This window comes from Xanthobacter aminoxidans (assembly GCF_023571765.1).
GTDB classification, from domain to species: domain Bacteria; phylum Pseudomonadota; class Alphaproteobacteria; order Rhizobiales; family Xanthobacteraceae; genus Xanthobacter; species Xanthobacter aminoxidans.
The window spans coordinates 56,222-111,172 of record NZ_JAMJXC010000018.1 but is presented as its reverse complement, the minus strand read 5'-3'; the positions used below and the strand labels follow the sequence as shown (position 1 = coordinate 111,172).

The following is a 54,951-nucleotide window of genomic DNA, read 5'->3' as shown; positions in this document are numbered from 1 at the left end:
GGCATGGACATCGGGGCACTCGCCCCGGTGGATCGCCATGTCGAAGGGGTCGTGGAGATGATGCTGGACGCGACCCAGAACTACCGGGTCCCCCTCACCGAGGAGAGGCTGTTCGGCTGGCATGCCGCGCTGTTTCCCACCGGTCGCAGCGGCATGGCCAAGATCACCGTAGGCGGGTGGCGCACCGGACAATCCGGGCCGATGCAGGTCGTTTCCGGGCCGATCGGGCGCGAGCATGTGCATTTCGAAGCGCCGGGCGCGGAGCGCCTCCCGGCCGAGATGCAGGCGTTTCTCGCGTGGTTCAACGCGCCCAGCGGCATCGATCCCGTCCTGTTCGCGGCCGTAGCCCATCTGTGGTTCGTCACCATCCACCCGTTCGAGGATGGCAACGGGCGCATCGCCCGCGCCATCGCCGACATGGCGCTGGCGCGCTCGGAGAGTTCGCCTCAGCGGTTCTACAGCATGTCCGCGCAGATCCGGATCGAACGGAAAACCTATTACGAGACCTTGGAGCGAACCCAGAACGGTGATCTCGATATCACGGCGTGGCTCGCTTGGTTCCTGGCATGCCTGGACCGCGCCTTCCATGGGGCGGAGGCGGTCCTTGCCACGGTTCTGCGCAAGGCGCGCTTCTGGGAGGCCCATGCCGGGAGCGCCCTCAACACGCGCCAGCGCCTCGTGGTCAACCGCCTGCTTGACGGCTTCGACGGCAAGCTGACCTCGTCCAAATATGCCACCTTCGCCAAATGCTCGCAGGACACCGCCTCCCGCGACATCGAGGACCTGTGCGGCAAGGGCATTCTAGTCCGGGAGCCGGCCGGCGGGCGGAGTACCAGCTACAGCCTCATCGCCAGCGCCGCCGATGCCTTGGAAGCGGTTGCGCGCTGGGTCCTGGCACACGCCGACAAGGCAGCTCGGGACGGGCCGGGATGGTCCAGCCCGGAGGAGGACCTGGCTCGGATGGAGCGCATTGAGGCCATCGGTCGAGAGCTTCAGACGCTCGCTCGCGAGCCCGACGCGACGCCAAGCTCCGCCAATCTTGAAACAAGGCTGAGGGCCTTGCACGAGCAGGGGCTATTCCCGGACGATCGACTGGTTGGCGCGGTCGCGATGGCTATCCAGCGGGGCATTTAGATGGACATGGAAGTCCAGCTTTTCCAATACTGCCGCAAGCCTTTGGCTAGACCCGACTAATCGTAAGCCAAGCCATATCGGGCTGGGACGAAACTCCAAGGGCACCTACCGAAAGCCTACGTTGCCCCTCCCGCCGTAGAGCGGATCGCGGCACCGAGTGTGCGTAGCGCCTTGCGGGCGGTCCGATCGGTGAGGTTTGAGTAGAGCATCACCTCCCGCGAGGGCAGCCCCGGCAGCCCAAGCCTCGGCCCAACATCGACCGTTGCCGCCGGCGCCACCCGCCGGCCCAACGCAGCGACCGCGAGGCCGGCAGAGACCGCCGCACCGATGGTGCCGATGCCGCCGCCGACAAAAACTTCCGTCCAGGGTATGCCCGCGGCATCGAGCGCCGTCGTCGCCATACTGCGAACGCTGCACGGCGCTGCCTGGGTCGCAAGGCGCAGCGGCTCGCCGATGCTATGCTCAAAGTCCGGCACCGCCATCCAGCCAAATTCCTCATCGAGGATGACCTCACCGCCGCGGCGATGGTTATCGTGACGCAGCACGATGGCCGCGTCGAGTTCGCCACGCTCGAAATCCTCCAGGCTCTCCCGTGAAGAGGTGACCCGTACCTCCAGGATGAGCGACGGGTCAACGCCACCCATGCGCTTCAGCAACACCGGCAGCTCACTGCCGACGATATGGTGGCTGATACCGACGACGAGGCGGCGTTTCTCCTTTCCGAAGCATCCGACGGCCAACTGGTGGGCACCGATCAGCGCCCGCGCGTGGTCGAGAAATGCGGCGCCGTCGGACGACAGGCGGACCAGCCGCGGCGTCCGCTCCAACAGGCGTCGGCCGAGGACTTCTTCCAGCCGCTTCACCTTCAGGCTCACCGCAGACTGCGCCGTGTCGAGCGCTTCGGCGGCACGGGTGAAGCTCTTGAGATCGGCGGTGAGGACGAACGCCTGCACGGCTTCGATGTCGAGTGCCTTCATGATCTATCATTCGGATTTTCAATGTCTGAAATGGAGTATCATGCCATTTTTATATGTTCAACCGACGCTTATCGTCCTCTCGTCAAGAGGCGGGCTCCCCCCTGCTGGCAGGAAGGCGTGTCGGTCCTGCCGGCAGCGCGGCGCCCGGCTCATCACGGAATAAGGAACGTCGGGAATGATCCTCGCGCATTACGGTCACCGCCTGCCCGCCACCTATGACGTAGGGCTCATCCGCGCCCGGGCCGCGGAGCGGGGCGTCCTCTGGGCGGCCGTGCCGGACCTCTATTTCAAGGGCTTTCTGCTGCGCGAGCGCGGCCGCTACGGGGCCATCGCCAACAACTATTCCTCGCTCTACCTCTGGCGCCAGGACGAGGCCTTCCGCGACTTCCTCCTCGCTGGCCGCTACCGGGTGGTGACGGACAGCTTCGGCCGGGCGGACATTGCCACTCGTTTCGTCTTGGATGCCCGCAAGGGCGAGGCCGACGAGGCGCGCTTCGTGTTCAAGCACGAGGTCGACATTCCGCTCGACGCCGATCTCGAAGCCGCCTTCGCCGCCGAGGTGGAAGCTACCCGGCAGGCGGCGCGTCAGCCTGGAACGGTGGTCGCGGCGGTGGGCATCGACACGCAGGTCTGGCGCTTCACCCGCATTGTCGTCTCGGCCAACGAACCGGATGGACGCCAGCAGGGCACGGCCTACGAGATTCTCCATCTGGCGCGCCCCCTGCTCGACACCCTGCCGAAGGCGTGACCCCGACGGGCTACCGTTTTGAGGCGCGACGCATCTATCGGATGCCGACCCATTTCGGGCCGGCCCCCGGCCCGCGGCAAATGCCCGACGGCATGCCCACCGCTCCAGCATCGAACCCGCAACGGCTCAGCGTCGCCACGCGCTTCCTGACCGATGCCGCCCGGCTGGAGGCGCATCTGCCGGAGGGGTTCGCCCTCTCCGGCGAACCGGTCGTCACCGTCGAGTTCCATTATCTCACGGGAATCGACTGGCTGGCGGGCCGGGGCTACACCATGGTTCAGGTCAGTTGGCCGGCCAGCTTCGCCGGACGGGAGGACAAGGCCTCTGGCCGGTTCCTCGCCGTCATCTGGGAGAACCTCACCGATCCGGTCATCACCTGGCGCGACGAGATCGGGCACCCCAAGCTCTATGCGGACATCCCGACGCCGCGCACGTGGGACGGCGCCCATCTGTGCTCCGCCGGCTGGCTTGGGTTCCGCTTCCTCGATATCGAGGTGTCTGGGCTGCGCGACATTTCCCCGGACGCGCCGCCGCCCGACGACATCCTGATGCTGAAATATGTCCCGCGCACCGGCGCCTGGGGGGAGGCGGACCTGTGCTAGGTGACGCTCACCCCGGGCAAGGATCCCGACAGGACCGTCGAGCATCGTCAGACTGGAACAGGCCGGGTGCAATTCCACCCCGCCGCCTGGGCGGACCTTCCGACCATGCATCATGTGGTGAACGCCCTCGCAGGCCTGCCCATGCGCGAGCCGCGCGGCGGCACGGTGGTGCATTCGCACGGCGGAAAATCCTATCGCGACCAGCGCATGCTGCGCTGAGTGGTTCCCGCCGCCGGTTCAGAAGCTGGAGGCGGGCTTGACCGAGGCGATCAACTCGATCTCGACGGCGGCATTGCGCGGCAGCTTGGCGACGCCCACGGCGGAGCGGGCATGGCGCCCTCGCTCCAGTCCCAGCAGTTCGAACAACAGCGTCGAGGCGCCATCCGCGACCGCGCTCTGCTCCACGAAGTCCGGCCCGCTCGACACGAACACGGTCATCTTGAGGATGCGGTCCAGGCGGTCGATGCCGCCGAGCCCGTCGCGCAGCGCTGCAAGGCCGCGGACCAGAGCCAGCCGGGCACCCGCCTGCGCCTCTTCGAGCGTGACCTCCTCCCCGACGCGGCCGACCGTCGTCACCCCGGTCTCGTCGCGCGGCAACTGCCCGCTGACGAAGGCAAGCCCCTCGTGGACCACGACGGGCGTGTAGGCGGCCGCCGGCGGCGCGGCGGCGGGTAGGAGGATGCCTGCGGCGTCGAGCGCCGCCTGCCAGCTGAAAGGTGTCGTGTCCGCGCACAAAATCAAAGGGACCTCCATAACTTCAGGCTGCGACCGGCTGCTCCAATGCCGCCTTGAAAAGCGTCGGATCGATGTTGCCGCCCGAGGCGACGATCAGCGTGGTGCGACCGGCGGTCTCGACAGCCCCCGAAAGTACTGCGGCAAGTGCAGCGGTCCCGCCCGGTTCCAGAACGAGCTTCAGTTCCCGAGCGGCGAAACGGATGGCCTCAAGGACCGCGTCGTCTGAAACCGCAACGCCGTACACACCGTGAGAGGCAAGGATCGGCAGCGTCAGGCGCCCCGGCGCGGGGACGAGGAGCGCGTCGCAGATCGAGCCGGAGAGGCGCGGATTGCGTTCCCATGCGCCGCTCGCGAGCGATCGGGCCATGTCGTCGAAACCCGCCGGCTCCACCGTCACCACCCGCGCCGTCGGAGCGGCTTCGGCGAGGGCGATGGCCCAGCCCGCCGCAAGGCCGCCGCCGCTGCAGCATACCAGGGCCTGGTCGATTGGGGTGGTGGTGTCCTCGGCGATCTGCGCGACCGCCTCCAAGGCGCCGGTGCCCTGCCCCGCGATCACGAACGGATCGTCGAACGGCGGCACCAGCGTCAGCCCATGCTCTGCCACGAGGGCACGGCCGATCTGCTCACGGTCCTCCCGCTCGCGGTCATAGAGGATGACGGTGGCCGCGCGCTGCCGCGCGCCCTCGATTTTGATGCCGGGGGCGTCCGCCGGCATGATGACGGTGGCCGGGACGCCGGCGAGCCGGGACGCATCGGCGATGGCGAGCGCGTGGTTTCCCGAAGAGAAGGCCACCACGCCCCGGCTCCGCTGGCCGGCATCGAGCGCGCGGATGCGGTTGGCCGCGCCACGGAACTTGAACGAGCCGGTGCGCTGCAGGTTCTCCGCTTTGATGAACACGCGGCCGCGTGCGAGCGCGTCGAGCCGCGGGCTGGTCAGGACGGGGGTGCGGACGATGTCGGCGCCGATGCGCGCCGCCGCCGCGCGAACCTCGGCGATTCCGATGGGATCAGCGGTCATGGCTGGCGCTCCCCGCTGTCCGGTTGTCGGCATCCGGGGTGGGGACCTGCCTATCGAGCAGGCGGGCGGCGGCCATCAGCGTCTCCTCATAGGCCTGAAGGGAAGAGCGGGCGCGATCCGGTGTCCAATCCCAGAAGCCGTGACCCGACTTAATGCCGCGACGGTCCTGCGCCACCAGCTCCGTGAGCGTCCGGCTCGGCTCGGCACCGTTGTAAAGGCTCGGATAGATGGTGCGCGCGGCGGCAAGCTGGGTGTCGAGCCCGGCGAACTCCTTCTGCAGGATCGGCCCCGCCGCCACGTAGCGGAAGCCGAAGCCGTAGCGCACGGCGGTGTCCACATCCTCCGCCGTGCCGAGCCCCTCGTCGATCACGGCGAAGGCTTCGCGCATCAGGGCATGCTGGATGCGGTTGGCGAGGAAGCCCGGCACGTCGCGGGCCACCCGGATCGGCTTGCGGCCGACCTCCGTCATGATGGCGTAGAGGCGCTCCGCAACATCCGCGGCTGTTTTCTCGCCCCGCACCACTTCAACCGCGGGCACGAGATGGGCCGGCAGAAAGAAGTGCAGGCCCGCCATGCGGTGCGCCGTCTGGCAGTCGCTGGCGATGAGGCTGATGCGGAAACCGGAGGTGTTGGTGGCGAGGGGAATGTGCGGCGGCACCAGGGTATCGAGTTCGGCGAACACCTCCTGCTTCAGCTCGAACACCTCCGGCACGGATTCGAGCCCGAACGCCATGCGCGGCCAGTCGATGCCCTGCGCCGTGCGATGCAGGCGGAATCGTTCCGGCGCGAAGGGCGCGCCGATCTGGGCCAGGGAGGCCCGCACCCGCTCGCGCCTCGCCTCCCAGGTGGCCTCGTCGCGGGTCGTCGCGTCGACGCTCCAGCCTCTGGCCAGAAAGATTGCGGCGACGTCGCACCCCATGGCGCCGCACCCGATGATGGCCATTCGTTTGTCTTGCGACACCTTCTGCTCCTTGCTGCCTGTACTTGCGGCTATCGGCGGTCCGCGGTCGCGGCGCCGGCGAGATCCACGATTTCGTTGGTGAAGACCTCCGCCACCGGCAGATCGAGGCGCACGCCTCGGGCTTCGGCGAGGAAGTCGATATTCTTCACGACGCCCGCCGCGTCGAGGCCGAGCGAGGCCGGCAACGACCCCATGGCCTGCGCCCAGGCGGCGTCGAGCACTGCTGGCTCCACCCCGGGGTAGAACGGCCCGATGGCCGCGCGTGCGGCATCAGGATGGGTCCGCATCGTCTCCATGGCGCGCGCGAGAGCCCGCACCAGCCGCACTACCGGGCCGCGGTTGGCCACAAGCCATTCGGGTCGGGCGGAGAGGGCGGTGAAGAGGAAATCCCGAAGCGGGGGATATTCCCCTTTCGCGAAGTCGAACAGCAGCGCGCCGCCGAATTTGACGATGCCGATGGTCGAGGTCGGCGCCGAGAGGCAATAGCCATCCACCCGCCCCTGGGCGAACGCGGCAATCATGTTGCCGCCACCGCCGATGGGGATGATGGTGAGATCGCGATCCGGATCGAGCCCGCCGTGGATGGCCACATGGCGCACGACGAGATCGGTGATGCTGCCGGCACCCGCCACCGCGATCTTCAGGCCACGCAGCGCCTGCGTCTTCTCGGACGGCGTCCTGCGCGCGCCGAGGCCGGTCCTGCGGGCGGCGTCGGCGGACAGGACGATGTCGCTGCCGCACTGCTTCAGGAGGGCAGCGAACAACTGCGTCTTCTGCCCCTTGGCCCAGGCCTGCAGGGGCACTGCGGGCAGGCCCACGTAGATGTCGCTCTCGCCACCGATCACCGAGGTGAGCGCGGCGGCCGCGCCCTTGCCGAAGACGGTGACTTCCACCTCCAGCCCCTCGTCGCGGAAGCAGCCGAGGCCGCGGGCGGCATAGATGGGCAGGTAGAGGAAGCCTTCGCTGGGTTGGGCGATGGTGATTTTGAAGGGTTCGTCAGCCCGGGCGGTGGCGGCGCGCAGAGCCAGCGGCGTCAGCGCGGCAAGGCTCATGAATGCGCGGCGGTGGAGCATGGGTCGTCCTCCGGAGGGGATATCAGACAGAGATCTCGCGGGTTCCCTCACCGGCCTTCCAGGGCATGAGGGCCCTTTCCGCGAAGCGGACGATGCCGTTGAAGATCAGGCTGAGGACGACGATGCCGATCAAGGCGGCGAATACGGCCGCCGTGTCGAACTGCGCCGCGGCGTCGGAGAGGATGTAGCCGATGCCCCGGTTGGCGGCGATGATCTCGCCGACGATGGCGCCGATGAGCGCGTAGGGCACCGACAGGCGCAGGCCGGTGAACACCCACGTCAGCGCCGATGGCACGATGACCTTGGAGATCAGCGCCCGCTCGCCGGCCCCCATCAGCCGCAAGATGGCAAGCTGTTCGGGGCTCACGCTGCGTACGCCGGTGTAAGTGTTCAGGAACACGAGGAAGAAGACGGTAACGGCCGCCAGGATCACCTTCATGTCGATGCCGATCCCGAACCACAGGATGAACAGTGGCGCCAACGCGACCTTGGGCAGGCTGTAGAAGGTGATGAGGAATGGGTCGAGGATGTCGGCCAACAGCTTCAGCCGGCCGAGCAGCAGGCCCGCGCCGATACCCAAGATGGCGCCGAAAAGGAAGCCCAGCGCCGCTTCGGTGGCGGTGATGGAGAGGTTGTAGAAGAAGCTGCCGTTGGAGATCATCGTCAGGAAGCTCGCCGCCACCAGGGACGGGCGGCTGATGAAGAAGCCCGCGTCGAAGATCTTGGAGGCCGCTTCCCAGATCAGCAGGAATACCGCGAGGAAGAGGGTGCGATAGAGCGCGATCATGCGAAGGCCCCAGCCATGTTGAGGGTGGAGGGCGCATCCGAGGTCCGCGGCGGTGCGGCCGCGGGCTCGGCGAGGAGGTCCCATAGTTGGGCGTAGAGCGCCTGGTAGCGTGGATTGGTGCGCAGGCGCACGGGCTCGCGCGGGCGCGGCAGGTCGATGGGTATGATTGCACGGATTGTGGTTGGACGCGTGCCGAGGACCACGCAACGGTCGGCGAGCGTGATGGCCTCGTCGAGATCGTGGGTGACGAACAGAACGGTCTTGCGGAAGCGGCCACACAGGCGCAGCAACTCGTCCTGCATGGTGAGCCGCAACTGGGCGTCGAGCGCGCTGAACGGCTCGTCCATCAGCAGCGTCGCAGGGTCGGCGGCGAGCAGGCGGGCTAGCGCCGCACGCTTGCGCATGCCGCCGGAGACCTGGCTCGGATAGTGCGCGCCGAAGCGCTCCAGCCCCACCAGCGTGAGCAACTGCTCGATGCGCGCGGCGCGCTCCGCCTTCGCGAGGCCCTTGATCTCCAGCGGGACGGCGATGTTGCCGGCGATGGTGCGCCAGGGCAGCAGGTGGTCCGCCTGCGTCATGTACCCGACGTCGAGGTTGATCCCCCGCACGGGCGCGCCGTCGTAGCTGACCGATCCGGAGGTCGGCCGCATGAGGCCCGCGCTCATGTTGAGCAGGGTGGACTTGCCACAGCCGGACGGGCCCAGCAGGGTGATGAATTCACCCCGCGCGACGTCGAACGTGACGCCACCCACGATGGGCAGTGCCTCGGCCCCGGTGCCGAAGCTTTTGCGAACCTCCGAAAAGGCAAGGATCGTCTGTGCTTCGATCGTCTGTGCTTCGATCGTCTGTGCTTCATCCATTTCTGTCCGCTCCCTGGAACACGGTTCCACCGCCCGGCGGGGACATGCCCGCAGGCGAAGGGTCTCTGAAGGTCTGTTCTTGAAGGCTTGTTTCGATGTCTTGCGTGCTGGACGTCGGGGCTCAGTGCGCCGCGATGTCGAGGAGGCGCGCGGTGAGCGCGTCCGGCGCGCTCACCATGGCGTCGTGACAGGCGGCCAGTTCGACATAATCGAACCCCTTGCGGTTCTTCGCCCATTCGCGCGAGCTGTTCAGCGCCGCATAGGCCGGCGCCACGCAGCCGATGTAGGTCGCCGGAAGGCCGTTTCCGATCGGCCCATTGACGTTGAGTGGGCTGGTGTAGGCGCTGAGCGGCTGGGGGGTCAGATAACGCTCCAGCCATGCCGCGTCTGCCGCGTCGGTGACGCCGAACGCGGCCGCGGCGGGCGCAGGCAAGCTCAGCCCGCCGCTCGATGCCTCCGCCGCCTTGAGACGCGCGGCGACACCCTCGGGCGGCAGCGCGTCGAACGGCTTGCGCCCCGGCTCCACGATCATCGCGTCGAGATAGACGAGGCGGCGAACGCGCTCCGGCATGCGGTCGGCGACACCGCTCACCGCGCAGCCGCCGAAGGAATGGCCAACCAGGACGACATCGCCCAGATCTTCCATTTCCAACAGATTGGCAACATCAAGGATGAAGGTGTCGAGGGTGATATCACGCGACATGAGATGCCGTCGCTCGCCAAGGCCCGTCTGGGTCGGGGTGAAGACCGAATGACCCGCCTGCCGCAGACGCTCCGACACCCGTTGCCAACACCAGCCACCGTGCCACGCACCATGCACCAGGACGAAGGTATGGCCGCCGGGCTGCTTGTGGACTTCTGCTCCGCTCGCTCCTGGGAGCGCAACGGTCCCGGCGAGGACGGTGCTGCCGGCTGTGGCGATCATCTTCAACGCATCTCTCCGATTCATCCGCGTGGCTCCCCGATGCCTGTCCCCCATGCCGCCTAGAGGTTCGGCGGCGGCACGCTGCCGAGCACTGGCGCCAGGGCAAGGCCGAGGGCGAGCAGCGTCCGGTCGCTGCCGGCGGGGCCGAGAAGCTCGAGGCCGACGGGCAATCCGCCACTGGTCAGTCCCGCTGGCAGGATCAGGCTCGGAAAGCCCGCGCAACTCCCGAGCGCCATATTCCGCGCCACCGCGACGGCGAGCGGCACGCGCGCGCCGTTGATGGTCACCTCATCCTCCTCGCCGATGGGGGGAGGTGGGATCATGGTGGCGGGGAACAGGAGCGCCGCCACGCCGGTGCGCACGAACCAATCCGTCATCTGTGCGGTCATGGCGGCACGCAGGGCCAGCGCCGTCTCGTGCTGCTCCCGCGATGGCCGGTTCGGCGGCAAGGCGAGGGCTTTGAACAAGGTCTTCACAGTGTCGCTGACCGACGCGAACATCCCGTCGAATGAGACGCCCGCCTGGGAGCGCGCGAGGAAGCCGGCGATGCTCGCCTGCGCCTCGAAGGAGATGATGGTCGCGGCCACGTCGGGCGCGCGGGCGACGATCTCGGGCAGAGGCGCCTCGACCACCACAGCCCCGGCATCGATGAGCTTGCGCAGCGCCTCGGTGGCGAGGCGCTCCACCTCCGCATCCAGCCCCTCCCAGAAAAAGGCCCGCGGAACACCGATCCGAACGCCCTTCAGCGGCAGCGGATCGACCGGGCGCTCGTCGCCCGTCACCGCGACGTCGAACAGCGCGAGGTCCGCGACCGTCCGGGCGATCGGCCCGACCTGATCGAACATGGTCGTCAGGGGCATGATGCCCTCATCCGGATAACGGCCGTAGGTCGGCCTCAGCCCGGCCAGCCCGCAGCATGCCGCCGGAAGCCGGATGGAGGCCCAGGTGTCCTCGGCGACGGCCAGCGGGGCGATGCGGGCAGCCACCGCGGCAGCCGATCCGCCGCTGCTCCCGCCCGGAATGCGGCTGAGGTCATAGGGATTGCGCACGGCGCCGAAGGTCCCGTTGTTGCTGGTCCAGCCAAAAGACAATTCGTGAAGGTTGGTCTTGCCCATAAGGATGCCCCCTTGGGCTAGCACCGCCTTCACGACGGCGGAGTCGGCAGCCGGCCTGAAGTCGCGGAGCGCGGCGGTGCCGTAAGATGTCGGCAGGGTGCGGGTATTGACACTGTCCTTGACCGGGATGGGCAGCCCATGAAGCTCGCCGAGCCTTGCGCCGGAGGCACGCTTGCGGTCGGCATCCCGCGCCGCCTCAAGCAGGAGGTCGCCGTCGAGGACGCGGAAGGCGTTGAGCTGCGAAAGGGCAGCGGCACGGTCGAGGAGCGTCCGCGCATAAGCTTCAGCCGTGATGTCGCCCTGCGTCATGGCAGCGACCGCCTCGGTCGCGGTGAGATCGGTCAATCCGCTGCGCGCTGCCGCCGGCACCGAGCCCTCCAATGCCAAGATCGTTGCAGCGCCGGCGACCTGCGCCGACCGCTTCAGAAAGGCGCGGCGATCCACACTACTCATCAACGTCGCCTCCCGGCCCGCCAGGACGTGTTGCTCTTCCTGCGCGTTTGGGCCGATTGAAGGTTAGGCGGCGGCGCATGGAGATAGTATTGGGCGGGGGATATTTCAGAGATACGCGTCGAGAATGACGCCTCAGGTCGGAACCGAGCGTTGGCGCCTGCCGATGCATCCTCGCCAATGCGGGTTGTGTGCGCCATGCAGCGGATCGTTCGCTGCCGGAGCGAGTGCTGCGAACGATGCAAATAAAGACGACCTCGACGCTGCGGAAACCGAAACCTACACCGCAGGCTGATCCGCCCGTTCGCTGGCCTTTGCCGACGCTTGGGCCAGGGCAGCCAGCGCCTGTTCGGGAAGGGCGACGGTGGCCGCCGCCAGATTCTGCCGCAGATGGACGACGGACGACGTGCCGGGGATGAGCAGGATATTGGGCGCACGGTGAAGCAGCCAGGCGATCGCGACCTGCACGGGCGCGGCGCTGAGGCTCTGTGCAACGTCGGACAGGGTGGAGGACTGCAGGGGGAGACCCCCCAAGGGGAAGCACGGCACATAGGCGGTGCCGCTGCCGGCGAGATCGTCGATCACGGCGTCATCGACACGGTGGGCCAGATTGTAGGGGTTTTGCACGCAAATGACTTGGCAGATCTTGCGTCCTTCGGCGATCTGCGCCGGCGTGACATTGCTGAGGCCGATGTGGCGTATCAGGCCTTGCCGCTGAAGCTCTGCGAGCGCGGTGAGTGGCCCGTCTATGGAGCCTTCGGCCGGACCATGCCCATCGAACATGGCCCGCAGATTGACCACGTCGAGGACGTTGAGGCCGAGGTTGCGCAGATTGTTGTGCACCGCCTGAAGGAGGTCTTGGCGCGAGACGGCACGCCGCCATGAGCTGTCCGGTCCGCGCTGGGCACCCACCTTGGTGGCGATGACGAGATCGTCCGGGTAGGGATGCAGCGCCTTGCGGATCAGCCGGTTGGTGACATGCGGGCCGTAGAAGTCGCTGGTGTCGATATGGTTCACCCCCAAGGCGACCGCTTCGCGCAGCACGGCCAGCGCGGTGGCATGATCGGCCTGCGGACCGAACGCACCGGGGCCGGCAAGCTGCATGACGCCGTAGCCGAGCCGCCTGACGACGCAACTGCCGAGGGTGAACATTGCGGCCATCGACCTGATGCTTGTTCGAAGTTGCCCAGGGCGAATATATGAAGCATCCTTCACCTATTGAATTCGCATTCCATGGGAGATCTGGCGACGACGCTGAAGTCCAGAAAATCTCCAGTCCAGACGCGTTCCGCGATCACCGTCGAGACGCTGCACCTCGCGGCCATTCAGGTTTTGATTCAGGAGGGACTGAGCCGCTGCACCACCACCCGGGTCGCCGAGCGCGGGGGACTGTCCGTCGGCAGTCTCTATCAATTCTATCGCGAACCGTGACGCGCTGCTCGCCGCTGTCCTGGAACGACACCTTGAGGGCATTGCCGCCGCCGTCGAGCGCGCCAGCCTCGAACACAAGAGCAAGCGGTTGCACGAAATGGCTTCGGCGTTCGTCGATGCGTTCCTGTCCGTGAACCTGCGCCGTCCAGAGGAAGCCAAGGCACTGTACGCCGTCGCAGAGAAGCGCGGCGGCGCCGCTCTTGCCGCCCACATGCGCACGCGAATAGTTGCCGCGGTCTCGGCCATGTTGGCCAGCGCGCCCGACGCGAGCTTTGACGATCCCGCCCTGGTGGCCACGATCGCTCTCGGTGTGTTGGTCGGGCCGGTCAAGCCCTTGCTCGAAGAACAGGCGTCAGCCGCGTTCAGGGCGCGCGTTGAAGATGAACTCGTCCTGCTGGTGACGGCGTATCTCTTGGCGCATCGGAGGCGGCGGTGAGATTGAGGGATGCGGCGATGGCGAAATAGAAGGCTCCACATTTGGTCGTGCGTCATCGGCGATGAACCGAGCGGGCGGCCATGAGCGCATCCGCTGCCCAGCCGGACAAGCCTTCGGGGTCGTAGAGGATCTCGCCACCCATTGCTGACGCTCCCGCCCGGCTACTCCGTGGCACACCTTCGGTGGTACGCGAAGGGGCTCGTGGGGCGTCAGCAATGGGGGGGCGATCTTCGACATCGTGATCTACGTCTCGACACGGCTGGCGGCCTCGAACCGATCAGAAAGTGGGCGGCGTGTTGATCCATAACAGCACGGCGTCGTCCGGACCCGGATTGATGAAGGAATGCGGGATTTCAGAGCGGAAGCAGAAGGAATCCCCCTTCCCCAGCACATGGGTCTGGTTCTCGATGGTCAGCTCGATGAAGCCGTCGAGCACGAAGCCGGCCTCCTCCCCCACGTGGAAATATTCCCCATCCGAGCCATGGCCGGCGGCGACGGTGAGGAGGTTGCCTTGCAGCATGCGTTCCGGGGAATGCGGGATAATCTGCTCGATGCGCACGCCCCTGCGTGGCAGGCCCAGGTAGTCGAGCGCCACCTCCTTACGATCGCCGGCGCGCACCACCGTGCAGCCTTCCGTCTCGGACCCCGAGAGGAAGGAAGCCATGGAGGTGCCGAGCCCTGCTACCAGCTTGTGCAGTACCGAGAGGGAGGGCAGCAGGCGCCCGTTCTCGATGCGCGAAAGCAGGCTGGGCGAGCAGTCGCCGAGTGATGCGAGATCCGCGAGCGTCATCCGCCGCGCCCGCCGCATCGTCTGCAGGCGGCGACCAATGCGCACGGCCTCAAGGCCGCCCTCGGTGCTCTCCGCAGGTGCGGGCGGCGTGGCTGTTGCATACTTGGCGTCTCGCCCGACCGGCGAGCCGGCACGCTTCATCTTCGCGTCCGACGCCTTGTTTGCGGTGCTCTTGCTGGTGGGGCCCTTGTTGACGGTGCTCTCGTTCGCGGTGCTTTTGCCGATGGCGGTTTTGCGCGCCTTCACGGGTGTTGCGGTCTTCATGCTCTCTGGCCCCAGGTTTCGCTACGTCCGCGACTCGTTCGGTCCGGTCGCGACGGCGCGGGAGACGGATCGATCCTCTCGCGCGCCCGATTCACTGTTGCGGTCAGCCGTCGGCGCTGGCCGGCTCCCTTGAACGTGGATGGGCCTCACGGCCTCCACCCCTTCGGTGGCTGGAGATTCTCCTTCTGCACCTTGTCGAGGTTCTCCATCGTCACCGCAATAAGCGGGACGTTGATCACCTTCGGCTCTGGCCGGATGCCCTTCAGCAGGTCGCGCACGACACGCACCTCCGTGCGCCCGATCAGCACCGGCTGCTGGGCGACCACGTAGTCTGCGCAGCCGGCGCGCATCATCTCTTCGGCCTCGTCGCCGAGCACGGCGAAGATAACCCTGGTCTTGCCGCAGCGCCCGGCGCTGCGGGCCGCCCGCGCGGCGCCGACGCCGTAGACGTCGTCCGCGCCGTAGAGCAGATCGAGATCGGGATTGCGCTGGAGGAGCTCGCTCGCTCGCGTCAGCGAGGTGGCCGCATCTTGCTCACTGGCGATCTCCGCGATGATGCGCAGGTTCGATCCAGCGATGGCCTCTTTGAAGCAGCGCAGGCGCTCGGTAGCCCAGAATGATCCGGCGGGACCGGCGAGCACGCCGACCTTACCGCCGTCGGGAAGCAGCTTCTTAGCCCCCGCGGCCAATTCCTTGCCGATGTTGCAGTGGCTGGAGGAGACCGCGGCGTCCGGCTCCACGCCGCGGGCGATGACGTTCACCCCGGCGCCCACCAAGAAGATGCCCTGTGCCCGCGCCTGCTGGACGACGCCCGTCATCGCGGCCGGGTCATTGGGATCGATCAGGATGGCCTTGACGCCCTTGATCGCGAGGTTGGAGATCTGGTCGAGCTGCTTGTCGATATTGTTGTATCCGCCCGCATCCTGGACGATGACGGTGAAGCCTTCCTTCTTCGCTTCGTCGAGGACGCCGTAGAGTTCGGCGGTGGGATAGGGGCCCTTCAGATTGGGTTTTGACAGGCCGATCAGCGGTTTGGGATCGGCGGCGAGGGCCGCTCCGCTGGCGCCCAGAACGGCGGCGCAGGCGAGCGCTTTCAGCAGCAGGTCAAGTTTCATGTGTCACCCCTGGCTTGATTTTATGGCAGTCGACAGGTGGCGTTAACCCCCGGACGCTCGGCGCAGATTGGCTTGGTCGAGCGCCACGGCGACGATCAGCGCGAAGCCGATGATCATCATTTGCGTGTAAGATGAGATGTTGAGCAGGTTGAGCCCGTTGGCGAGGATGCTGATGAAGGCCACCCCCACCGCCACGTTGACCACCGAGCCGCGCCCGCCCGCCAGAGACACCCCGCCCAGCACCACCGCGGCAATGGATTCCAGCGGCAGCGTCGCGCCGAGGGTGGGCTGACCGGAGGAAACGCGCGCGGTGAGGATGATGGAGCCGATGGCCGCCGTGAGGCCGCAGAAGGCGTAGGCTGCGATGCGGATCTTCTCCACCGGGATGCCTGACAGCCGCGCCGCCTCCTCGTTCCCGCCGACCGCCCGCAGGTGGCGGCCGAACCTCGTCGCGCGCAGCGTGAGCTCGGCCACCAGCAGCGTCACCGCGGCGATGATGACCGGCACGGGAATGCCGAGGAACGACTGATAGGCGATGAGGCCGAAGCCGGGCGGCAGGCCCGGGATGGGTACACCGCCCGCAAGGTTGAGCGCCAGCCCCGACATTACCGAGAGCATGGCCAGCGTGGCGATGAAGGGCGACACGCGAAAGCGGGTGATGACGAAGCCGTTGAGCACGCCCACGCCGGCGCCGCAAACGAGGGCAGCGGCGATGCCCGGCGCGATCCCGTACTCGCGCATCACGAAGGCGCAGACCACGCTCACCAGTGCGACGATGGAGCCGACCGAGAGATCGAGGCCGGCGGTGAGGATGACGAAGGTCTGCCCAAAAGCCACCGCGGCGAGCCCGGATGCTGCGATGCCGATGTTGCGAAAGTTCTGGCCGGTGAAAAAGACGTCTGACGATGCCGCGAAGAAAGCGACCATGGCCACCGTCGCAATCGGCAGCGCAAGCTCCATTCCCCGCCCCCTCAGATGGCCGGCCAGGCTTTCCCGCCAGGATCCCGTGCTCATGCGCCCTCCGATGGTCTCGCGATATGTGTGCATGGTTCCGCTCTGGTCTTGTTGATTGCGCCGCGAGTTATTTGGCGTGCGCCGCGGTTGGGAGGGTGTGGCCACGAAAGGCGGCCGCGAGGATGCGCTGCTCGTCGAAGGCCTCGAAGACGAGCTCGTCTTCGATTCGCCCCGCCGAGACGACGAGGATGCGATGGCATAGGTGCACCAGCTCAGAGGTCTCGGAAGACACCACCACGATGGCGGCGCCCTGCGCGGCGAGGCTCTGGATCTGGCGGTAGATCTCCGCCTTGGCGCCCACGTCGATGCCGCGGGTGGGTTCGTCGAAGATGAAGACGTCGGCTCGGGACAGCATCCACTTGCCGATGACGATCTTCTGCTGGTTGCCGCCGGAGTTGGTGCGTGCGGGCTTCGCGAGTTGGCCGCGGAATTGCAACCGCCGGGCGACCTCCTCGGCCGCCCGGCGCGCTCGGCCCCGGGAGACGACGCCCGCTCGGCAATAATCCGCGAGCGAGGCCATCAGCAGGTTTTCGTGCCCGGACAGGCTGGTGACGAGGCCTTGGTCCTTACGGTCCTCGGGGATGTAGGCGATGCCGTTGCGGATGGCATCGGCGGGCTTGCGGATGTCGAGGCGCCGGCCGTCCTTCTCGATCACACCGCCATCGCGTCGGTCTGCGCCGAACACGGCGCGCATGATCTCGGTACGGCCAGCCCCGACGAGCCCGGCGAATCCGAGCACCTCTCCGGCCTTCACGTCGAAGCCGATGTCCTGAAACACGCCGGCGCGGGTGAGCCCGCTCACCTTTAGCACCAGCGCGCCGATCTCGTTGTTGCGCGGCGGAAACAGCTCGTCGAGGGGGCGGCCTACCATCATCTCGATGAGGTCCATGGGGTCGCCGAAGGCCGACGTCGGCCGGGTGCCCACATGCGCGCCACCGCGCAGCACGGTAATGCGGTCAGCCAGTTCGAGAACCTCGCTGAGGCGGTGCGAGACGTAGAGGATGCTGGTGCCGTCCGTCCGCAGGCGGCGCAGGATGGCGAGCAGCGCGTCCGCCTCCTTGCCCGAGAGTGACGCGGTGGGTTCGTCCAGGATGATGACCGGGGCCTTGAGCGCGAGAGCGCGGGCGATCTCCACGATCTGCTTCTGTCCGGTCGAGAGGGTGCCGGCCCGCGCGCGGGGGTCGATCTCATTCTCGCAGCCCAAGGCGGCGAGGGTCTCACGGGCGAGTGCCTCGGCCGCGCGTCGGTCGTAGAGCTGGCGCCCGGGACCGCCGGCGGGCTCGTTGCCCAGCACGATGTTCTCGGCCACCGTCATGCCGGGCACGATGGCGAGCTCCTGGAAGATGGTGACGATGCCGTTGTCGCGCGCTGCACGCGGCGAGGCGAAGGTGACGGGCGCGCCGCGAAGGGCGATGGTCCCTTCGTCCGGTTGCGTTGCTCCGGACAGGATGCGGATTAGGGTGGACTTGCCGGCACCGTTCTCGCCCACCAGCGCATGGACCTCGCCGGGACGCAGGTCGAGATCGACGCCACGGAGGGCGCGCACGCCCGGATAGGATTTGCCGACACCGCGTACCAAGACGAGGGGCGGGGTTTCCCCGTCGGCCTGCATGTGCGTCATGTGGTGTCCCTCGCAATCTTGTTGTGACGGGCACGCGGGCGTCACATAGCGGACGGCAGAACGGCGATCATGTCGAGCTCGATCCGGGCGCCGGGGGCGCTCAGATTGTTCACCGCCACCAGCGTGCCGGCGGGACGCCAGGTTCCGAAATGCTCGCCCAGCACCTGGTACATCCCGTCCATGTCGCGCATGTCGGTGACGTATTTTGTGATCTTCACCACGTTGTCCCAGGAGATTCCCCGGGCGTCGAGTACCAGCTTGATATTGGCGAGGGCCATGCGGGTCTGCTCCTTGATGTCGTGCGGAAGCTCGTGCTCCTCTGGCACATGGGGATGGCGGTGGTAGAGCGGGGAGGCGGTAGCACCGGCGATGAACAGCAGCCCGGCACAGCCCCGGACCTCCACGGCCGGGGCGTAGGGCATTTCGTCGGCGGCCTCGGGCCGCGGATGGACGGCATCGATCTGCATGGCAGCCTCCCCGCTCTGCTTCAGGCCGCCGCCCGGGCGGTGCGCCAGTTCACCTTCTCCGGCCGGGGCGGCAGGATGCGGTTGCGCAGCACGCCGAGGCCCGCGGCCTCCAGCTCCACCACGTCGCCGGCCTTCAGCCACTTCTCCAGCTCGAAGCCGCAGCCATGGTTGACGGTGCCCGATCCGAGAACGTCGCCCACGTTCAGGGTCTCGTCCTGAGAGGTGTAGGAGATCATCTCCTCGAAGCTCCACTGCATGTCGCCCGGCGTGGACTTCGCCCAGACCTCGCCGTTCACGAGCACCCGCATGTCGGTGTGCAGGACGTCGGGCAACTCGTCGGGCGTGACGATCCAGGGGCCGAGGCCCCAAGCGAAGTCCTTGCCCTTGAAGGGACCGGTATTGTTGGCCATCTCGCCGCGCTGGGTGTCGCGGGCGGAGAAGTCGTTCAACAAGGTAAAGCCGAGGATGTGCGCGCCGGCCTCGGCGGCATCGACGTTGCGCGCGGCGAGACCCACCACGGCGGCGATCTCGAGCTCGAAGTCGAACCGCTCAGTGTAGCGCGGCCACTGCACGTCTTCGTCATGGCCGACGAGCGAGGTGGAGTTGGCTTTGAACGCGAAGGGCCGCTCGTACCATTCGGGCGGCAGCTTCAGCCCCATCTTGCCGAAGGTGGCGAGCAGGTGGTCCTCGAACGCCGCGAAGTCGCGCAGCACCGGCACCTTGATGGGCGGGCGCAGCTTCACCCGATCCAGCCGGTGGGCGAGGGTCTCACCGCGCGGTCCGCGCAGCTCTCCGGCGGTGATCTCGCCCCATCGGCGGGCGACGAAAGCTTCGACCTCGTGCACCGGATCGAGTGCGGGCCCGTAGAGTAGGGTGGCGGCGCGCAGGTCCGATGGCAGGAACGCATCCGCCCTGAGCGAGGGGCTTGGCCTGCCGGCCGCTTGCGACAGAGCGGCAAAGGTGGCGTTCACGTCCACCACCCATCCTGCGCCGTCGCGTGCGGCGCCGATCGCCCCGCCGGGCGTGGTATCGGTGATGACCGTGCCGAAGCGTTCGGCCGGCCCGACCGCGGTTTCGATGCTGAAAGTCGCGAGTTTCATCGTGCTACCCTCGGAAGATCGACCTTGTCGTCGGCGTCGGTGCCGGGAAACGGCCCCTGCTTGATCTCGATGAGCCGCGTACGGGGCTCCAGGAATTCCACCTCGTGCCCTTCGGCCATGAGCAGCAGATCGTTAGGCTCCAGATACACATCCCCCAGCGCGGCGCCGGAGGTGGTGAAGATGCCCACGCGCGCTCTGCCGCTCTGGCAGATCAGGATCTGATGGCGTGTCGGAAGCGGTGGCAGCGCCTCGTTGGGCACGTGGTAGTGGGGCAGGGTGGTGGCTCCGGGATGGCGCTCCAGCATGATGATCTGGAGGGGCCAGCCGTTGTCGGTGACGTGCGCCTTGGTGGTGCGCTCCAGTGTGGGGTCGGCCACCTTGTAGGCCTCCTGCACGTGGCGGATCTCCTCCGGCGTCTCCATGAACGGAGGGAAGCGGTCGAAGGCATTGAACCGGCCTCCGATGAAGATCGCCACTGTACGGTTGTCGTCCGGCGCCCGGAAAAAGCGGACGTGATCTATGTTTCCGTCGGGTTGTGGGCTCGACATATCTCGTTCCAATCGTCTGGAGCACGTTCCGATCGGATCCGACCAATCGCACGGCAAGCTGATCGGCGTGTGCTCCGGAGAGGACCTCGTGGTCCCCTGAAGGCGCGGTCCGCGTGTGGGCGATCCGGCCGGCTTGTGCTCAAGGCCGTCCGGCGTCCCGCCGCTCGACCCGAATTTGAGCCTCGCACCGGGCGGCGGCGACCGAAAGCCGGCAAAATCGGAACGCATCGTTGCTCCTATGAAACGAGTGCATAATATAGTGCTATGATGCAAAAAATGATATAAATTTGCATAATGTGAGTACCTATGACAGTCTGTTGCGACCAGAGGCGCGCCCCGCCCTCCCGGCGGACCCGCGCACAATCAAGGTCGGTCAACGACCGGCGGGGAATACGGATGATCAATTTCAACGATTATTTCTATTTTGCCCAGGTCGTTGACAGCAAAGGAATTACTGCTGCAAGCAAGGCACTCAATCTTCCAAAGTCTAAACTCAGCCGCAGGGTCGCGGAGCTGGAGATGAGGCTGGGAGTCCGATTGATACAGCGCTCCTCGCGCACGTTCCTTGTCACCGAATTGGGTCGCGAATTCTATCGCCACGCGCGCAACATGCTCGCCGAAGCGCAGGCGGCCGAATCCGCGGTCAGAAGCCGTCTCGGACCGCCGAGCGGCACATTGCGCCTCGCCTGTTCGCCGGTTGCTGCCGCGCTCTGCCTTGGCACCGTGTTGCCCGGCTTCCTGGCGCGCTTTCCCCAGGTGTGCGTCGAGCAGCGGATGCTGTCGCGGCTGGACGAAATGGGGGCGCGCACCGCCGATGTCTATCTCGTCGCCCACGACGGGCCGCTGGAGGATTCCAGCATGGTCCGACGGCGCCTCAAGGCGGAACCGCGCCACCTCTTTGCAAGCGCCGGCCATGCCGCCACCTACGCAGGAGTGACGAGGCCCGCCGATTTGACGGGCTGCCCGCTGTTCGTCTTCGCAGAGGCCCCGGGCCGATTGTTGCTGACCCCGGCGAGGGAGCGGCAGGACACTATCCTTGAGGGCGCCTGCATCGCGGATAGCGGCCTAGACCTGGGACCACGCCTCGTGAGCAGCGACCTCGGCGCGGTCCTGTCGTCGGTTCGCGCGGGCATGGGCGTGGCGTTGCTACCGGCGTCTTGCGGCCAGGACGCGGTGCAGCGGGGCGATCTGGTGCGCGTCCTACCCGGCTGGACGGGCGGCACGTTCGAGGTGAGCGCACTCCTCGCCTCCAGCCACGGCGTGCTGCCTGCGGTCCGGGCTCTAATCGAGCTCATCGGCGATTGCTTTGCGGGTCGATTGGTGGACCTTCCCGGCATGCCGAGCGCACCGGAGCCGGAGCGCTATTCGCAGGAGGAGCCGGCATGATCTACGAGCTGAGGTGTTACGATTGCATGCCCGGTTGCCTGCCGCGTGTGCTGCGGAGGTTCGAGGACGATGCGCTGCCGCTCTGGCGTGAGGCGGGAATCCGGCCGGTTGGCTTCTGGACTACCCTGGTTGGCGAGAACGACCAGAGCCTTCATTACATGCTGGCGTGGCTCAGCCTCACGGAACGCGAGGAAAAATGGACGGCGTTCGCGGCCGATCCGCGCTGGATCGAAGCCCGCCGGCGAAGCGAGGCCGACGGTCCGCTGGTGGCGCGAATCCGCAATTCCCTGCTAAAGCCCGCCCTGGACCTCGCACCGGCCTGATGGGCACTTGCCGGGCTTGCGCCAACGCTCTTGTCACCACCCGATTGCAGAGTTCCCGGTGTCGCGGCTGATGACCCGCACCGCCCTCGATCTCGGCGCCATGGTGAATTTCGTGGATTAACCAGCCGTCGCCCGCGACGGCGGCAGTCAGCGTTCGCAGGTCATCGGCGCCTGATTTGAGACCACGTGGGAGCGCCGGACGTTGGAGCCTCCGGCTTGCTCACGGCGGTGGGCTGGAGGGCGCCAGAGTTCGGCACCGTGATCGGAGGGATGCGGCCGATCCTCGTCGTAGTACCTCAACCAAGCCTCCATCGATGAGCCCTCGTGGCAACTGCCACGACAACGCCGTGGCCGAGAGCTTCTTCAACTTGCTCAAGCGCGAACGCATCCGCCGCAAGACCTACCGCACGCGCGACGAGGCACGCCAGGACGTGTTCGATTACATCGAAATATTCTACAACCCCACCCGCAAGCACGCAACGGGATGCTGTCACCCATCGAGTTCGAAGGGCAGCACAAAGTCAAAGCCGAGGGCGTCTAGGAGACTCGGGGCGGCCCAAGTAGGGCGAGGGATACTGCGCCTAGCGCCCCCAGATAACGTTCGGTTATATCTGGTTGATTGTGCAAGCCGTTGCGTGGCTACCGATCGCATCACAGTGTTCCCGTGAGCCGAAAGAGAGGCCGTTTCCAGCGGACTCCGACCCGGCCCGAGCCTCCCGAAAGCACCGCGCATCGCGCCGATCCGGTCAGCCGAGGTGGGAGCAATATCCAGGGGACGAGCATCCATGACCACGATATCGGACGTCGATAAAGGAAGAAGTGCAGCGGCGGCAGGGCCATCGCAATGGAGTTCTCGCCTCGCAGCCGCGAGCATGGTCGGGACGGCGCTCGAATGGTTCGAGTTCACGCTCTATAACACCATGGCGGCGCTGATCTTCAACCAGCTGTTCTTCCCGCAGTTCGACCCCATCGCGGGGACCATTCTCGCCTTCTCCACATATGCGGTCGGCTATCTCTCGCGTCCCATCGGAGGCTTCATCTTCGGCCGACTCGGCGACAAGCTTGGCCGCCGTGACGTGCTGATGCTCACTTTGGTGCTGATGGGGGCCTGCACCTTTGCCATCGGCCTCCTGCCCACCTATGCGACGCTTGGCGTCGGCGCCTCGCTGCTGCTGGTCGCGCTGCGCTTCATTCAGGGTGTCGCACTTGGCGGCGAATGGGCCGGCGCCGTGCTGCTGACCGCCGAGCAGGCGAGCATCCGCCACCGTGGCTTCCAGGCATCCTGGGCGCAGGTCGGCGCCATGGTCGGCATCTTCTCCGGAACGGCCATGTTGACCCTGTTCACGGCTTTCGTTTCCGACGAACGCTTTGTGGACTGGGGCTGGCGCGTGCCCTTCCTGCTCAGCTTCTTCGTGGTCGCGTTCGGCATCTGGCTCCGGCGCGGCGTCCCAGAAACCGGCGCGTTCGAACAGATGTCGAAGGACGGTGAAACCTCCGCGGCCCCCATCACCGAGGTGCTCACCGGCCATTTGCGCAACCTTCTGGTGGCGGCGGGATCGCGCATCGGTTCTGACGTGGTCTTCGGCTTCATGATCGCCTTTTCCCTCACCTACCTGACCCAGTCGCTGGGCGTGAACCGCACGGTGGCGATCAGCGCGGTGATGATCGGCGTCGCCGCCAACGGCTTTGGCTGTCTCGCCTTCTCGGCGCTGTCCGACCGCATCGGCCGGCGGCCGGTCTATGTGGCGGGGGCCATCGCGTCGGCGCTGTGGATCAACGTTCTGTTCGTGCTGTTCGAGACCCGCGATCCGCTCCTCATCATCATCGCGATCTCCGTCGCGCTGGTGATCCACTCGGCCATGTACGGCCCGCAGGCGTCCTTCGTGGCGGAGCAGTTTGTCACCCGCGTGCGTTATACCGGCTGCTCGCTCGCCTACACGCTGGCCGGTGCGGTAGGCGGCGGCCTGGCTCCCCTCGTCTTCACGACGCTTTACCGCGAGTTCCCCGGCACGCTGCCTCTGAAAGCCTACATCTGGGCGACGCTGGCCATCACCATCGTCTCGGTGCTCGCGGCACGGGAAACCGCCAGCCGTCCCCTGAAGGACTGACCGGTCATGCTCGACTTCAGGAAGACCCGCCGGACGGGCGAGGAAGACGTGCGCGTGACGCCGCGTGCGCTGGTGCTCGGCGGGCTGACGGGCACCCCGGATTCGGTGAAACGGCATTTGGAAGAATTGGAGGCCATCGGCGTGCGTCGCCCCAACAGGGCACCCGTGTTCTTCCAGCTGACGGCCAATCTCGCGACGCGGGCCGACACGATCCAGGTGATTGGCCCGCATACCTCCGGCGAGGTGGAGCCGGTGCTCCTGGCCCTGCCCGATGGTATCTGGCTCGGCGTCGGCTCGGACCATACGGACCGCAGCGCGGAAACCATCGACATCCCGTTGTCCAAGCAGCTCTGCCAGAAGCCCATCGGCGCGGGGCTGTGGCCGCTGGAAGAGGTCGCGGACCATTGGGACCGTCTGGTGGTGCGCAGCTTCATCGAGGAGGGCGGCCGGCGCGTCGTCTATCAGGAGGACAGCCTCGCGGAGATGCTCCATCCGCACATTCTTCTGGCCAGGCTGGCCGAGGCGGTCGCGCCGCTGCCGCAGAATGGACTGTTCATGTGCGGCACGCCGCCGGCGCTCGGGGGCATAAGGTCTTCCGCGCGCTTCGAGGTGGAGCTCGTCGATCCCGTTCTCGATCGCCGGCTCAGCCACGCCTATTGGACGGAGATGCTCGAAAACGTCCCCTTCTAGGTGCGGGCGCACCGGCTTCGGTGCTCACCTTGTATCGGCCGACCTCTTCGCGAGGTCGGCCGATATCGTTTTGGGACCTTCACTCCACCATGGCCCCGACCCAGCGCCGGCTGGATACAAGGTCGCGCACCAGCGCCTGGATTTCCCGCACTACGACCCGGGAGGAGAGCGAGAGGGGGTGCTGGGTGGAGGTCGCCAAGAGAAGCGTGCGCGACAGTTCCACATCGGCCACCGGCCGCGCATCGAGCTTGCCCTCCTCGACATCCCGCGCGACGGCGTGATGGGGAAGGATCGTGATGCCGACCCCTGCCTCCGTCAGTCCCTTCAGGGTGAGGAGGGCATCGATCTCCAGCGGCACTGTCAGCGTCAGGCCCTTGGCCTGCGCGACCCCGTCCACCAGCAGGCGCAGGCCGTGGGCGCGGCTCGGCAGGATGAAGTCGCGATCCACCACGTCCGCCAGCCCGAGCGCGGGTCCGTCACCGAGCGATCCGCGCGCCCCGACGAAATAGAGCCGCTCCGTGACGAGCTCGTCCGCTTCCAGATGCGTGGTGCGCGGCGCCCGGTAGAACAGCGCCACGTCGATGCGCCCGGCGGAGAGCCATTCGTTCACATGGCCGCTGAAGGCTTCAAGCACCTTGAGAGAGATGCCCGGGTGGCTGCGGCGCAGGCGCTGGACCAGCGGGGTGACGAGGAAGTAGCTCTCGGTTGGCGGCACGCCCAGCGTCACCTGTCCGTCGGCGACGCCGCGCAGGTCGCGCACATCGTTCTCCAGCTGCTGCAAATCGGTGAGGATGGTGGGGGCGCGGGCGGCAAGTAAGTGCCCCGCCTCGGTCAGCTCCATGCCGCGTCCGGTGCGGTAGAACAGGGCGACACCGAACTCATCCTCCAGCAACCGAATTTGCCGGCTGATGGCCGGTTGCGCAACCCCCAGCAGCACGGCGGCGCGGGAGACGCTGCCGATCTCCGCAAGCGTCACGAAATACCGCAGCTGCCGCAGTTCCATTGCCCACCGTCTCCCCCAAGGCGCTCGTTCGGGACGGGGCGCTGCTGCGTCCCGCTTAGGCCATGCCCTGCGCCGGGCACCCTTCAAGAAAACGTATAACTGGTTGAATGCCAATCCTTCTATCGGGCTGTGGTCGCGGCCGATACGCCTTTTCAAGGACCGTGACGCGCGTTCCCGCGACCTCAGCCGAAGCGTCGGCCAACGCAAATTGCTGTTCACCACCAGCGCTTCTCCCCGAAGGAAGATCTGATGTATCGAACCGAAGCGGGTCTCATGGCGAACCCGCGCATCCCTTACGTGATGGCCCACCAACGTCCGCGCCTGACGGCGCCGAACGGCAGGCCGATCATCGTTCATTTCGTGGTGAATATCGAATACTGGCCCTTCGACAAAGCCATGCCGCGCAAAATCCTCACGCCTCCGCACGGGGTGGAGCAATTGCCGGATGTGCCAAACTTCTGCTGGGCCGAATACGGCCTTCGTGCCGGCATGTCGCGCATCCTCCGCCTGTTCCGGGCGCACGGCATCGCCGCTTCCGCTAGCCTCAATGCCAGTGTCGCCGATGCATATCCGGCCTGTGTCGAGGCCGTGCTCGAGGCCGGCTGGGAACTCATCGGCCACGGCATCCACCAGGCCAGCCTCCAGAGTGTCGAGCACGAGCGCGACGTGGTGGGCGGGTCGCTGGCCCGGCTTGAGGCAGTAAGCGGCCGCAAGGTGCGCGGCTGGCTCAGCCCGGGGCTGCGCGAGAGTGCGGAAACGCCTGACATCCTTGCGGAGATGGGCCTCGATTATGTCTGCGACTGGGGGGTGGACGACCTGCCATCCCTTATGGCGACGCGGGCCGGTGAACTCATCGCCATGCCCTACACGCTGGAGCTCAACGACAGCGTGATCTACGCGGTGGAGCGGCACCGCTCCGAGGAGATGTTCTCGCGCGTCAGCCTGACGCTCGAATGCCTCGCACGTGAGGCAGGCCGCCATGCGCCGCGGGTGCTCGGCATCGGACTGCATCCTCACCTCATCGGCGTGCCCCATCGCTTCGTCTACCTGGAGCGGATCGTCGATCTGCTCGCGGGGAATCCGGACGTCTGCTTCATGTCGGGATCCGCAATCGCCGACTGGTTCTCGACACAGGTGCGCTCATGACGGCAGCTGAGCCTCTCATCCTTGCATCCTTTACCGAGCGCTTCGCACCGCCCCACACGGCGCTCGTCATCATCGACATGCAGAAGGATTTCTGCGTGGACGGATTCGCGGCAAGTGCCGCCGGTCGGCCGCTCGGAGCGGCGCAGGCCATCGTTCCGGTGATTGCGGAGCTGCGTGCGGCGGCGCGCAGGGCGGGCGTTCTCGTCTGCCATGTGGGCTTCTGGACGCTGCCCGGCCATCTCTCGGACTCCGGGCCGTGGCTCGCCCAGCGCCGAAGGTCCACTTACGCTTCGGACCGGATCGCCATCGCGGAAACCTGGGGGGCGGATTTCGTGCCGGAGCTGTCGCCCGCCGCCGGCGAGGTGGTGATCCACAAGCATCGCTACAGCGCGTTCAAGGGCACCGATCTCGACATGGTGTTGCGCGGGCGCGGCATCGCCTCGGTGGCGGTGTGCGGCGTGTCCACCAACGTGTGCGTGGAAAGCACCCTCAGGGATGCGTTCGAGTACGGCTACTACGTGAGCGCCGTTGGCGATGCCTGCGCCTCCTGGGACATGGACCTCCACCACGCCACGCTGCGCAACGTCGAGGCCCGTTTTGGAATCGTGGCCACAGCCACCGATCTCGCACGGTCATGGGACGACTCGTCCGGCCGTTGAAAGGAAATGCCATGAAGGAAACCCTCACCGCGGACGCATCGGCCTTCGCCGCCGACCTCTCTTATGCGGACCTGCCGCCGGACGTCGTGCGGATCGCCCGGCGCTGCATCGTCGATGGCCTCGGCGTGATGCTGGCCGGCACCACCCATGAGACGCTGCATGTGGCCCGCCGCTACCTGAAACGTCACGCCGGTCCCCCGGCGGCGCGCGTCGTCGGGGCGGACCTGCGCCTTTCGGCGCCTCAGGCTGCGTTCTGGAATGGCCTCGCCGGCCATGCCATGGACTGGGATGACACGCAGCTCGCCGAAGGTCCCGGCCGCCCCTATGGCCTTCTGACCCATCCCACCGTGCCGCCGCTCGCGGCCGCTCTGGCCGTTTCGGAAATCGCCGGGCCGGTCAGTGGGCGTGACTTCGTCACCGCCTTCGCCGGTGGCGTGGAGGTGGAGTGCAAGGTGGCCGAGGCGATCAACCCGGACCACTACAACCTCGGCTTCCACACAAGCGGCACCATCGGCACGTTCGGCTCGGCGGTGGCGGCCTCGAAGCTCCTGAAGTTTGATGCGGTAGCGACGGCCCAGGCGATCGGTGGCGCTGCGTCCATGGCGGCGGGCATCCGGGCAAATTTCGGCACGATGGGCAAGCCGATGCACGTGGGCCGCTCCGCCGAAAACGGCGTCACAGCAGCGCTGCTCGTGCGCGAGGGCTTTGCGTTCAACACGGAGGCGCTCGATACGAAGTGGGGCTACCTCGCGGTGGCCGGCCGAGGCGGGGAGCCGAAACTGGTGATGGGACGCTTCGGCAAGCCCTTCTCGATGGTCACGCCGGGCATCAGCATCAAGCCTTACCCCAGTGGCGTGCTCACCCATCCCTCCATGGACGCCATGAAAGCGCTGATGGCCGAGCACGGCCTCACGCCCGACGACATCGAAAGCGTGACGCTGTTCGCCGCCAACAACATCCTCCATCCGATCCGCTACGAGATCGCGACCTCGGAGCTGGAAGGCAAATTTTCCATGGCCTTCCTGCTGTCGGCCATCATCCTGCGGGGCACGGCTGGAAAGGCGGAGTTCACCGATGCCTTCGTGCGCTCGCCCGAGGTGCAGGCCATGCAGCGGCGCGTGCGCGCACAGTTCGATCCCGAGATCGACGCCATGGGCCACGATCGCATCCTCTCGCGGATCGAGGTCGTGACGAAATCTGGCGCGTTGATTTCCCGCATGTCGGACGATCGCTATCGCGGCGGGCCTGCCTATCCGCTTAGCGATGGCGAGCTGGAGGACAAGTTCCGGGACTGCACCGATGGTGTTCTCCCGGACGGCGCCGGACGCCGCCTGCTCAATGCCGTATGGCACCTGGAGGACCTGCCCGACGTGAGCATCCTGCTGGATATCGCACGGGAAGCCGGTGCCTCGCGTGAAGAAGCGCGGACCGTCTGACGACGGCGGGGGCGGCGCCTTGGCGACCGCCCCCGGGCTTTCAGGAGGACGCGGCCGCGAGGTCCATGAGAATCCCGACGTCGGGAACCCTTTCAAGCTCATCCACCGCCGCGATCATCTGCTCCGCCGCAACGGACGAAAGCGGCGTCGCACTCAAGCGGCAATTGCGCCGGAACTTCTCCAGGTGCGCCTCGCGAGGCAGCGGGTTCAGCGGGTGGCCGAGGATGTGCGCGACCGTCTGCGATAGCGTGCGACCATCCTTCAGCGCGATTTCCACCTCGGCCGGCGCAAAGGCGTCAGTGCTGGCGGTATCGAGCGCCTCGACCTGAACGCGCGACGCCAAATGTCGGCTCTTTCCGTCCGCCAGCGCCTGCGCGGTGAAGTCCTCCATGTCGAGACGGCCGCCGCCCAGCATCCGCGCGGCGCAATAGGCCATGCACAGACGGGCGTAATTGGCCGCCATGTCGTCCCGTGGCGGCCGGCCGACGAGTGTGCGCGCCACCGGCGTCAGGCGGATGAGCACGGTTTCGACGTCATCGGCGCCGAAGGCATGGCGCGCCATGAGGCCGGCGATGGCTTCGAGGGCGCCGTGGGTGGCGCGGCCGCTGGGGAAGGGCTTCTGCGCCAGTTCGGCGATGCGCCAGACCTTGCCGAAGCTCTCCACTACGGGGCCGAGGTCGCTGCCGTCCTCGAACAAAGCGTAATAGCCGAAGCGACCTTCCAGCACCTCTTGGGGCGCCCGCAGACCCTTGGCCGCCAGCGCGCAGGCGTGCAACGCATTCCTCGTATTGAAGCCGACCTGCAGGGCCAGAAGCATGGTGCCTTCCTCATGCGCCTGCATGGACCCGCACGACTGGGCAAAGGTGGTCCCGAAAGCGTTCTGCAGCGTCGCGGCATCAAAGCCGAGGAGCTTGCCGGCAGCCGCCGTGGCGCCGAAGCCGCCTGCGACACCCGGGCGGAAGAACTTCATAGGGCGCGTCCCGCCGAGGCCGATGGCGCAGGCGATATCGACGCCGGCGATCACGGCCTCCAGCAATTGCGGACCCGCCACCCCGCCCAAGCGCTCGGCCGTTGCGAGCGCCGCCGGCAGCACGGCCGTCATGGCATGGACCACCGCTTTTTCGTGCAGGCAGTCGAACTCGCAATTGTGGATCTGGTAGGCGTTCATGAGAGCCGCCAGCGCGTCCGGGTAGCGGCCGGCGCGCCCGAAGACGCGGGCGTCCTCGCCGGTTCCCCAGGCGGGGGCGCACGCCGCCAGTTCCGGCGCCCACTGGCCGGTGCTCCCGGCGATGCCGACGCCGATGCTGTCGAGCACGAACGTTTTGGCACTCGTGACGACGATGTCAGGCAGGTCCTTGAGGCGGACATCCAAGACGTGGTTTGAGAAGTGTCGTATCGCGTCCATGATTTTTCCCCGCGGGCTGCGGCCGCCCGGCCAGCGATACATGAAGCGCCCGTCCGCCGCTTATGCCTGCCGCTTATATCGGGTTTAGGTCGTCGGCCCCTTGCCGATCGACCGCAGGCCGGCTCCTGTGGTTTCAAAGGGTGCGGCCGAGGGAGGAAAGAGGGACAATGCAGACCGTTGGCAGCGGCCAGTATCAGGAGATCCGGGACGCGGTGCGTGCCTTGTGCGCCGATTTCCCGGCCGAGTACCACCGCAAGGTGGACGAGGCGCGGGCCTATCCGGAAGCCTTCGTCGATGCCTTGACCAGGGCCGGCTGGATGGCCGCGCTGATCCCCGAGGAGTACGGCGGCTCCGGCCTCGGCCTCACGGAGGCGTCCGTGATCATGGAGGAGATCAACCGCGCGGGCGGCAATTCCGGCGCCTGCCACGGCCAGATGTACAACATGAACACGCTGGTGCGGCACGGCTCGGAAGAACAGCGCAACCGCTACCTGCCGAAGATCGCAGCCGGCGAATTACGCCTCCAGTCCATGGGCGTCACCGAGCCCACCACCGGCACCGACACCACACGGATCAAGACCACGGCAGTGAAGAAGGGTGACCGCTACATCATCAACGGCCAGAAGGTCTGGATCTCCCGCGTCCAGCATTCCGACCTGATGATCCTGCTCGCCCGCACCACCCCCCTCGACCAGGTGAAGAAGAAGTCTGAAGGCCTCTCCATCTTCATCGTGGATATCAAGGAGGCTATGACCAAGGGGATGACGGTCCAACCCATCCTCAACATGGTGAACCACGAGACAAATGAGCTGTTCTTCGACAGTCTGGAGATTCCGGAAGAAAATCTCATCGGCGAGGAAGGCCAAGGCTTCAAATACATCCTCACCGGCCTCAATGCCGAGCGCACGTTGATCGCCGCCGAATGCATCGGCGACGGCTACTGGTTCGTCGACAAGGTGACTGCCTACGCGAACGAGCGGGTCGTGTTCGGCCGCCCCATCGGCCAGAACCAGGGCGTGCAATTCCCCATCGCGGAGGCCTTCATCGAGGTGGAGGCGGCCAATCTCATGCGCTTCGAGGCCTGCCGGCTCTATGACGCCCACCAGCCCTGCGGAACCCAGGCCAACATGGCGAAGTATCTCGCCGCCAAGGCCTCATGGGAAGCGGCCAACGCCTGCCTCCAGTTCCACGGCGGCTTCGGCTTCGCCTGCGAATACGACATCGAGCGCAAGTTCCGCGAGACGCGCCTCTACCAGGTCGCACCCATCTCCACCAACCTCATCCTGAGCTATGTTGCCGAGCATGTGCTCGGCCTGCCGCGCTCGTTCTGACGAGGCCGAAATTGGAACAGGTTCCTCATCGTCCGGCGCCGTTGCCGCTGGCCGGCCTCGTGGTTGTCGCCATCGAGCAGGCGGTGGCCGCCCCCTTCTGCACCGCCCGCCTCGCCGATGCCGGCGCCCGGGTCATCAAGGTCGAGCGCCCGGAGGGAGACTTCGCCCGCGGCTATGACGACGTGGCCAATGGCCAGTCGAGCTATTTCGTCTGGCTCAACCGGGGCAAGGAGAGCTTCGCCATCGACCTCGCCTCGCCGGAGGGCCGGGCGGAAACGGAGGCGCTCATCGCCGGTGCCGACGTGCTGGTGCAGAATCTGAAGCCCGGCGCGCTGGAGCGCCTCGGCCTCGGTCGGGAAAAACTCAGGGCCGCCCACCCGCGCCTCATCATCTGCTCCATCTCCGGCTATGGCGACGAGGGCCCGCTGGCGGACCGCAAGGCCTATGACCTTCTGGTCCAGGCCGAAAGCGGGCTCGCCTCGCTCACCGGGGGACCGGAGGCACCGGCCCGCGTCGGCTTCTCGGTGGTGGACATCGCAACGGGCGCGAGCGCCCATGCCACCATTCTCGAAGCCCTCATCTCCCGCGCTGCAACGGGCCAGGGGGCGGACATCCGCGTCTCCATGTTCGACGTGACGGCCGAATGGCTCACCGTCCCCCTGCTGCAGCACGAGGGCGGAAAGCCGCCGCGCCGTATGGGCCTCGCCCATCCTTCCATCGCCCCCTATGGGCTGTTCGATACGCGCGACGGGTCGCAGATCCTGATCTCCGTGCAAAGCGACCGCGAATGGGTGGCATTCGCGCGGCATGTGCTCGAAAGGCCCGAGTTCGCGCAGGACCCGCGCTTCGCCACCAACATCGCCCGCTGCGAGAACCGCACGCAGACCGACGCCGCCGTCGCGGACGCCTTCGCCGCGCTCGATGCGGCCCTTGCGGCGCAACGGGTGGAGGCGGCCGGCGTCGCCTTCGCCTTCATCAACGACATGGCCGGGCTCTCGGCCCATCCGCACCTGCGCCGGATCTGCGTGGAGACGCCGGCCGGTCCGGTCCGCCTGCCCGCGCCGGGGCCGATCTTTGTGGACGCGCCGCGCAGCTATGGGCCGGTGCCGGCCATTGGTGCCCACACGCCTGAAGAGGAGAAGGCGCGATGACGGATGCGGCGACCCTCGACATTGATGATCTGCGCCGGTGGATCGGCCGGCGCGAGGAGGCCTCGGAGCGCGCCACGGCGGATCTCGTGCGCCGCTTCCGCGCCACCTTCGACGACGACCCCGGCGACGTGGCGGTAGGCGCGGCGGCCCCTCGCATGCTGCACTGGTGTCTCGCCCTGCCGGCGGTGCAGACCCGTGCGCTGGGGTCGGATGGGCACCCGGCCCGCGGCGGGTTCCTGCCGCCAGTGCCGCTGCCCCGCCGCATGTGGGCGGGCGGGAGCCTCGCGTTCACCGGCGACATCGCGGTGGAGGACGAGGTGCGCCGCGTCTCCACGGTCACGGACGTGCAGGTGAAGCATGGCCGCAGCGGCTCCCTCTGCTTCGTGGCCGTCGGGCACGAGATTTGGTCGGGGGAACGCCTGGTGATCAGCGAAGTGCAGGACATCGTCTACCGTGCGGCCGGCCGCATGGCGACGTCCGCTCCGGGGATTGCGCCCGCGACCGAGGGACGACATTGCCGGTCGGCCGACACCTCCGCGCCGATGCTGTTCCGCTATTCCGCTCTGACCTTCAACGGGCACCGCATCCACTACGACCATCCCTATGTGACGCAGGTGGAGGGCTATCCCGGCCTCGTGGTCCATGGTCCGCTCCAGGCCACCTGGCTCTTGCGGTTCGCGACCGACATCCACGGCACGCCGCCGGCGCGCTTCACGTTCCGGGGCCACTCCCCCGTGTTCGACGATGCGCCGCTGATGCTCCATGCGGAGGAAACGGCCGAAGGGCTCAGCCTCTGGACCGCCCGGCCCGGCGGCCCCGTCGCCATGAGCGCGGAGGCCGCGTGGTGATCGCCGACATCATCGTCCCCCTCTTCGTGCCGGCGCATCGGCCCGAGCGCTTCGCGAAGGCCGCCGCCGCGCACCCCGATGCGGTGATCCTCGATCTGGAGGACGCTGTGCCGGCCGAGGCGAAGGAGGCGGCGCGGGCCGCGATGAATTGCGCCTTCACCGACCTGCCGGTTCTGGTGCGCGTGAATGCGGCCGGAACCGCGTGGCATGCGGCGGACCTCGCCGCCGTGGCGCGGCTCCAGCCGGCCGCCGTCCTGCTGCCCAAGGCGGAGGATTTCAACGTCGTGAGCCGCGTGGCCGACGCTGTTGGTCCGGTGCCGGTGGTGGCCTTGATGGAAACAGCGCGGGGGCTTGCCGTCGCACGCGCGCTCGCCGCCCATCCGGCGGTGGCGCGGCTGGCCTTCGGCTCGGTGGACTATTGCGCGGATCTCGGTTGCGCCCATGTGCCCGAGGCCTTGTTCGCGGCCCGTTCAGAACTGGTGCTGGCATCCCGTCTCTCCGGCTTGCCGGCGCCGATCGACGGGGTCACGACCGCTCTCGACGATGCTGCGGCGGCTGCGGACGACGCGCGCCGCGCCCGCACGCTGGGACTCGGCGGCAAGCTCGCCATCCATCCACGGCAGATCGCCCCCATTCGCACCGGCTTTGCGCCGGATGCGACGGAGATCGCCTGGGCGGAGCGGGTTCTGGCAAGCGGCGCTGGGGCCGTTTCCGTCGATGGCTCGATGGTGGACGAACCAGTCCGCATCCGCGCCCGCGCCATTCTCGCGCGGCGGGGCGGTGCCGCCGGCTAGAAGCCGGGCCGCACGTCGTCATGACGTTGTGCCGCGGCCCGCCCAGGCGGACGCCTTGCGACACGGGCTCCGACTGGAAGGACCGCCAGGGGCCGCTCGCCGTTCGCACAGGCAGCCCGCCTATCGCTACTGCCGGTGAAGAGTGTCTTCATTGGCCTTGCTCTAATATTTCGACGGCCGAGACCGAAATCAGATCTCGTGCCCTAGTGAAAGCGGGGCCCATGCGAGGATTTGATATGACATTCTTCAAGCAAGGCCTCATGGCCGTCGCCCTTCTCGGCACCGTCTTTGTGCCTTCAGCGCAAGCCGAGCCGCAGCCCGAGGGGACGAGATATGTTCGCATGTCGTTCAGTGATGGACGCCCGGATGCCATCGGTCTCGACGCGGTCAACGCGCATCTCTTGAAGGTCGGTGTCCGGGTCTCGGAAGTGCCGATCCCGGAAAGCGCCCGATCGCTTATCGAGACATCCAGGATGCGGAGCCTCGATGCGCAGGAGCAGGGGCGTCTGCTGTCCATTTTCGCGCTCGACCGCCAGGCTCTTCTCCGGGAGATCGATCAGGCGGGACGGCAGTCAGCGGTGAAGGACGGGGGATCTCTCACCACGTCGGAGGAAGGGGTGCCGCCCTATCCGAAGATCTACGACATGAAGGCTCTGGGCCCCGACACCGTGGCGTTCCTGATGAAAAAGTTCGGACGCTTGCACGTGAATCGCACGGATGCCGGTCAGGCTATCGACGAGGTTATGACGATCATCTCGGGCGGGCCCTACACCTGGTTCTTCGTTCTCGAAGACGGGACCGTGGCGAAGGTTCGCTTCAGCGCGGTCGCCGAAGCCGACAAGGGGTGGCGGATCAGCTACCCGGGGCTGGTGCCGCACGGTGGCTACTTCGACGCGAAGCATGGTCTCGTGGTCGCCTACGCCCACGGCCCCGAGCAATTCGTCATGCGCTATGAGGATGTGAGCTCACGTGCCTCGGGGTGCTTGGGCGACAATCCGTGGATCGACTTCGAAGCCGCGCCTCCGAAGCTCCTTGAGCGCGCGAAGAACGGCACCCGTTAGCCGCATCAGAAGCACGCACGCGCCGATCATCTCAAGGGCGCGTGCGTGTCTGGGCGCTCCGCCACGCTAACGCGCCGCACAAAACTCAGAAAAAGGTTTTGTCCTCGGTGCGCGCCGCCAATTCTTCCGCTACGACATCGAGGATCGCCCGAAGCTTGGGCGCAATGTGGTGTCGTGACGGATAAATTGCATAAACGGATGCAGCGGGGAGCATCCAATCGTCGAGGACGATCCGCAGACGGTCTTCTTTTAGATCCCTGTCGACATAAAGGCGTGGCAGGAGGGCGATGCCGAGCCCTCCGAGGGCTGCGTCCCGAACCGCCAGGCTGGAATTCGTGAAGAAGCGACCGGGCACGGCCACGCCGATACTTTCTCCGGCCCTACTGAAACGCCATTCCGCCGCATGATCCGACAACACATAGGTGAGACACTCGTGTCGCCTTAGATCTTCCGGCCGGCCGGGCGCCCCACAGGCTTCGAGATAGGTCGGAGCCGCGCAGACGACATGCGGCAGGTCCATCAGCTTTCGCGCCATCAGACTGGAGTCCTCAAGCTGGCTGCTGCCGCGTATGGCAAGGTCGTAGCCCTCTTCAACGATGTTGGTCTTGCCATCGTCCAGGTCGAGCCGCATCGATAACCCAGGATAGGTCTGCAACAACCGAGCGGGTAGCCGGCCAAGACAATGGAGCGTGAGAGATTGGGGCGCGGTCACACGCAGAACACCTGTCGGCGAGGTGTTCAACGCACCAACCATCTCATCGGCTTCTTCCAGACCATCCAGAAGCGGCGAGATGCGGTCAAAGTATGCGGTGCCGGCCTCGGTCAGGCTGAGGCGCCGGGTCGTGCGGTTGAACAGGCGCGCTTTAAGATGGTCTTCCAGCTCGGAGATGTTCTTGCTGATCGCAGCGGGCGACAGGCCTAGGCGCCGACCTGCTTCGGCGAAACTCTCCAGCTGAGCAGCTGTTTTGAACACTTTCAGAGCAGTTAGTCGGTCCATTGTGTCAGTCGCTCCGAAAGAAGGCGTCCGGTGGCCGCCCGTCAGTCATTGATATGAGGCTCGGCCGCGGCGCCCGCTTAACCTTGCCGCACAGCGCCGCACCCGCCAGCGAGGAATTCGCGAGTGATCTTCCCCCGAAAAAGTGGACGGGGTTATGCCGCTCTACGTTCCATCTGGGCCGGGCTGATGTAGCCGAGCGCGGAGTGCAGGCGGCGGGAATTGTAGAAGCCCTCAATCTATCCGAGCAGGTCCCGTCTTGCCTCGGCGTTCGTGGCATAGAGTCGATGATGGACCCGCTCGGTTTTCAGCGTGTGGAAGAAGCTCTCCATGGGGGCATTGTCCCAGCAATCGCCCCTGCGGCTCATGGATGGGGTGATGCTCGCGGTAGCAAGCGCCCCGCGGTAGGCCTCGGCAGCATATTGGGCGGATTCAATCGGTCGACGCAACAGTTGTGTTCCATCCTATTCTAATCACTGGTCAAGTGCTTCGGCTGAGCTCTTCCAGCCGAGGGTTTTTCGGGGCCTTGCGTTGAGGGTTGCCGCAACGGCGGCGATCGTTTCTGCACTGTGTGCGCTCAGATCCGTACCCTTTGGAAAGTACTGGCGCAGCAATCCATTCGTGTTCTCATTGGTGCCATGCTGCCACGGACTCTGAGGATCGCAGAAGTAGATCTGGGTGCCGGCGCGGCGCATCAGCCGCTCGATCCGGGAACGGCCCACGCGCCGACCATGCCCTCGCAGCACTGCATGGATCCGGGGGGCACCATAGGTCCCGCTGCTCTCCGCGTGGATCAGCCGGATGTCATCGGTGAGCGCCCGGTCAGCCTGTGCGCGCAAGCTCTCCGGACGGGCACGCCAAGCACAATGGCCGCTGGCGGACAGCCCCAAGGCCGAGCACATCACACTGACCGGCCACACAGCGCGATGCTCATCGTCGAACCCGAACTTCATCGGGAGGCCGCTCCGAAGATGAGCAAGGCCTTTTTTCGAGATGTCGCGCTCCATCCGTAGGCGTTCGTTCTCCCGCCTGAGCCGGGCATTCTCGGCAGCCAGATCTGCCGGCGACGGGGCCGCCGCCTGCGGGATCGGGCGCCGCGCCGGCTCCGTCGCCTGGGGGGCGAGGTCTCTCACCCACCGGCGCAGCACCGTCTCGTGCGGCCCCAGTTCCTGCGCCACCTGTGAGGTGAAAAGGCCGCTGGAGGCCACCCGCTCAACCGCCTCCCGCTTGAACGCCCCTGGAAACACCCGACGCCGTGCGCCCATCGAACACTCCGGTGAAGCTCATAAAAGCTAACATGGGTGTCCACCAAAACGGGGGAGGATCATCGCCACGATGCAGGGCGATTGCGCAGTCAATAGCTGGATCAGTTTGGCGCAGGACACCGTCCGGTTGAACAGAACCGCCCGCCCCGATCCGTGCCGCAGACCTGGAAGCTCCGCTTGGCCAGGTCGATCGCGAGGACATGAACATCGGCATGTGCTCCTCCCATGCAAGCGCCGCGAAAGCGCTGCGCAGACATCTACGACGCCGGCCGGAGGGGGCATCCAACCCATCAGTTTAGTGCGTTCTTGCGGCGGCGGATATGCCAGTTCAGCAGGTGTACCAGCGCGACAATGCTCACGCCGATGACGGTCAGGCCGGTTTCGAGCACTGGCACGGATTCGCTCAGGACACCGAAGGCCACAATACCTTGGCCGAGCACGCCGAGCACCACGAGCAATACCTTGCCATGATCCTTCAGGCCCTGTCGCAAGGCGATGAGGCTGAGGGGGATGGCCGCCGCCAGCAGCACGACGTGAATGTATTCCGGCAGCTCGATCTCATAAGCGAGAAGCGGAAACAGGAGGATGAGCAAAGGCGGGACGATGCAATGTAGCAGGCACAGCAGAGATACCGAAGTGGCGGCGATGTCCACCCACGGCCGACGCAGCCATGCGGTCAGCACCGAAAGCGGCGAGGAATTGGTCTGGGGCGTGTCCGTCATGTCCGTGTCTCGTCGGATTAGGGGCTATTGAGGGGTGCCGGCATCGCCCGCATCGTCGCTTCTCTCGTAGAGAAGATCGACCATGGCGGCTCGCAGTGCGAGGTAGCGCGGGCTCGACTGGATGGACTGACGCGAGCGGGGGCGCGCCACGTCGATATCGAACACGCCGCGGATCCGTCCGGGATTGGCGCCGAGGACCACCACAGTGCTCGCGAGCAGGATCGCCTCGTCCACATCGTGGGTGACAAAGAACACCGTCTTCGCCGCGCCCGACGGGGTCTGCCACAGGGCGAGGAGATGTTCCTGCAGATGCGCCCGCGTCACCGCGTCCAGGGCGCCGAAGGGCTCGTCCATGAGCAGCAGGGGCGGATCGGTGGCGAAGGCGCGGGCGATGGCCACGCGCTGGCGCATGCCGCCGGACAATTGCGAGGGCAGCTTGTCGAAGGCGCCTTCCAGGTGGACGCGGCCGAGCTGCGCGCGTGCGTCCTCCACGTGGTCCCGCCGGCGGCGGTCCGGGAAGGCCTGCTCCAGGGCGAAGACGAGGTTCTCGCCTGCTGTGAGCCAGGGAAAGAGCGAATAGTCCTGGAACACCACGCCGCGATCAAGGCCCGGCCCCGACACCGCCGCACCGCCGATAAGGATGCTGCCGGCATCCGGCCGCTCAAGCCCGGCGATGAGGCGCAGCAGCGTGCTCTTCCCGCAGCCGGACGGGCCCAGCAGGCAGACGAAGTCACCACCTTCCGCCGTGATGTTGACGCCGCGCAGCACGAGATTGCCGCGATAGGCGAAGGAGAGGTTCTCGATTTCGACGCACTTGGTCACGGCTTTTCTCCTTCAACTGCGCCAGCGCAGGAGGTGGCGTTCAAGCCGCTCGGTGGCGAGGGTGATCGCTACCACGACGATGCCGATGAAGATGATGCCCACGACCACCCGGTGATAATCGGCAAAATCGGAGAAGTAGTGCACATACCATCCGATGCCCGAATTGGCGCCGATGACCTCCGCCGCCGTCAGCAGCAGGAAGGAGAAGCCCAGGGCAAGGGAGGCGCCGGTGCAGATCGAGGGCAGGGCGGCCGGCAGCACGACGCGCAGGAGCATCTTGCGGGTGCTGAGGTTGAGGACCCGCCCGGAATCGATCAGGCCCTTGGGCACGTTGAAGACGCCCGCCACCGTATTTATGAAGATCGGCCAGAAGGCGCCGATGAAGATCACCACGATGGAGGCGCTCTTGAACGACGGCAGGACGTGGACGATGTAGGGAATGAAGACCACCGGCGGTATGGTGCCGAGGATCTTTGTGAACGGGCTGACGGCGTGATGCAGCCGCGTATGCCATCCCACATACAGGCCCAGCGGCAGCGACAGCGCGAGCGCGGCTCCGAACCCCGATACGAGAAGGATCAGGGAGGATCTGAGGCAGTAGAGCAGATCCGGCAGCTCCTTCACGAACAGCCGGAGCGTCAGTTCGGGGGGCGGAAACAACATCGGGTCCAGGGCGGCAAAGTGGGCCGTCGCGAGCTGCCAGGCGAGAAGAATAGCGTAGAGGATCGCCGCGACGTCGCACACCGACTGGCGTGCTACGTCTGAACCGGCCAGCCGCCACCGGGCCAGCGCGACCACGCCGACGCCGACGGCGAACAGGACGAGGTAAAGGGGAAACCCCTCCTCAGATCCGGGCCAGGCGCTGGCTAGGAGCAGGCCGGCCAAGATCGCACCCGCCGGCAGGGTCTGGGACCAGTGCAGGCCTGCCGGTGCGCCCCGTCCCGGCCCAAGGGCTGCGGGCCGTGTGCCGGGGTGGGCGCCGCCGGCTCGGATTTGCGTGGAGGACAAGACCAGCACCTCAGGCGTTGTTGGCGGCGTAGAACGTGGCGAGTTCCGCGAAGACCTTGTCGTTGGGCTCGCGGGCGATGACCGAGTTGAGCGCCGCCTTGTAGACGTCGACGTCGATATGCTTGGCGACGGGGTAGTCCTTCGCGGCCACATAGTCCGCGTCGACCATGGCCTGCCAGAAATCCAGCGTGCCCTTGCGCAGGGGATCGGGATGGGAGGCGAATGCCTTGCGGGTATAGGTGTCGCGACGGATGATGGCCTCGTCCAGCTTGAGCGAGGTGGTGAAGATGCGCACCGTCTCTTCCGGATCGGTGGAATAGACCTTGTAGGCGCGGATCAGCCCCTTGAGATAGGCTTGGTATTCGCCCTTGCGGCTCTCGAAATCGGCCGTGTTGGCCGTCAGGCGGCAGCAGGTATAGTTGGCGTAGAAGTCCTCGATCAGGTTGGAGACGACGAGCCCCTGCTTTTCCGCCAGCGTGAAGTGCGGGGAGAAAACGAGGCCGACGTCCACCTCCCCCTTCTTCACCGCCTCCACCACCACGCCGGGGGACGGCAGCTCTATCCGGACGATATCCTTCTTCGGATCGATGCCCGCCTTCTTCAGCGCGCCGCTGAACACCACGTCGCCGGTGGAAAGCCGCACGAGGCCGAGCTTCTTGCCGCGATAGCTTGCGATGTCCTTTAGTCCGGCCGCCGTTTCCGGTCGGGCGATGAGCGCCTGTCCGCCGATCATCATGCCGCCGAAGATGGTGAAGGGCGTGCCCTGCGAGATGAAGAGGAGGGGCGCGGCTGAGCCGAACGTACCGATGTCCAGCTGTCCCGACTTGAGCGCGGTCAGGCCCTCGCCCGCCGACTTGAACTGCAGTAGCTCGACATCCAGGCCTTCGTCCTTGAAGTAGCCCTTCTCCTTGGCGATGAAATGAAGACCGTGGGCCGGCTCGGCGATGTAGCCAACGCGGAACTTGCCGCTCTCGGCCGCGTGGGCCTGCCGACGGAAGACTGCAGGCGTGAGCGCCGCGACCAGACCCGCAGCAGCAGCGGCAAGCACCGAACGGCGCTGGCGGTCGACGCCGGGCGAATCTGCCTGCGCGGACGCCTTGGCAAACGCTTCGATGTCATTGTTGTTGCAGGCTTCGCACATGGGGGAAACTCCATCATCGGGCAAGATCGTGATCCACGCCAGCAACGGCGGGTGGGTGATGTTTTATATTTAATCTATTTATTTAATTGAAAAAGCAACGGGGCAATTTGGCCTAAGTTGCCGTCGCGCGCGTTTCAGCGCTCTCTCGCAGGTCAGGCGCGCATCGGACCATCAGGTGGAGGACGCAGTTGCCGACGCCGCAGGAGGCCATGCATCCGCTTGACCGGGGAGCAAAGCCGCAGTCGACGCGTCATCCAACGGAGCCGCCGGACGTGCGTCAGCGGCATCTGCGTATCGAATGCGGTTGAGGCGATGGAACACGCGCGGGATGGGCTGGAGTTCGAGCCGTCAAGACGCGATCTCGTCAGTGAGTGTGCGTGTTCTCTACGTGTGAACCGGAGTTCACGCCGCTCGAAAACGCGCCCCACCCGACTGAAGCCTCGACAAAAGCAGAATAATCAAATTTATAATTTTGCCTTCGATTTTATATATTGTTAGTCAGACGCGGCCGCGCCTGTCACCCTCGGCGGGCATCGGCCGGGAGCGTCTGGCCGCCCCTGTCCGGTGGCTGGCCAGGCCCGCCGGCTTCCCCTCAGACGACCCGGAAGTGATGCGTGCCGTCGCGGGCGAGCTGGGCGACGAGGCCGAACTCCCAGTCCAGATAGGCCTGCATCGCCAAACGCGGCGCGTCCGTTCCCTCATAGGGGCGGCGATAGCGATCCGTCCGCGGCACGGCGAGGCGGGTTTCGCCCTGTGCCAGCGGATGGCCGGCGGCACGCCAGGCGGCGTTTCCGCCGTCGAGCACGAAAACCTCCGCAGTGGGGCCGAGGTGTTCGGCGAGGTCCGCCACGGCGAAGCGGGCGAGGATGCCGGCGCCGCAGGTGACCACATAGCGCCGCGCCGCCGGGATGGTCTCCAGCGCCGCGCCGAGCTGGGCGCGGATGGCGTACCATGCGCCGGGGATATGCCCGCGGACATAATCCGCGCCGGGTGAAACATCGATGATCTGGAGCGCCGCGGGATCGTCCTGCGCCCCGTCGCGCGCCTCGGCCAGCGCGGCGGCGGTGATGAGCGGCACCTCGGGAAGAGGCGGGCGGTCGGGAGGGGCGGCGCCGGTCGCGCTCAGCGCTGCGGCCGGGACGTCTTCGAGCACATGCACCTCCCAGCCCATCTGCGCCAGCCAGGAGCCGGTCATGGGCGCGCGCACCCCGTCCGTATCGAACAGCACGAAGCGGGCGCCGCGCACAGGCGCGTGGTGGTCCGTCTCCTGCACCAGCTGGCCGCCCGGGGCGCTGAGGAAGCCGGGCAGGTGGCCCGCATCATATTCCTCCGGCGTGCGGACATCGAGGAGATAGGTGGTGTGCTCCGGGTCGAGGAAGCCCGAGAGGCCCGGATAGGCGAGGGAGCGGACGCCCGCCCGCGCGGCCACGGCCTGTGCATCCGCGCGGGCGGCGGCGCGGGTGGCGGCAGTTGGTTCCGGCGGCCGGCGGTCGGCGCCGTGGTCCAGCGTCTGGCCGGCGAGAAGCCAGCCGATGGTGCCGTTGCGCAGCGCGGCCACGGGGTTCGGCAGGCCGGCATTGACGAGGGACTGGGTGCCGATGATGGAGCGGGTGCGCCCGGCACAGTTCACCACCACCCGCGTGGCGGCATCGGGCGCCAGCTCGCGTACGCGCAGCACCAGTTCGGCGCCCGGCACGCTGGTGGCGGTGGGAATGCTCATGGTGCGGTATTCATCGAAGCGCCGGGCGTCGACCACCACCATGTCGGCCTCGTCCGCGATCAGCTGCGACACCTCCTCGGCGGACAGGGAGGGCGTGTGCCGCTCGTGCTCCACCAACTCGCCGAAGGACTTGGACGGCACGTTCACGTCGCGGAACAGCTCTCCGCCCGCCGCGCGCCAGGCTTCGAGCCCGCCCTCGAGAAGATGCACGGCGCTATAGCCCAGCGCGATCAGCTTGCGGGCGGCCCGGGGCGCGAGGTCCTCGCCGTCGTGGCTGCCGTAGAGCACCAGCACCGCGTCTCGGCGCGGGATGCGGCGGTAGGCGTCGAGCTCGATGCGCGAGAGCGGCAGGTTGGCGGCCCAGAGCGGGTGCTCCTGCGCGAAGGGGTCTTCCTCGCGCACGTCGAGGAGGGCGGTTTCCTGCCGCGCCGCGAGCCGCGCCCGCACCTGCGCGAACGACAGGGTGGGGAAGGTGGCAACCTCAATATAGGTCATGGGGTCACGCGCTCCGTCGGCCGTCCTTGGACCGGCCCCAGAGATTGGGCAGGGTAGAGTTGCTATAGCCGGAAACGAAGGGCTTGCGCGGCCCGTCCTCCGGATAGGTGTGGCGATGGACACCCCCGATATTGGCCCCATAGACATGGATGGAGATGGAGACCCGATCGTCGAAGGCGTTGCTGACCCGATGCAGGTCGCCGATGGTCGGGGAGACCGCCGCGACGGCACCGGGCTCGAGCCGGTCCGGATCGCCGGAGGGGACCGGCCGGCCGGCCGTGTCGAGCGCGAATGGCTGGTTGTATTCGGCGCCCCTGAGCATGCCGATGAGGCCCCAGACCGTGTGATCGTGGATCGGCGTTTTCTGCCCCGGCCCCCAGACGAAGCTGACAATGGAGAATCGCTCCGTCGAATCCGCGTGCAGCAGATATTGCTGGTAGTAGGTGGGGTGGGGCGCCGCGAAGGCCTCCGGTAGCCAGTCGTCCCGTGCCACCAGCCGGGCGAGCAGGGCGGAACCGTCCTCTAGGATGCGGGCCTCGTCGGGGTGCTCGTCGAGCAATCCACCAAAAGCGATGACGAAGTCGCGCAAAGGGGTAATGGGAGCTGCGTCGGCGGGCGCGAGGGCGGATTCCGGTGTCGTCATGAGGAGGACCGTCTGGTGGCTTTGGAAGAGCGGTGGAGCGGCGCAGCCCGCCGGTCTGCGTGCGCATGCCGGGGGTATAGGGCGTCACGAGTCATCTTTACACAAGATCGATTGATAATATAGACATTGCCTCGTCGATAACGGTCGCCGTCCCGCGGTCGGGCCGCCCTTCTCCCGTCTTTCTCATGCCAGCCGCCGGTCTCCCCATTGAGGTGATGAACGTGTCTCTTGCTCGCTTTTTCCTGTTTCGTGGCCTTCGGATTGCTCGTCTCTTCCGCGCTTCCTGGCCCCTCGCTGCCGGCCTCGCCCTGACCCTGGCGCTGGCGACCGCTGCCGCGGCGGCTGACGCGCCGACCAAGGTGCGCATCGGCTACCAGCGCTCGTCCACTCTCATCACCGTGCTGAAGACCAATGGCACGCTGGAGAAGGCGCTTGAGCCGTTGGGCGTCGAGGTGACGTGGCACGAATTCACCAGCGGCCTGCCGTTGCTCGAGGCGATGAATGTCGGCGCCATCGATTTTTCCGCGGACGTGGCCGATACCGTGCCCGTCTTCGCCCAGGCCGCGGGCGCAAAGCTAGTCTACGTGGCGGAGGAGGCGCCCTCGCCCTCGGCCCAGGCGATCCTCGTCCCGGCCAACTCGCCCATTACCACGGTGGAGCAGTTGAAGGGCAAGAAGGTCGGCGTTACCAAGGGCGCGGGCAGCCACTATCTGCTGCTCGTAGCGCTGGCCAAGGCGGGACTCTCCATCCGCGACGTCACCCCCGCCTATCTCACCCCCGCCGACGCCCGCGCTGCCTTCGTCAGCGGCAATCTGGACGCCTGGGTGGCGTGGGACCCCTTCCTCGCCAGCACGCAGAACCAGTCGGGCGCGCGGGTGCTCGCGGATGGCACCGGCCTTGCCAGCTACAAGCGCTATTATCTAACCACCGAGGATTTCTCGAAGCGAGGCGGCAAGGTGCTCGACGTGCTGTTCGAGCGCCTGAAAGCCACCGGCGAATGGGTGAAGGCCAATCCCGGACCCGCCGCCGAAATCCTCGCGGGCCTCTGGGGCATCGACGCGCCGACGGTGGAAAAAGCCAACGCCCGTCGCTCCTACAAGGTGGGCGCGGTGACGCCGGCCGGCCTTGCCGAGCAGCAGAAGATTGCCGATGTCTTCTTCGCCGAGGGCGTCCTGCCGAAGAAGGTCGACGCCTCCGACGCCGCTATCTGGAAGCCGGCCACTCCCTGATCGGGCGCGCGCCGCGTCTGCCCCGTCCCTATCGAGAGACCTGATGCCCGCACAGCGCCACCTGCACCTCGGGGCTTTCATGCGCCCCGTCAGCATCCATACGGGTGCCTGGCGCTATCCGGGCGCCTTCCCCGATGCCAACTTCAACATCGCCCACCTGCGCCGGTTCATCCGCAAGCTGGAGGACGGCAAGTTCGACGCCTTCTTCATGGCGGATCACCTCGCCGTGCTCAACATGCCCATCGAGGCATTGAAGCGCAGCCACACGGTCACATCCTTCGAGCCCTTCACCTTGCTTTCCGCCCTCGCGGGGGCGACGGAGCGCATCGGCCTCGTGGGTACCGCCTCCACCACATTCGATGCGCCGTTTCACATCGCCCGTCGCTTCGCCTCGCTGGACCATATCTCCGGTGGCCGGGCGGGGTGGAACATCGTCACCACCTCCAATCCCGATGCCGCGCTCAATTTCGGGCAGGACGAGCAGATGGAGCACGCGGCCCGCTATCGCCGGGCCCGCGAGTTCTACGAGGTCGTGACCGGCCTGTGGGACAGCTTCGCCGACGATGCCTTCGTGCGGGACACGGCCTCAGGGCTCTATTTCGATCCGGAGCGGATGCATGTGCTCGACCACAAGGGCGAGCATTTTTCCGTGCGCGGACCCCTCAACATCGCCCGCCCGGTGCAGGGCTGGCCGGTGATCGTCCAGGCTGGCGCATCCGATGACGGGCGGCAACTGGCGGCGGAAACGGCGGAGGTGGTGTTCACCGCGGTCAATTCCATCGAGGCTGGCCGGGCCTTCTATACGGACGTGAAGGCGCGTGTGGAGAAGGCCGGCCGCAGCCGCGACCATCTCAAGATCCTTCCCGGCGCGCTGGTCGTGGTGGGCGACAGCCTCGATGAGGCGCGCGAGACGCGTGCCCGCCTCGACGGCCTGGTGCACGAGGCAAGCGCCATTGCCGCCCTCTCCATCGCGCTTGGCGTGGACGCTTCAAGCTTCGACCCGGATGGGCCGTTGCCCGAAATCCCGCCCACCAATGCCAGCAAGAGCGGGCGCGAGCGGGCGATTGCCTTGGCGCGGGCGGAAAATCTCACTGTGCGCCAGCTGGCGCAGCGGCTCGGCGGCTATGGCGGGCTCTCCTTCGTGGGAACGCCGCGGACCATCGCGGATGCCATGGAGGAATGGCTCGTCACCGAGGGCTCGGACGGGTTCAACGTCATGTTCCCGTTCGTGCCCGAGGGTCTCGATGCCTTCGTGGACAAAGTGGTGCCGGAGTTGCAGCGGCGCGGCATCTTCCGTCGGGAATACGAAGGCACCACCCTGCGCGAGCACCTCGGCCTGCCGCGCCCGCCCAATCGCTTTTTCCTGGACGCCTGATCGAAGTCTCTCAGGAATTGCGTCCGGCAGCAACGAGGGCCTTGCGAAGCTTCTCATGCTCCTCGCAGCCCGATGGGAAGCACAGAAGGCGCAGGAGTTCGAGGTTCTTTTCGGCGCCCTTGAAGTCGCCGATTGCGATGAACAGCTCCCCCTGATACTCGATCGCCGGACGGTGCACCGGATCGTAGAACAGGGCCTCCTTGTACCAGCGCGCTGCTGCGTCGTAGCGCTTGAGATTGCGGTTGGCGAACCCGAGCAGGTTGTAGAGGTCGGCGTGGCGCACCGTGGCAGTGAGCGGTTCGAGCAAAGCCAGCGCCCGCTCGTAGTCGCCCGCATAGAGCGCGGCGCGGCTCTCCGAGAGGTCCGGCAGATCCGTTGAGGGCGCAGTGTCCATGGCCCGCGTCGGGCCCGAAGCCGCTAGGATCGCCAGCGCCAGCAGGGCCGCGACTTGAATGATGCCGGTCTTCATGCTGCGCGGGCGGTGGGCTTGCCGCCATCCTCTCCCATGGCGGTGAGGATGCGCCGCTTGAGGGCCACGAATGCCGGGGCCGCGCGGTCACGCGGGAAGGGAAGGTCGATGTCCAGCGTCTCGACGATGCGTCCGGGCTTGGCGGCCATCACCACCACCTTGTTGCTGAGGAAGATGGCCTCTTCCACATCGTGGGTGACGAGGATCATCGTGACACCCTCTACCTCCCAGATGCGCTGGATCTCGTCCTGCAGATGGATACGGGTGAGCGCGTCGAGGGCCCCCAGCGGCTCGTCCAGCAGCAGGATTTCCGGGCGGCTGGCGAGACCGCGGGCGATGGCGGCGCGCTGCGCCATGCCGCCCGAAAGCTCATGCGGATAGGCCTTCTCGAACCCGGAGAGACTCACCAGCGCGATATGCTCGCGCACCGCGAGGTCCTTCTCCGCCCGCGTCCAGCCGGAATTCTCTAGGCTCAGGCCGATATTCTGTTCCAGCGTCAGCCACGGCAGCAGTCGATGATCCTGGAAGACGATGCCACGGCTGAGCGCGGTGCCGACGATGCGCTTATCGTTCAGCTCGATCTCGCCTTTGTAGTCATCATCGAGGCCGATGATGAGCCGCAGCAGAGTCGATTTGCCGCAGCCTGACGGGCCGACAATGGTGACGAAGGCGCCGGGCTCCACGTCTAGGTTCACGCGCGAGAGCACGTTCACCAGCGGGCGACCGGGGAGGGAATAGGTCTTGGAGACGTTGCGGATGGTGAGGTGTCCTGGCGTGGCCATGGTTTTTCCTTTCGTCCGGCTCAGCCGTCGTAGCCCTGCTTCCACTTCAGCACGCGCTTCTGCGCGAGGAACATGGAGCGGTCGATGGCGAAGCCCACGAGGCCGATGATGACCATGCAGACGAGCAATTGGTCGGTGAGCAGCAGGCCCTGGGCGCGGAAGATGAGGAAGCCGAGGCCCTCAAGGCCGGAAAGCCCCTCCGCCACCACAACGAGCGCCCAGGCGAGGCCCGCCGCATAGCGCAGCGACACCATGATGGATGGCATGGCGGCAGGCAGGATGACCTTGCGGATAAGCTGCCAACGGGTGAGCGTGAGCACCTTGGCGAGTTCGATATAGTTCTTCTCCACGTTGCGGATGCCCTGCAGCGTATTGAGGAACACAGGGAAGAAGACGGACTTGGCAATGACCAGGATCTTCGCCGGCGCGCCGATGCCGAGCCAGAGCACGATGAGCGGCAGCCAGGCAATGCCCGGGATATGGCGGATCGTATCGAAGGTGGGGCCGAAGAATTCCTCGACCTTGCGCGACAGCCCGGCGGCGATGCCGAGCAGGAGCGCGGCGGCCGATCCATAGATGAAGGCCTGCCCGACGATGTTGATGGAGGCGAGGAAGTCGAAAGCCAGCTTCTGCTTGGTCAGCATCTTCCAGAATGCCGTCATCACCGTCAGGGGGGCGGGCAGAAAGACCGGATCGATCCATTTGTAGGTCGCCGCGGCCTGCCACAGGACCAGGATGATGAAAGGCAGAATGAAGCCGGTGAGGTTGGGCAACTGAAGCCCACGCCGACCGGTAGCTTCGGCGTGCGCCGGCAGGTCCACGGTGGCCGCTTCGACCGCCGCGGCCTCGATGGTGTCGGATGTGTTGGACATGCTGAGGCATCCGGCTGGAAACGAGAGGAATTAAGGACGTCGCCGCCGGGATTTCGTCCCGGCGGTTGAGTTCAGGCCGGATCCGATCAGTTGTAGATCGAGTATTCGCCGCCGGCGAAGAAGCGCCCGTCGATGAAGGCGTCGATCTGTGCCTCGGTGAGGCTGCGTTCGGCGAGAATGTCGTCGCCATTGGCCACGTACCAAGCCTGGAACGTCTTGATGGCGTTGCGGGCGCGGTCGGCATTGGGCTCGCCGGCCATGAATTCCCATTCGCCCGCATGGCTGATCTGAAACTTCGCGACTTCGACGGGCACGCGGGTCTTATCGGCGACGATCTGGGCCGCCTCGTCCACATGGTCATAGGTCCACTCGCGGGTGCGTTCGCGCGCGGCGAGGAAGGCTTTGACCACCTGTGGATACTTGTTCACGAAATCGCGCCGGGCGAAGTAGGTGACGCGGCCGGCATTGTTCACATACACGCCGTCGTCGGGCGAGCGGCCGATGACCTTCAGCTTGCCGGAGAGCCAGGCTCCAGCGAAGGCCCCGGCAGCCAGATGCGCCGTGGTCGCGTCCGTTGCGCCGGTGAGGACGGATGTGATGGCGACAGCCGAATTGTCGATGGACGTGTAGCGGATCCGGCCCTGCTTATCTCGGGAGTCGAACGGCAGGCCAGCCTTGGTCGTCATCTCGAACGGCGAGGACCAGTAGCAGGAGATGCGGCTCGATCCGAACTTCTTGCCGTCGAGATCGGCCACCGAGTTGATCTTGTCATTGTCTGCACGGGCAAGGATGGGCGCGCGATAGCGGTTGGAGGGCTCGGACGCCCAGATGACCACGCCGTCGAGGCCGTTCGCGCGGTGCACGGTGGCCGGATAGATCATGCGCTGGGCGATGGCGATGGCGCCGTTATTCACTGCCGCGGATTCGGCCCCCACGAGGTCGGCGCCGCCGGAGGCAATGAGGTTCACCTTCTTGACGCCGATCCGGTCAAATTCGTCTTTGAAGATGCCCTTCTCCTGCGCGATCACCGTCCAGGGCGTCAGCTGCAGGTTGATGGCGGTCAGCGGCTCGTCGGCACGGGCGGCCGGGCTGCCGCCGGAGAGCGAGGTTGCCAGAAGGGCGGAAGCGGCAAGCACGGAGAAGGCGAGGGCGCGGCCGGTTCGGGATGTCGGCAGGGATAGGCGGGGCATGGATCTCTCCCGAAGGATGGTGAGCGGGGCAGGGCGCCGATCACGGGCACCGCTTGCAATTTTGATATAATCGAGTGATTTTATAGAAAATATCAAGCGATGTTTTGCCCGCAGAGGGCGCCGTCCGCACTCCGCTCCCCCTCGATCCAATCATTTCAAGGGATTGCCACGCCAATGGCCCGGCTCTACCGGCCTCCTCTATTCCTCGTGGCAATATTCGTGGCGGCGATGGCCGGCGCGCTGGCCGCCGCCTTGCTCCTTCTTGCGCCGCGGGGCGCCGGTGCCCACGCGAACAACCGGGTGGGCGGGACGCTGCGCATCGGCGTCGGCTGGCTGCCGCCTCCGGAGACGCCGGACATGCGTCTCTATGCCGAGGAAGGATTCGATCTGGACCTTGCGGCCGAGATCGCACGGGGAATGGGTGTCCGTCCGGAACTCGTCCTCGTGGCGCCGGATGATGCCGTGCAGGCGCTTGCCGGCGGCGATGTCGATCTCGTGGTGGCCCGCGCCGGAGCTGGAGATGGGCTGAGACAGCGCGCCCGGATTGTCGAGACGGGTTTTGAATCCGGCCTGAGCATCGCCATGCGCTCGGACCGTCCGCTCGCGTCCTGGGCCGACTTGAAGGGCCGGGTGGTCTGCGCATCGGAGGCCAACCGCCATGGCCGCGACCTCGCCCAACGCCTCGGTGCAACAGTGAAAATCGAGCGGGCACCGGCTGTTGCGCTCATGAATGTGCGAACCGGCGCGTGCGATGCCACCATCCACGACCGGGGGCTGCTCGATCCCTTGTTCACCAAGCTCTCGTGGCAGAAATTCTCCGCGACCCTGCCGGCCGTGGAGCCGACGTCGCTGGTCGTCGCCATCTCACCGGGAAATACTGATCTGGCTCAGGCGGTTGCAGGCGCGCTCAAGGATGGGACGAGCCCGGAGCGGTGGCGGCAGCGGCGGGAGAAATGGGCGTCTACCGTCTCGTTCGAAGTCTATCGCGACCAGGTGGCGGCGGACTGCCATTGAGGTCCGCTCGCGCCCTTCGCCCCGTGCTGCTGGTGGCGCTAACCCTTGCCAGTACAGGGTTTTCCAAGGCGGAAGAACGGGGCGGGGAGCTGCGGGCTGCCTATGCCGGAGCGCCGGCCTCATGGCCGCGTCCGGACATCGATGCCGCTGTGGCCTTTGTGGAGATGGGGGTGCCGCCGCTGCCAGAGCCTCCTAGACCCAAGGCCGTGCTGGGGGCGAAGCTATTCGCCGACCCCCGGGTGTCGGAGGACGGGCAAGTCGCTTGTGCTTCCTGCCACGATCCGGCGCATGGATTCAGCGTGCCCGAGCGGGTGGGGCGTGGTATCGGGGGCGCGTGGGGACGGAGAAATCCGCCTTCATTGCAATTGGTTGCGACCCGCTCCCGGTTTGACTGGGATGGCCGGGGCAGCGACCTCTCCGCCCGCGTCCTCGCGCCTTTAAGCGACCCCACGGAGATGGGACGGGACCTTATTTCGGCCCTCGCCCGTATCGCCGGGACCGAGCTGGAGGGGGAGTTCCGGGGGGTCTTTGGAGCGGAGGGGCTGACCGCGCGGGCCCTGGCGGAAGCCCTCGTTGCCTACCTGAATACTATCGACACCCCCACCCGGTTCGACCGCTTCATCGAGGGCGATCACACCGCCCTGAACGACATCGAACTCGCCGGCCTGCACCTCTTTCGCACCAAGGCCCGGTGCATGAATTGTCATTTCGGGCCAATGCTTTCCGATGGCCTGTTCCACAATCTGCGGCTCTCCTTCTTCGGCGAGCCGGCGCAGGATCTCGGGCGGTTCGAGGCGACTGACAGTCGAGACGATGTCGGTAGGTTCAGGACCCCGTTTCTACGGCATATCGGTGCCAGTCAGCCCTATATGCACAACGGACTGTTTCCGACCCTCGCCGGTGTGGTCAATTTCTACGATCGCGGCGGTGGCGAGGTCTGGGCGCGGAACGCGGAGGAGGCGGCCCGTCCCCTCTACCGGGACGCCGCCCGCCTCTCACCCCATATCCGCCCGCTCGGCCTGACCGAGGCGGAGAAGGCGGCGCTGGTCGCGTTTCTCAACGCCCTCTGATCGTCACCGTGCCCGCCCCTCGCCGAGGGAGACGCCGAGCAGTTCCAGCACACGGTCGCGCAGGGCGACGAAGGTGGGGCTGGAGCGATCCGCTCGCGCCTCTTCGGGCACCTCCAGCACGGCGGCGATGCGGCCGGGACGGGGGTGGAGGACGACGATGCGGTGGCCGAGGAAAACGGCCTCGTCCACGTCGTGGGTGACAAGCACGGCGGTGGCGCCCTCATGGGCGACGATGCGCTTCAGCTCGCCCTGCAGGCGCAGACGGGTGAGGGCGTCGAGGGCGCCCAGGGGCTCGTCCAGCAGGAGGAAGCGGGGGCGGTTGGCCAGCGCCCGCGCGATGGCGACGCGCTGGGCCATGCCGCCGGAGAGCTGGGCCGGATAGGCCTTGGCGAAGGCCTCCAGCCCCACCAGCTCCAGATGCTCCGCCACCGACCGCCGCCGCGCCGCCGCGTCGAGCCCTGAATGCAGCAGCGCCGCGCCCACATTGCCCTCCACCGTCAGCCACGGCAGCAGACGGTGTTCCTGAAAGACGATGGAGCGCTCCGGCCCCGGCCCCTCGACCGGCTGGCCATCGAGGTGGATGTCTCCCGCATAATCGAGATCGAGGCCGAGGATGAGCCGCAGCAGGGTCGACTTCCCGCAGCCGGAGGCGCCGACGATGCTCACGAAGCTGCCCGCTTCCACCGAGAGCGAGATATCGGCGAGCACCTCCACGGCCTTGCCGTCCACCACGAAGGCCTTGCTCACATGGCGGATGTCGAGGGCGGGCAGCGCGGTGGCGATAGAAGGTACAGGGGCAGAGAAAGGAGCGTTCATCGGTTGTTCCAGCGGATCAGGAGGCCTTCGGCGCGTTCGGCCAGCGTATTGAAGCCGAGGCCGATGAGGCCGAAGAGGAGAATGACGAGGAACAGCAGGTCGATCTCGAACAGCTGGCTGCCCTCATTGAGCCGCCCGCCGAGGCCGGGCGAGATGTTGAGGAACAGCTCAGAGCCCACGGTGGCGAGCCAGGCGTAGATGAGCGCGCCGTGGAGGCCGGTGAAGATCATGGGCAAAGCGTGGGGCAAGGCGACGAGCCGCATGTAGTTCCAGCGGCTCAACAGCAGCACGTCGGAAAGCTCGCGATAGGTGGTGGGCACGAGGCTGATGCCCCGCCATGTGCCGATGACCACCGGCTGGAAGGCGGCCACCGCGATGAAGGTGATCTTGCCCGTGTCGCCACCGCCGAACCACATGGCGAGCAGCGGCACCCAGGCGAACAGCGCCGTCTGCCGCTGCGCCAGCACCGTGGGGCCGACGATGCGCCCGACGAGGGAGGAGGCGCCCAGCAGCGCCCCCAGCGCAAGGCCGGCCGCAACGCCAATGACGAGACCGGAGAGATTGCGCCGCAACGTCTCGTGGAGATCGTGCAGCAGCGTGCCCGCCGTGACCTCGCGGATGAGACGCTGCACCACCGCGACCGGGGAGGGCAGGTATTTGGCGGGCACCCAACCGAAGTGATGGGCGGCGAACCACAAAGCGAGCAGGGCGGCGAACGCCGTCCATGGGCGCCACTCGATCCGGCGCGCGACGCTCCGCAGTGCATTGCCGGCGCGGGTTTCGGCGGGCAGGGCGGTGGCGGCAGTGGCCTCAATGGACATCGCGCGTCTCCCGCTTCCACGGCTGGGCCCGGCGCTCCACCCAGCGCAAGGCGAGATCCATGGCGAGGCCGGCGAGGGCCACCACGATCATGGCGATGATGACGAGATCGAGCTGGAACAGCTGCCGGCCCCAGGTCATCAGATAGCCCAGCCCCTCGAACGAGGCGAACAGCTCGGCCAGCACCAGCGTCTGCCACGCATTGGCGAGACCTTCGCGCAGGCCGGCGAAGATGGAGGGCACCGCGCCGGGCAGCACCACGAGGCGCAGGGTATCGCGCGTGTTGAAGTGCAGCACGCGCCCGAGTTCGCGGAAGGCGGGCGAGACATTCTCGATGCCGCGCGCCGTGCCGAGGATGATGGGGATCGCTGCCGACCAGCCGATGACCACGTATTTCAGCGGCTCGTCGATGCCCATGAACAAGGTGAGGAGAGGCATCCAGGCGAGCACGTTCACGCGCGCCACCGCCTGCACCGGGGGATAGAGGAAGGCACGCACGGTCGGCGAAAGTCCCGCCGCCGCACCGAAGACGAGGCCGAACACGGCGCCGAGCCCGAAGCCCACAAGCACGCGGTGGGTGGAGACTTCGAGATGGGTGGCGAGCGTGCCGTCGGTGATGAGGCTGGAGACGGTCTCATAGATGGTCGCCGGTGCCGGCAGGATCTGCTCCGGCACGAGGCCCAGGCGCGCGGCCCACCACCAGACCACCAGCAAGGCGAAGGGAAAGGACAGGCCGAGCAAGACCGAGCCGAGGGCCGTCGGGCGGGAGGGGCCAGGCCGGCGGGTGTGTCGCCGGGCTGCGGTATCGGCCGCGGCGCCGTCGCGAGGCGATGTGTCGAAGGCCGGTTTGTCCAGCGTCTCTGCAAGGCTCATGCTGTGTCACCTTCCGTCTCTGCTGCGTGCCGGCGCTTTGAACCGTTCCTGCCGCTCGCCGATGCCCAACCGCCCGCTATGTGTCGTTCCTCGTGTTTTCGCCGCTCGTCATCCCCCGCC

At 66.7% G+C, this 54,951-nt stretch carries 55 protein-coding genes and 4 pseudogenes (1 of these 59 running past the window's edge); 23 read left to right on the top strand and 36 right to left on the bottom strand.

What is annotated here, in order from left to right; all coding sequences use genetic code 11:
- Positions 1-1,134 carry the 3' portion of a Fic family protein gene (locus EJ105_RS22225; RefSeq protein ID WP_347881339.1) on the top strand. It extends 249 nt beyond the left edge of the window, so the window shows 1,134 of its 1,383 coding nt (coding positions 250-1,383); its start codon lies off the left edge, out of view; it ends in the stop codon at positions 1,132-1,134.
- A gap of 116 nt (positions 1,135-1,250) precedes the next feature.
- Here EJ105_RS22225 and EJ105_RS22220 read toward each other — a convergent pair whose 3' ends face one another.
- Entirely contained in the window at positions 1,251-2,111 is an 861-nt protein-coding gene (locus EJ105_RS22220) for a LysR family transcriptional regulator (protein WP_250168052.1), read from the bottom strand.
- A gap of 175 nt (positions 2,112-2,286) precedes the next feature.
- Between EJ105_RS22220 and EJ105_RS22215 the strand changes: the two genes are divergently transcribed.
- Genes EJ105_RS22215 through EJ105_RS22205 form a run of 3 tightly spaced genes read left to right on the top strand, consistent with a single transcriptional unit; the run spans position 2,287 to position 3,680 of the window.
- Positions 2,287-2,859: a DUF4865 family protein gene (locus EJ105_RS22215; RefSeq protein ID WP_250168051.1), complete on the top strand. Its 573-nt coding sequence runs from the start codon at positions 2,287-2,289 to the stop codon at positions 2,857-2,859.
- 41 nt (positions 2,860-2,900) lie between these two features.
- Positions 2,901-3,461 (top strand): acetoacetate decarboxylase family protein, encoded by a 561-nt coding sequence (locus EJ105_RS22210; protein ID WP_284145587.1) that lies wholly within the window; start codon positions 2,901-2,903, stop codon positions 3,459-3,461.
- A complete protein-coding gene (locus EJ105_RS22205) occupies positions 3,462-3,680 on the top strand; it encodes a hypothetical protein (protein WP_250168049.1) in 219 nt (72 codons plus the stop codon).
- 18 nt (positions 3,681-3,698) lie between these two features.
- Here the strand turns inward: EJ105_RS22205 and EJ105_RS22200 are convergent, their stop codons facing one another.
- From EJ105_RS22200 to EJ105_RS22160, 9 genes are all read right to left on the bottom strand, one after another.
- Complete coding sequence (locus EJ105_RS22200; RefSeq protein WP_347881340.1) at positions 3,699-4,196, bottom strand: RidA family protein; 498 nt, start codon at positions 4,194-4,196, stop codon at positions 3,699-3,701.
- 22 nt (positions 4,197-4,218) lie between these two features.
- Positions 4,219-5,214 (bottom strand): threonine ammonia-lyase, encoded by a 996-nt coding sequence (locus EJ105_RS22195; protein WP_250168047.1) that lies wholly within the window; start codon positions 5,212-5,214, stop codon positions 4,219-4,221.
- Positions 5,204-6,157 (bottom strand): 3-hydroxyacyl-CoA dehydrogenase NAD-binding domain-containing protein, encoded by a 954-nt coding sequence (locus EJ105_RS22190; protein WP_250168046.1) that lies wholly within the window; start codon positions 6,155-6,157, stop codon positions 5,204-5,206. The genes EJ105_RS22195 and EJ105_RS22190 overlap by 11 nt, the downstream gene beginning before the upstream one ends.
- Before the next feature lie 47 nt (positions 6,158-6,204).
- A complete protein-coding gene (locus EJ105_RS22185; protein WP_250168045.1) occupies positions 6,205-7,248 on the bottom strand; it encodes an ABC transporter substrate-binding protein in 1,044 nt (347 codons plus the stop codon).
- A gap of 22 nt (positions 7,249-7,270) precedes the next feature.
- A complete protein-coding gene (locus tag EJ105_RS22180; RefSeq protein ID WP_250168044.1) occupies positions 7,271-8,035 on the bottom strand; it encodes an ABC transporter permease in 765 nt (254 codons plus the stop codon).
- Positions 8,032-8,895 (bottom strand): ABC transporter ATP-binding protein, encoded by an 864-nt coding sequence (locus EJ105_RS22175; RefSeq protein ID WP_250168043.1) that lies wholly within the window; start codon positions 8,893-8,895, stop codon positions 8,032-8,034. Before EJ105_RS22175 ends, EJ105_RS22180 begins: the two co-directional genes overlap by 4 nt.
- Positions 8,896-9,016: 121 nt before the next feature.
- Complete coding sequence (locus EJ105_RS22170; protein WP_250168058.1) at positions 9,017-9,820, bottom strand: alpha/beta fold hydrolase; 804 nt, start codon at positions 9,818-9,820, stop codon at positions 9,017-9,019.
- Between the two features lie 59 nt (positions 9,821-9,879).
- Entirely contained in the window at positions 9,880-11,388 is a 1,509-nt protein-coding gene (locus EJ105_RS22165; protein WP_250168042.1) for an amidase family protein, read from the bottom strand.
- A gap of 276 nt (positions 11,389-11,664) precedes the next feature.
- Positions 11,665-12,546, bottom strand: a complete 882-nt coding sequence (locus EJ105_RS22160; RefSeq protein ID WP_250168041.1) for an oxidoreductase — start codon at positions 12,544-12,546, stop codon at positions 11,665-11,667.
- A gap of 72 nt (positions 12,547-12,618) precedes the next feature.
- Between EJ105_RS22160 and EJ105_RS22155 the strand changes: the two genes are divergently transcribed.
- Positions 12,619-12,816 (top strand): TetR family transcriptional regulator, encoded by a 198-nt coding sequence (locus EJ105_RS22155; protein ID WP_250168040.1) that lies wholly within the window; start codon positions 12,619-12,621, stop codon positions 12,814-12,816.
- 97 nt (positions 12,817-12,913) lie between these two features.
- Positions 12,914-13,252: a hypothetical protein gene (locus EJ105_RS22150; RefSeq protein ID WP_250168039.1), complete on the top strand. Its 339-nt coding sequence runs from the start codon at positions 12,914-12,916 to the stop codon at positions 13,250-13,252.
- A gap of 277 nt (positions 13,253-13,529) precedes the next feature.
- Here EJ105_RS22150 and EJ105_RS22145 read toward each other — a convergent pair whose 3' ends face one another.
- The 7 genes from EJ105_RS22145 to EJ105_RS22115 all read right to left on the bottom strand — a co-directional run bounded on the left by EJ105_RS22145 (position 13,530) and on the right by EJ105_RS22115 (position 20,099).
- A complete protein-coding gene (locus EJ105_RS22145) occupies positions 13,530-14,306 on the bottom strand; it encodes a cupin domain-containing protein (RefSeq protein WP_250168038.1) in 777 nt (258 codons plus the stop codon).
- Between the two features lie 146 nt (positions 14,307-14,452).
- On the bottom strand, positions 14,453-15,421 hold the full coding sequence (locus tag EJ105_RS22140; protein WP_250168037.1) for a sugar ABC transporter substrate-binding protein: 969 nt from the start codon (positions 15,419-15,421) through the stop codon (positions 14,453-14,455).
- Between the two features lie 42 nt (positions 15,422-15,463).
- Positions 15,464-16,435 carry an ABC transporter permease gene (locus tag EJ105_RS22135; protein ID WP_250168036.1) on the bottom strand — a complete coding sequence of 324 codons (972 nt, stop codon included), beginning with the start codon at positions 16,433-16,435 and terminating at the stop codon, positions 15,464-15,466.
- A gap of 67 nt (positions 16,436-16,502) precedes the next feature.
- Complete coding sequence (locus tag EJ105_RS22130; protein ID WP_250168035.1) at positions 16,503-18,056, bottom strand: sugar ABC transporter ATP-binding protein; 1,554 nt, start codon at positions 18,054-18,056, stop codon at positions 16,503-16,505.
- Positions 18,057-18,097: 41 nt separating this feature from the next.
- Entirely contained in the window at positions 18,098-18,523 is a 426-nt protein-coding gene (locus EJ105_RS22125; protein WP_250168034.1) for a RidA family protein, read from the bottom strand.
- 20 nt (positions 18,524-18,543) lie between these two features.
- Entirely contained in the window at positions 18,544-19,623 is a 1,080-nt protein-coding gene (locus EJ105_RS22120; protein WP_250168033.1) for a fumarylacetoacetate hydrolase family protein, read from the bottom strand.
- Positions 19,620-20,099: a cupin domain-containing protein gene (locus tag EJ105_RS22115; RefSeq protein WP_250168032.1), complete on the bottom strand. Its 480-nt coding sequence runs from the start codon at positions 20,097-20,099 to the stop codon at positions 19,620-19,622. Before EJ105_RS22115 ends, EJ105_RS22120 begins: the two co-directional genes overlap by 4 nt.
- Positions 20,100-20,567: 468 nt before the next feature.
- Between EJ105_RS22115 and EJ105_RS22110 the strand changes: the two genes are divergently transcribed.
- The 5 genes and pseudogenes from EJ105_RS22110 (at position 20,568) to EJ105_RS22090 (ending at position 24,678) form a co-directional block, all read left to right on the top strand.
- A complete protein-coding gene (locus tag EJ105_RS22110; RefSeq protein ID WP_250168031.1) occupies positions 20,568-21,557 on the top strand; it encodes a LysR substrate-binding domain-containing protein in 990 nt (329 codons plus the stop codon).
- Positions 21,554-21,880, top strand: coding sequence for an NIPSNAP family protein (locus tag EJ105_RS22105; RefSeq protein WP_029557389.1), 327 nt, complete (start codon positions 21,554-21,556; stop codon positions 21,878-21,880). Before EJ105_RS22110 ends, EJ105_RS22105 begins: the two co-directional genes overlap by 4 nt.
- A gap of 311 nt (positions 21,881-22,191) precedes the next feature.
- Positions 22,192-22,421 (top strand): annotated as a pseudogene (locus EJ105_RS22100) (IS3 family transposase); the annotation flags it as partial.
- A 331-nt stretch (positions 22,422-22,752) separates the two neighbouring features.
- Positions 22,753-23,988, top strand: a complete 1,236-nt coding sequence (locus tag EJ105_RS22095; RefSeq protein WP_197022989.1) for an MFS transporter — start codon at positions 22,753-22,755, stop codon at positions 23,986-23,988.
- A gap of 6 nt (positions 23,989-23,994) precedes the next feature.
- Positions 23,995-24,678, top strand: a complete 684-nt coding sequence (locus tag EJ105_RS22090) for a DUF2848 domain-containing protein (RefSeq protein ID WP_029557391.1) — start codon at positions 23,995-23,997, stop codon at positions 24,676-24,678.
- A 79-nt stretch (positions 24,679-24,757) separates the two neighbouring features.
- Here the strand turns inward: EJ105_RS22090 and EJ105_RS22085 are convergent, their stop codons facing one another.
- Positions 24,758-25,681 (bottom strand): LysR family transcriptional regulator, encoded by a 924-nt coding sequence (locus EJ105_RS22085; RefSeq protein ID WP_029557392.1) that lies wholly within the window; start codon positions 25,679-25,681, stop codon positions 24,758-24,760.
- A gap of 273 nt (positions 25,682-25,954) precedes the next feature.
- On the opposite strand from EJ105_RS22085, the gene EJ105_RS22080 reads away from it, so the two are divergent.
- From EJ105_RS22080 to EJ105_RS22070, 3 genes are read left to right on the top strand one after another with little or no spacing between them, the layout of a single operon-like run.
- Positions 25,955-26,827 (top strand): polysaccharide deacetylase family protein, encoded by an 873-nt coding sequence (locus tag EJ105_RS22080; RefSeq protein ID WP_250168030.1) that lies wholly within the window; start codon positions 25,955-25,957, stop codon positions 26,825-26,827.
- Positions 26,824-27,486, top strand: a complete 663-nt coding sequence (locus EJ105_RS22075) for a cysteine hydrolase family protein (protein WP_250168029.1) — start codon at positions 26,824-26,826, stop codon at positions 27,484-27,486. The genes EJ105_RS22080 and EJ105_RS22075 overlap by 4 nt, the downstream gene beginning before the upstream one ends.
- An 11-nt stretch (positions 27,487-27,497) precedes the next feature.
- The gene (locus EJ105_RS22070) at positions 27,498-28,922 is read left to right on the top strand and encodes an MmgE/PrpD family protein (RefSeq protein ID WP_250168028.1); all 1,425 of its coding nucleotides are present in this window, start codon (positions 27,498-27,500) and stop codon (positions 28,920-28,922) included.
- A 40-nt stretch (positions 28,923-28,962) separates the two neighbouring features.
- Here the strand turns inward: EJ105_RS22070 and EJ105_RS22065 are convergent, their stop codons facing one another.
- Positions 28,963-30,327: an MmgE/PrpD family protein gene (locus EJ105_RS22065; RefSeq protein ID WP_250168027.1), complete on the bottom strand. Its 1,365-nt coding sequence runs from the start codon at positions 30,325-30,327 to the stop codon at positions 28,963-28,965.
- A 167-nt stretch (positions 30,328-30,494) separates the two neighbouring features.
- Between EJ105_RS22065 and EJ105_RS22060 the strand changes: the two genes are divergently transcribed.
- The 5 genes from EJ105_RS22060 (at position 30,495) to EJ105_RS22040 (ending at position 35,512) form a co-directional block, all read left to right on the top strand.
- Positions 30,495-31,658: an acyl-CoA dehydrogenase family protein gene (locus EJ105_RS22060; RefSeq protein ID WP_029557397.1), complete on the top strand. Its 1,164-nt coding sequence runs from the start codon at positions 30,495-30,497 to the stop codon at positions 31,656-31,658.
- Between the two features lie 11 nt (positions 31,659-31,669).
- A complete protein-coding gene (locus tag EJ105_RS22055; protein WP_250168026.1) occupies positions 31,670-32,809 on the top strand; it encodes a CaiB/BaiF CoA transferase family protein in 1,140 nt (379 codons plus the stop codon).
- Positions 32,806-33,657, top strand: coding sequence for an HTD2 family dehydratase (locus EJ105_RS22050; protein ID WP_250168025.1), 852 nt, complete (start codon positions 32,806-32,808; stop codon positions 33,655-33,657). The genes EJ105_RS22055 and EJ105_RS22050 overlap by 4 nt, the downstream gene beginning before the upstream one ends.
- Positions 33,651-34,451 (top strand): HpcH/HpaI aldolase/citrate lyase family protein, encoded by an 801-nt coding sequence (locus EJ105_RS22045; protein WP_250168024.1) that lies wholly within the window; start codon positions 33,651-33,653, stop codon positions 34,449-34,451. Before EJ105_RS22050 ends, EJ105_RS22045 begins: the two co-directional genes overlap by 7 nt.
- 236 nt (positions 34,452-34,687) lie before the next feature.
- Positions 34,688-35,512 (top strand): hypothetical protein, encoded by an 825-nt coding sequence (locus tag EJ105_RS22040; RefSeq protein ID WP_250168023.1) that lies wholly within the window; start codon positions 34,688-34,690, stop codon positions 35,510-35,512.
- Positions 35,513-35,597: 85 nt separating this feature from the next.
- On the opposite strand, the gene EJ105_RS22035 is transcribed toward EJ105_RS22040, so the two are convergent.
- The 10 genes and pseudogenes from EJ105_RS22035 to EJ105_RS21990 all read right to left on the bottom strand — a co-directional run bounded on the left by EJ105_RS22035 (position 35,598) and on the right by EJ105_RS21990 (position 44,322).
- Positions 35,598-36,509, bottom strand: a complete 912-nt coding sequence (locus tag EJ105_RS22035) for a LysR family transcriptional regulator (protein ID WP_250168022.1) — start codon at positions 36,507-36,509, stop codon at positions 35,598-35,600.
- Positions 36,510-36,661: 152 nt separating this feature from the next.
- Positions 36,662-36,934, bottom strand: a pseudogene (locus EJ105_RS27875) (integrase core domain-containing protein); the annotation flags it as partial.
- Between the two features lie 45 nt (positions 36,935-36,979).
- A pseudogene (locus tag EJ105_RS28130) lies at positions 36,980-37,207 on the bottom strand (IS30 family transposase); the annotation flags it as partial.
- Positions 37,183-37,771 (bottom strand): annotated as a pseudogene (locus EJ105_RS28125) (transposase); the annotation flags it as partial. The pseudogenes EJ105_RS28125 and EJ105_RS28130, both read right to left, overlap by 25 nt.
- 290 nt (positions 37,772-38,061) lie before the next feature.
- The gene (locus tag EJ105_RS22015; RefSeq protein ID WP_051679069.1) at positions 38,062-38,493 is read right to left on the bottom strand and encodes a MerC domain-containing protein; all 432 of its coding nucleotides are present in this window, start codon (positions 38,491-38,493) and stop codon (positions 38,062-38,064) included.
- 24 nt (positions 38,494-38,517) lie between these two features.
- Entirely contained in the window at positions 38,518-39,315 is a 798-nt protein-coding gene (locus EJ105_RS22010; protein WP_250168021.1) for an ABC transporter ATP-binding protein, read from the bottom strand.
- A 12-nt stretch (positions 39,316-39,327) separates the two neighbouring features.
- On the bottom strand, positions 39,328-40,200 hold the full coding sequence (locus tag EJ105_RS22005) for an ABC transporter permease (RefSeq protein WP_250168020.1): 873 nt from the start codon (positions 40,198-40,200) through the stop codon (positions 39,328-39,330).
- A gap of 133 nt (positions 40,201-40,333) precedes the next feature.
- Positions 40,334-41,464 carry an ABC transporter substrate-binding protein gene (locus EJ105_RS22000; protein WP_250168019.1) on the bottom strand — a complete coding sequence of 377 codons (1,131 nt, stop codon included), beginning with the start codon at positions 41,462-41,464 and terminating at the stop codon, positions 40,334-40,336.
- A 592-nt stretch (positions 41,465-42,056) separates the two neighbouring features.
- Positions 42,057-43,679, bottom strand: a complete 1,623-nt coding sequence (locus tag EJ105_RS21995) for a rhodanese-related sulfurtransferase (protein WP_250168018.1) — start codon at positions 43,677-43,679, stop codon at positions 42,057-42,059.
- 4 nt (positions 43,680-43,683) lie between these two features.
- A complete protein-coding gene (locus tag EJ105_RS21990) occupies positions 43,684-44,322 on the bottom strand; it encodes a cysteine dioxygenase family protein (protein WP_250168017.1) in 639 nt (212 codons plus the stop codon).
- Positions 44,323-44,537: 215 nt separating this feature from the next.
- Here EJ105_RS21990 and EJ105_RS21985 point away from each other — a divergent pair, with 215 nt between their 5' ends.
- Both EJ105_RS21985 and EJ105_RS21980 read left to right on the top strand, forming a co-directional pair.
- A complete protein-coding gene (locus EJ105_RS21985) occupies positions 44,538-45,551 on the top strand; it encodes an aliphatic sulfonate ABC transporter substrate-binding protein (RefSeq protein ID WP_394042670.1) in 1,014 nt (337 codons plus the stop codon).
- Positions 45,552-45,594: 43 nt separating this feature from the next.
- A complete protein-coding gene (locus tag EJ105_RS21980) occupies positions 45,595-46,926 on the top strand; it encodes an LLM class flavin-dependent oxidoreductase (RefSeq protein ID WP_250168016.1) in 1,332 nt (443 codons plus the stop codon).
- A gap of 10 nt (positions 46,927-46,936) precedes the next feature.
- Here the strand turns inward: EJ105_RS21980 and EJ105_RS21975 are convergent, their stop codons facing one another.
- The 4 genes from EJ105_RS21975 to EJ105_RS21960 form a co-directional block, all read right to left on the bottom strand.
- On the bottom strand, positions 46,937-47,395 hold the full coding sequence (locus EJ105_RS21975; RefSeq protein WP_250168015.1) for a tetratricopeptide repeat protein: 459 nt from the start codon (positions 47,393-47,395) through the stop codon (positions 46,937-46,939).
- Complete coding sequence (locus EJ105_RS21970; protein ID WP_250168014.1) at positions 47,392-48,177, bottom strand: ABC transporter ATP-binding protein; 786 nt, start codon at positions 48,175-48,177, stop codon at positions 47,392-47,394. The genes EJ105_RS21975 and EJ105_RS21970 overlap by 4 nt, the downstream gene beginning before the upstream one ends.
- Positions 48,178-48,197: 20 nt before the next feature.
- A complete protein-coding gene (locus EJ105_RS21965; protein ID WP_250168013.1) occupies positions 48,198-49,049 on the bottom strand; it encodes an ABC transporter permease in 852 nt (283 codons plus the stop codon).
- Positions 49,050-49,135: 86 nt separating this feature from the next.
- Positions 49,136-50,239: an ABC transporter substrate-binding protein gene (locus EJ105_RS21960; RefSeq protein WP_250168012.1), complete on the bottom strand. Its 1,104-nt coding sequence runs from the start codon at positions 50,237-50,239 to the stop codon at positions 49,136-49,138.
- A 228-nt stretch (positions 50,240-50,467) separates the two neighbouring features.
- On the opposite strand from EJ105_RS21960, the gene EJ105_RS21955 reads away from it, so the two are divergent.
- A complete protein-coding gene (locus EJ105_RS21955) occupies positions 50,468-51,253 on the top strand; it encodes a transporter substrate-binding domain-containing protein (RefSeq protein ID WP_250168056.1) in 786 nt (261 codons plus the stop codon).
- Between the two features lie 23 nt (positions 51,254-51,276).
- Entirely contained in the window at positions 51,277-52,323 is a 1,047-nt protein-coding gene (locus EJ105_RS21950) for a cytochrome-c peroxidase (protein WP_250168011.1), read from the top strand.
- Between the two features lie 3 nt (positions 52,324-52,326).
- Here the strand turns inward: EJ105_RS21950 and EJ105_RS21945 are convergent, their stop codons facing one another.
- From EJ105_RS21945 to EJ105_RS21935, 3 genes are read right to left on the bottom strand one after another with little or no spacing between them, the layout of a single operon-like run.
- Complete coding sequence (locus tag EJ105_RS21945; RefSeq protein WP_250168010.1) at positions 52,327-53,139, bottom strand: ABC transporter ATP-binding protein; 813 nt, start codon at positions 53,137-53,139, stop codon at positions 52,327-52,329.
- A complete protein-coding gene (locus EJ105_RS21940) occupies positions 53,136-53,960 on the bottom strand; it encodes an ABC transporter permease (protein ID WP_250168009.1) in 825 nt (274 codons plus the stop codon). The genes EJ105_RS21945 and EJ105_RS21940 overlap by 4 nt, the downstream gene beginning before the upstream one ends.
- Positions 53,950-54,831, bottom strand: coding sequence for an ABC transporter permease (locus EJ105_RS21935; RefSeq protein WP_250168008.1), 882 nt, complete (start codon positions 54,829-54,831; stop codon positions 53,950-53,952). The genes EJ105_RS21940 and EJ105_RS21935 overlap by 11 nt, the downstream gene beginning before the upstream one ends.
- Positions 54,832-54,951: the final 120 nt, after the last annotated feature.

Excerpts from the sequence above, each read along its gene's own strand:
- EJ105_RS22220 (WP_250168052.1), bottom strand. The coding sequence starts at position 2,111 with ATGAAGGCACTCGACATCGAAGCCGTGCAGGCGTTCGTCCTCACCGCC.
- EJ105_RS22215 (WP_250168051.1), top strand. The coding sequence starts at position 2,287 with ATGATCCTCGCGCATTACGGTCACCGCCTGCCCGCCACCTATGACGTA.
- EJ105_RS22210 (WP_284145587.1), top strand. The coding sequence starts at position 2,901 with ATGCCGACCCATTTCGGGCCGGCCCCCGGCCCGCGGCAAATGCCCGAC.
- EJ105_RS22195 (WP_250168047.1), bottom strand. The coding sequence starts at position 5,214 with ATGACCGCTGATCCCATCGGAATCGCCGAGGTTCGCGCGGCGGCGGCG.
- EJ105_RS22190 (WP_250168046.1), bottom strand. The coding sequence starts at position 6,157 with ATGGCCATCATCGGGTGCGGCGCCATGGGGTGCGACGTCGCCGCAATC.
- EJ105_RS22185 (WP_250168045.1), bottom strand. The coding sequence starts at position 7,248 with ATGCTCCACCGCCGCGCATTCATGAGCCTTGCCGCGCTGACGCCGCTG.
- EJ105_RS22180 (WP_250168044.1), bottom strand. The coding sequence starts at position 8,035 with ATGATCGCGCTCTATCGCACCCTCTTCCTCGCGGTATTCCTGCTGATC.
- EJ105_RS22175 (WP_250168043.1), bottom strand. The coding sequence starts at position 8,895 with ATGGATGAAGCACAGACGATCGAAGCACAGACGATCGAAGCACAGACG.
- EJ105_RS22170 (WP_250168058.1), bottom strand. The coding sequence starts at position 9,820 with ATGATCGCCACAGCCGGCAGCACCGTCCTCGCCGGGACCGTTGCGCTC.
- EJ105_RS22165 (WP_250168042.1), bottom strand. The coding sequence starts at position 11,388 with ATGAGTAGTGTGGATCGCCGCGCCTTTCTGAAGCGGTCGGCGCAGGTC.
- EJ105_RS22160 (WP_250168041.1), bottom strand. The coding sequence starts at position 12,546 with ATGGCCGCAATGTTCACCCTCGGCAGTTGCGTCGTCAGGCGGCTCGGC.
- EJ105_RS22155 (WP_250168040.1), top strand. The coding sequence starts at position 12,619 with ATGGGAGATCTGGCGACGACGCTGAAGTCCAGAAAATCTCCAGTCCAG.
- EJ105_RS22150 (WP_250168039.1), top strand. The coding sequence starts at position 12,914 with ATGGCTTCGGCGTTCGTCGATGCGTTCCTGTCCGTGAACCTGCGCCGT.
- EJ105_RS22145 (WP_250168038.1), bottom strand. The coding sequence starts at position 14,306 with ATGAAGACCGCAACACCCGTGAAGGCGCGCAAAACCGCCATCGGCAAA.
- EJ105_RS22140 (WP_250168037.1), bottom strand. The coding sequence starts at position 15,421 with ATGAAACTTGACCTGCTGCTGAAAGCGCTCGCCTGCGCCGCCGTTCTG.
- EJ105_RS22135 (WP_250168036.1), bottom strand. The coding sequence starts at position 16,435 with ATGAGCACGGGATCCTGGCGGGAAAGCCTGGCCGGCCATCTGAGGGGG.
- EJ105_RS22130 (WP_250168035.1), bottom strand. The coding sequence starts at position 18,056 with ATGACGCACATGCAGGCCGACGGGGAAACCCCGCCCCTCGTCTTGGTA.
- EJ105_RS22125 (WP_250168034.1), bottom strand. The coding sequence starts at position 18,523 with ATGCAGATCGATGCCGTCCATCCGCGGCCCGAGGCCGCCGACGAAATG.
- EJ105_RS22120 (WP_250168033.1), bottom strand. The coding sequence starts at position 19,623 with ATGAAACTCGCGACTTTCAGCATCGAAACCGCGGTCGGGCCGGCCGAA.
- EJ105_RS22110 (WP_250168031.1), top strand. The coding sequence starts at position 20,568 with ATGATCAATTTCAACGATTATTTCTATTTTGCCCAGGTCGTTGACAGC.
- EJ105_RS22105 (WP_029557389.1), top strand. The coding sequence starts at position 21,554 with ATGATCTACGAGCTGAGGTGTTACGATTGCATGCCCGGTTGCCTGCCG.
- EJ105_RS22095 (WP_197022989.1), top strand. The coding sequence starts at position 22,753 with ATGGTCGGGACGGCGCTCGAATGGTTCGAGTTCACGCTCTATAACACC.
- EJ105_RS22090 (WP_029557391.1), top strand. The coding sequence starts at position 23,995 with ATGCTCGACTTCAGGAAGACCCGCCGGACGGGCGAGGAAGACGTGCGC.
- EJ105_RS22085 (WP_029557392.1), bottom strand. The coding sequence starts at position 25,681 with ATGGAACTGCGGCAGCTGCGGTATTTCGTGACGCTTGCGGAGATCGGC.
- EJ105_RS22080 (WP_250168030.1), top strand. The coding sequence starts at position 25,955 with ATGGCGAACCCGCGCATCCCTTACGTGATGGCCCACCAACGTCCGCGC.
- EJ105_RS22075 (WP_250168029.1), top strand. The coding sequence starts at position 26,824 with ATGACGGCAGCTGAGCCTCTCATCCTTGCATCCTTTACCGAGCGCTTC.
- EJ105_RS22070 (WP_250168028.1), top strand. The coding sequence starts at position 27,498 with ATGAAGGAAACCCTCACCGCGGACGCATCGGCCTTCGCCGCCGACCTC.
- EJ105_RS22065 (WP_250168027.1), bottom strand. The coding sequence starts at position 30,327 with ATGGACGCGATACGACACTTCTCAAACCACGTCTTGGATGTCCGCCTC.
- EJ105_RS22060 (WP_029557397.1), top strand. The coding sequence starts at position 30,495 with ATGCAGACCGTTGGCAGCGGCCAGTATCAGGAGATCCGGGACGCGGTG.
- EJ105_RS22050 (WP_250168025.1), top strand. The coding sequence starts at position 32,806 with ATGACGGATGCGGCGACCCTCGACATTGATGATCTGCGCCGGTGGATC.
- EJ105_RS22040 (WP_250168023.1), top strand. The coding sequence starts at position 34,688 with ATGACATTCTTCAAGCAAGGCCTCATGGCCGTCGCCCTTCTCGGCACC.
- EJ105_RS22035 (WP_250168022.1), bottom strand. The coding sequence starts at position 36,509 with ATGGACCGACTAACTGCTCTGAAAGTGTTCAAAACAGCTGCTCAGCTG.
- EJ105_RS22015 (WP_051679069.1), bottom strand. The coding sequence starts at position 38,493 with ATGACGGACACGCCCCAGACCAATTCCTCGCCGCTTTCGGTGCTGACC.
- EJ105_RS22000 (WP_250168019.1), bottom strand. The coding sequence starts at position 41,464 with ATGTGCGAAGCCTGCAACAACAATGACATCGAAGCGTTTGCCAAGGCG.
- EJ105_RS21995 (WP_250168018.1), bottom strand. The coding sequence starts at position 43,679 with ATGACCTATATTGAGGTTGCCACCTTCCCCACCCTGTCGTTCGCGCAG.
- EJ105_RS21990 (WP_250168017.1), bottom strand. The coding sequence starts at position 44,322 with ATGACGACACCGGAATCCGCCCTCGCGCCCGCCGACGCAGCTCCCATT.
- EJ105_RS21985 (WP_394042670.1), top strand. The coding sequence starts at position 44,538 with ATGAACGTGTCTCTTGCTCGCTTTTTCCTGTTTCGTGGCCTTCGGATT.
- EJ105_RS21980 (WP_250168016.1), top strand. The coding sequence starts at position 45,595 with ATGCCCGCACAGCGCCACCTGCACCTCGGGGCTTTCATGCGCCCCGTC.
- EJ105_RS21975 (WP_250168015.1), bottom strand. The coding sequence starts at position 47,395 with ATGAAGACCGGCATCATTCAAGTCGCGGCCCTGCTGGCGCTGGCGATC.
- EJ105_RS21970 (WP_250168014.1), bottom strand. The coding sequence starts at position 48,177 with ATGGCCACGCCAGGACACCTCACCATCCGCAACGTCTCCAAGACCTAT.
- EJ105_RS21965 (WP_250168013.1), bottom strand. The coding sequence starts at position 49,049 with ATGTCCAACACATCCGACACCATCGAGGCCGCGGCGGTCGAAGCGGCC.
- EJ105_RS21960 (WP_250168012.1), bottom strand. The coding sequence starts at position 50,239 with ATGCCCCGCCTATCCCTGCCGACATCCCGAACCGGCCGCGCCCTCGCC.
- EJ105_RS21955 (WP_250168056.1), top strand. The coding sequence starts at position 50,468 with ATGGCCGGCGCGCTGGCCGCCGCCTTGCTCCTTCTTGCGCCGCGGGGC.
- EJ105_RS21945 (WP_250168010.1), bottom strand. The coding sequence starts at position 53,139 with ATGAACGCTCCTTTCTCTGCCCCTGTACCTTCTATCGCCACCGCGCTG.
- EJ105_RS21940 (WP_250168009.1), bottom strand. The coding sequence starts at position 53,960 with ATGTCCATTGAGGCCACTGCCGCCACCGCCCTGCCCGCCGAAACCCGC.
- EJ105_RS21935 (WP_250168008.1), bottom strand. The coding sequence starts at position 54,831 with ATGAGCCTTGCAGAGACGCTGGACAAACCGGCCTTCGACACATCGCCT.